The organism is Herbiconiux moechotypicola, assembly GCF_024979255.1.
GTDB classification, from domain to species: Bacteria; Actinomycetota; Actinomycetes; order Actinomycetales; family Microbacteriaceae; genus Herbiconiux; species Herbiconiux moechotypicola.
In genome coordinates, this window is record NZ_JANLCN010000003.1 from 170548 (window position 1) to 226582 (window position 56035).

At 71.1% G+C, this 56035-nt stretch carries 56 protein-coding genes (2 of these 56 running past the window's edge); 31 read left to right on the forward strand and 25 right to left on the reverse strand.

Features of this window, described 5'->3' with window-relative positions:
• The 6 genes from N1031_RS05915 to N1031_RS05940 all read right to left on the reverse strand — a co-directional run.
• Positions 1-457: the beginning of an ABC transporter permease gene (locus tag N1031_RS05915; RefSeq protein WP_259478680.1), read on the reverse strand. It extends 767 nt beyond the left edge of the window; 457 of the gene's 1224 nt are visible here — the first part of the coding sequence; the start codon lies at positions 455-457; its stop codon lies off the left edge, out of view.
• Positions 454-1980: an ABC transporter ATP-binding protein gene (locus N1031_RS05920; RefSeq protein ID WP_259478681.1), complete on the reverse strand. Its 1527-nt coding sequence runs from the start codon at positions 1978-1980 to the stop codon at positions 454-456. The genes N1031_RS05915 and N1031_RS05920 overlap by 4 nt, the downstream gene beginning before the upstream one ends.
• 11 nt (positions 1981-1991) lie before the next feature.
• On the reverse strand, positions 1992-3086 hold the full coding sequence (locus tag N1031_RS05925) for a BMP family lipoprotein (protein ID WP_259478682.1): 1095 nt from the start codon (positions 3084-3086) through the stop codon (positions 1992-1994).
• A 49-nt stretch (positions 3087-3135) separates the two neighbouring features.
• A complete protein-coding gene (locus N1031_RS05930) occupies positions 3136-4167 on the reverse strand; it encodes an adenosine deaminase (protein ID WP_259478683.1) in 1032 nt (343 codons plus the stop codon).
• Complete coding sequence (locus N1031_RS05935) at positions 4164-5015, reverse strand: acetoacetate decarboxylase family protein (RefSeq protein ID WP_259478684.1); 852 nt, start codon at positions 5013-5015, stop codon at positions 4164-4166. Before N1031_RS05935 ends, N1031_RS05930 begins: the two co-directional genes overlap by 4 nt.
• A gap of 166 nt (positions 5016-5181) precedes the next feature.
• Positions 5182-6165 (reverse strand): AsnC family transcriptional regulator, encoded by a 984-nt coding sequence (locus tag N1031_RS05940; RefSeq protein ID WP_259478685.1) that lies wholly within the window; start codon positions 6163-6165, stop codon positions 5182-5184.
• Positions 6166-6236: 71 nt separating this feature from the next.
• Between N1031_RS05940 and N1031_RS05945 the strand changes: the two genes are divergently transcribed.
• A complete protein-coding gene (locus N1031_RS05945) occupies positions 6237-7307 on the forward strand; it encodes an amidohydrolase family protein (protein ID WP_259478686.1) in 1071 nt (356 codons plus the stop codon).
• On the opposite strand, the gene N1031_RS05950 is transcribed toward N1031_RS05945, so the two are convergent.
• A complete protein-coding gene (locus N1031_RS05950) occupies positions 7308-8126 on the reverse strand; it encodes a helix-turn-helix domain-containing protein (RefSeq protein WP_259478687.1) in 819 nt (272 codons plus the stop codon).
• 134 nt (positions 8127-8260) lie between these two features.
• Between N1031_RS05950 and N1031_RS05955 the strand changes: the two genes are divergently transcribed.
• Positions 8261-9097, forward strand: a complete 837-nt coding sequence (locus tag N1031_RS05955) for an SDR family oxidoreductase (protein WP_259478688.1) — start codon at positions 8261-8263, stop codon at positions 9095-9097.
• Positions 9094-9882: an SDR family NAD(P)-dependent oxidoreductase gene (locus N1031_RS05960; protein ID WP_259478689.1), complete on the forward strand. Its 789-nt coding sequence runs from the start codon at positions 9094-9096 to the stop codon at positions 9880-9882. Before N1031_RS05955 ends, N1031_RS05960 begins: the two co-directional genes overlap by 4 nt.
• 9 nt (positions 9883-9891) lie before the next feature.
• Here the strand turns inward: N1031_RS05960 and N1031_RS05965 are convergent, their stop codons facing one another.
• The 5 genes from N1031_RS05965 to N1031_RS05985 all read right to left on the reverse strand — a co-directional run bounded on the left by N1031_RS05965 (position 9892) and on the right by N1031_RS05985 (position 15134).
• The gene (locus N1031_RS05965; protein WP_259478690.1) at positions 9892-10416 is read right to left on the reverse strand and encodes an MmyB family transcriptional regulator; all 525 of its coding nucleotides are present in this window, start codon (positions 10414-10416) and stop codon (positions 9892-9894) included.
• Positions 10417-10483: 67 nt separating this feature from the next.
• Positions 10484-11359 (reverse strand): helix-turn-helix domain-containing protein, encoded by an 876-nt coding sequence (locus N1031_RS05970; protein WP_259478691.1) that lies wholly within the window; start codon positions 11357-11359, stop codon positions 10484-10486.
• Between the two features lie 103 nt (positions 11360-11462).
• Positions 11463-13706: an XRE family transcriptional regulator gene (locus tag N1031_RS05975; protein ID WP_259478692.1), complete on the reverse strand. Its 2244-nt coding sequence runs from the start codon at positions 13704-13706 to the stop codon at positions 11463-11465.
• Positions 13707-13752: 46 nt separating this feature from the next.
• The gene (locus N1031_RS05980; protein WP_259478693.1) at positions 13753-14124 is read right to left on the reverse strand and encodes a DUF2255 family protein; all 372 of its coding nucleotides are present in this window, start codon (positions 14122-14124) and stop codon (positions 13753-13755) included.
• Complete coding sequence (locus tag N1031_RS05985; protein ID WP_259478694.1) at positions 14121-15134, reverse strand: zinc-binding alcohol dehydrogenase family protein; 1014 nt, start codon at positions 15132-15134, stop codon at positions 14121-14123. Before N1031_RS05985 ends, N1031_RS05980 begins: the two co-directional genes overlap by 4 nt.
• Positions 15135-15317: 183 nt before the next feature.
• On the opposite strand from N1031_RS05985, the gene N1031_RS05990 reads away from it, so the two are divergent.
• Together N1031_RS05990 and N1031_RS05995 are read left to right on the forward strand one after the other, a co-directional pair.
• Positions 15318-16139, forward strand: a complete 822-nt coding sequence (locus N1031_RS05990) for an alpha/beta fold hydrolase (protein ID WP_259478695.1) — start codon at positions 15318-15320, stop codon at positions 16137-16139.
• A 4-nt stretch (positions 16140-16143) separates the two neighbouring features.
• Positions 16144-17121: an SLAC1 family transporter gene (locus N1031_RS05995; RefSeq protein WP_259478696.1), complete on the forward strand. Its 978-nt coding sequence runs from the start codon at positions 16144-16146 to the stop codon at positions 17119-17121.
• Here N1031_RS05995 and N1031_RS06000 read toward each other — a convergent pair.
• The gene (locus N1031_RS06000; protein ID WP_259478697.1) at positions 17081-19783 is read right to left on the reverse strand and encodes an ATP-binding protein; all 2703 of its coding nucleotides are present in this window, start codon (positions 19781-19783) and stop codon (positions 17081-17083) included. The two genes, N1031_RS05995 and N1031_RS06000, sit on opposite strands and share 41 nt — an antisense overlap.
• A gap of 65 nt (positions 19784-19848) precedes the next feature.
• Between N1031_RS06000 and N1031_RS06005 the strand changes: the two genes are divergently transcribed.
• The 12 genes from N1031_RS06005 (at position 19849) to N1031_RS06060 (ending at position 31084) form a co-directional block, all read left to right on the forward strand.
• Positions 19849-20652, forward strand: a complete 804-nt coding sequence (locus tag N1031_RS06005; protein ID WP_259478698.1) for an MmyB family transcriptional regulator — start codon at positions 19849-19851, stop codon at positions 20650-20652.
• A 251-nt stretch (positions 20653-20903) separates the two neighbouring features.
• Positions 20904-22400, forward strand: a complete 1497-nt coding sequence (locus tag N1031_RS06010) for a ubiquinone-dependent pyruvate dehydrogenase family protein (RefSeq protein ID WP_259478699.1) — start codon at positions 20904-20906, stop codon at positions 22398-22400.
• A gap of 9 nt (positions 22401-22409) precedes the next feature.
• Positions 22410-23285, forward strand: a complete 876-nt coding sequence (locus tag N1031_RS06015) for an aldo/keto reductase (RefSeq protein WP_259478700.1) — start codon at positions 22410-22412, stop codon at positions 23283-23285.
• Positions 23279-24520: an MFS transporter gene (locus N1031_RS06020; RefSeq protein WP_259478701.1), complete on the forward strand. Its 1242-nt coding sequence runs from the start codon at positions 23279-23281 to the stop codon at positions 24518-24520. Before N1031_RS06015 ends, N1031_RS06020 begins: the two co-directional genes overlap by 7 nt.
• Positions 24517-25413, forward strand: a complete 897-nt coding sequence (locus tag N1031_RS06025) for an alpha/beta fold hydrolase (protein WP_259478702.1) — start codon at positions 24517-24519, stop codon at positions 25411-25413. Before N1031_RS06020 ends, N1031_RS06025 begins: the two co-directional genes overlap by 4 nt.
• Before the next feature lie 25 nt (positions 25414-25438).
• Positions 25439-26158, forward strand: coding sequence for a hypothetical protein (locus N1031_RS06030; protein ID WP_259478703.1), 720 nt, complete (start codon positions 25439-25441; stop codon positions 26156-26158).
• A gap of 3 nt (positions 26159-26161) precedes the next feature.
• Complete coding sequence (locus tag N1031_RS06035) at positions 26162-26716, forward strand: DUF302 domain-containing protein (protein WP_259478704.1); 555 nt, start codon at positions 26162-26164, stop codon at positions 26714-26716.
• A gap of 10 nt (positions 26717-26726) precedes the next feature.
• Entirely contained in the window at positions 26727-27137 is a 411-nt protein-coding gene (locus N1031_RS06040) for a GlcG/HbpS family heme-binding protein (protein ID WP_259478705.1), read from the forward strand.
• Positions 27138-27144: 7 nt separating this feature from the next.
• Positions 27145-28212, forward strand: a complete 1068-nt coding sequence (locus N1031_RS06045) for an SMP-30/gluconolactonase/LRE family protein (protein ID WP_259478706.1) — start codon at positions 27145-27147, stop codon at positions 28210-28212.
• 3 nt (positions 28213-28215) lie between these two features.
• Positions 28216-28941, forward strand: coding sequence for an ABC transporter ATP-binding protein (locus N1031_RS06050; RefSeq protein WP_259478707.1), 726 nt, complete (start codon positions 28216-28218; stop codon positions 28939-28941).
• A gap of 11 nt (positions 28942-28952) precedes the next feature.
• A complete protein-coding gene (locus N1031_RS06055) occupies positions 28953-30242 on the forward strand; it encodes an ABC transporter permease family protein (RefSeq protein ID WP_259478708.1) in 1290 nt (429 codons plus the stop codon).
• Positions 30230-31084: an MBL fold metallo-hydrolase gene (locus N1031_RS06060; protein ID WP_259478709.1), complete on the forward strand. Its 855-nt coding sequence runs from the start codon at positions 30230-30232 to the stop codon at positions 31082-31084. The genes N1031_RS06055 and N1031_RS06060 overlap by 13 nt, the downstream gene beginning before the upstream one ends.
• Here the strand turns inward: N1031_RS06060 and N1031_RS06065 are convergent, their stop codons facing one another.
• Positions 31085-31501 carry a MarR family winged helix-turn-helix transcriptional regulator gene (locus N1031_RS06065; RefSeq protein ID WP_259478710.1) on the reverse strand — a complete coding sequence of 139 codons (417 nt, stop codon included), beginning with the start codon at positions 31499-31501 and terminating at the stop codon, positions 31085-31087.
• A 71-nt stretch (positions 31502-31572) separates the two neighbouring features.
• Here N1031_RS06065 and N1031_RS06070 point away from each other — a divergent pair, with 71 nt between their 5' ends.
• A complete protein-coding gene (locus tag N1031_RS06070) occupies positions 31573-32514 on the forward strand; it encodes a quinone oxidoreductase family protein (protein ID WP_259478711.1) in 942 nt (313 codons plus the stop codon).
• 64 nt (positions 32515-32578) lie between these two features.
• Positions 32579-33904 (forward strand): flavin monoamine oxidase family protein, encoded by a 1326-nt coding sequence (locus tag N1031_RS06075; protein ID WP_259478712.1) that lies wholly within the window; start codon positions 32579-32581, stop codon positions 33902-33904.
• Between the two features lie 67 nt (positions 33905-33971).
• Here N1031_RS06075 and N1031_RS06080 read toward each other — a convergent pair whose 3' ends face one another.
• Positions 33972-35291, reverse strand: coding sequence for an amidohydrolase family protein (locus N1031_RS06080; RefSeq protein WP_259478713.1), 1320 nt, complete (start codon positions 35289-35291; stop codon positions 33972-33974).
• Entirely contained in the window at positions 35288-36673 is a 1386-nt protein-coding gene (locus tag N1031_RS06085; protein WP_259478714.1) for an NtaA/DmoA family FMN-dependent monooxygenase, read from the reverse strand. Before N1031_RS06085 ends, N1031_RS06080 begins: the two co-directional genes overlap by 4 nt.
• Positions 36674-36759: 86 nt before the next feature.
• On the opposite strand from N1031_RS06085, the gene N1031_RS06090 reads away from it, so the two are divergent.
• Positions 36760-37773, forward strand: a complete 1014-nt coding sequence (locus N1031_RS06090) for an aldo/keto reductase (protein WP_259478715.1) — start codon at positions 36760-36762, stop codon at positions 37771-37773.
• Positions 37774-37790: 17 nt separating this feature from the next.
• Here N1031_RS06090 and N1031_RS06095 read toward each other — a convergent pair whose 3' ends face one another.
• Positions 37791-38576, reverse strand: a complete 786-nt coding sequence (locus N1031_RS06095) for a GntR family transcriptional regulator (RefSeq protein WP_259478716.1) — start codon at positions 38574-38576, stop codon at positions 37791-37793.
• Positions 38577-38714: 138 nt separating this feature from the next.
• Here N1031_RS06095 and N1031_RS06100 point away from each other — a divergent pair, with 138 nt between their 5' ends.
• From N1031_RS06100 to N1031_RS06125, 6 genes are all read left to right on the forward strand, one after another.
• Complete coding sequence (locus N1031_RS06100) at positions 38715-39749, forward strand: carbohydrate kinase family protein (protein ID WP_259478717.1); 1035 nt, start codon at positions 38715-38717, stop codon at positions 39747-39749.
• Positions 39746-40318 (forward strand): TIGR00725 family protein, encoded by a 573-nt coding sequence (locus tag N1031_RS06105; protein WP_259478718.1) that lies wholly within the window; start codon positions 39746-39748, stop codon positions 40316-40318. Before N1031_RS06100 ends, N1031_RS06105 begins: the two co-directional genes overlap by 4 nt.
• Before the next feature lie 118 nt (positions 40319-40436).
• Positions 40437-41537, forward strand: coding sequence for a BMP family lipoprotein (locus N1031_RS06110; protein WP_259478719.1), 1101 nt, complete (start codon positions 40437-40439; stop codon positions 41535-41537).
• Positions 41538-41585: 48 nt separating this feature from the next.
• Complete coding sequence (locus N1031_RS06115; RefSeq protein ID WP_259478720.1) at positions 41586-43142, forward strand: ABC transporter ATP-binding protein; 1557 nt, start codon at positions 41586-41588, stop codon at positions 43140-43142.
• A complete protein-coding gene (locus tag N1031_RS06120) occupies positions 43139-44410 on the forward strand; it encodes an ABC transporter permease (protein WP_259478721.1) in 1272 nt (423 codons plus the stop codon). The genes N1031_RS06115 and N1031_RS06120 overlap by 4 nt, the downstream gene beginning before the upstream one ends.
• Complete coding sequence (locus tag N1031_RS06125) at positions 44410-45330, forward strand: ABC transporter permease (RefSeq protein ID WP_259478931.1); 921 nt, start codon at positions 44410-44412, stop codon at positions 45328-45330. Before N1031_RS06120 ends, N1031_RS06125 begins: the two co-directional genes overlap by 1 nt.
• Positions 45331-45369: 39 nt before the next feature.
• Here N1031_RS06125 and add read toward each other — a convergent pair whose 3' ends face one another.
• Both add and N1031_RS06135 read right to left on the reverse strand, forming a co-directional pair.
• Positions 45370-46353 (reverse strand): adenosine deaminase, encoded by a 984-nt coding sequence (gene add, locus N1031_RS06130; protein WP_259478722.1) that lies wholly within the window; start codon positions 46351-46353, stop codon positions 45370-45372.
• Positions 46354-46374: 21 nt separating this feature from the next.
• Complete coding sequence (locus N1031_RS06135) at positions 46375-46902, reverse strand: MarR family winged helix-turn-helix transcriptional regulator (RefSeq protein WP_259478723.1); 528 nt, start codon at positions 46900-46902, stop codon at positions 46375-46377.
• 121 nt (positions 46903-47023) lie between these two features.
• Here N1031_RS06135 and N1031_RS06140 point away from each other — a divergent pair, with 121 nt between their 5' ends.
• The 5 genes from N1031_RS06140 to N1031_RS06160 all read left to right on the forward strand — a co-directional run bounded on the left by N1031_RS06140 (position 47024) and on the right by N1031_RS06160 (position 51333).
• A complete protein-coding gene (locus N1031_RS06140; RefSeq protein WP_259478724.1) occupies positions 47024-47971 on the forward strand; it encodes an aromatic ring-hydroxylating oxygenase subunit alpha in 948 nt (315 codons plus the stop codon).
• On the forward strand, positions 47968-48693 hold the full coding sequence (locus N1031_RS06145; protein WP_259478725.1) for a Rieske 2Fe-2S domain-containing protein: 726 nt from the start codon (positions 47968-47970) through the stop codon (positions 48691-48693). Before N1031_RS06140 ends, N1031_RS06145 begins: the two co-directional genes overlap by 4 nt.
• A gap of 65 nt (positions 48694-48758) precedes the next feature.
• Positions 48759-49829 carry an aromatic ring-hydroxylating dioxygenase subunit alpha gene (locus tag N1031_RS06150; protein ID WP_259478726.1) on the forward strand — a complete coding sequence of 357 codons (1071 nt, stop codon included), beginning with the start codon at positions 48759-48761 and terminating at the stop codon, positions 49827-49829.
• On the forward strand, positions 49826-50773 hold the full coding sequence (locus N1031_RS06155) for a PDR/VanB family oxidoreductase (protein ID WP_259478727.1): 948 nt from the start codon (positions 49826-49828) through the stop codon (positions 50771-50773). The genes N1031_RS06150 and N1031_RS06155 overlap by 4 nt, the downstream gene beginning before the upstream one ends.
• 23 nt (positions 50774-50796) lie before the next feature.
• Entirely contained in the window at positions 50797-51333 is a 537-nt protein-coding gene (locus N1031_RS06160; protein ID WP_259478728.1) for a YdeI/OmpD-associated family protein, read from the forward strand.
• 30 nt (positions 51334-51363) lie between these two features.
• On the opposite strand, the gene N1031_RS06165 is transcribed toward N1031_RS06160, so the two are convergent.
• From N1031_RS06165 to N1031_RS06190, 6 genes are all read right to left on the reverse strand, one after another.
• The gene (locus N1031_RS06165; protein WP_259478729.1) at positions 51364-52329 is read right to left on the reverse strand and encodes an NAD(P)-dependent alcohol dehydrogenase; all 966 of its coding nucleotides are present in this window, start codon (positions 52327-52329) and stop codon (positions 51364-51366) included.
• On the reverse strand, positions 52326-52550 hold the full coding sequence (locus N1031_RS06170) for a helix-turn-helix transcriptional regulator (RefSeq protein WP_259478730.1): 225 nt from the start codon (positions 52548-52550) through the stop codon (positions 52326-52328). The genes N1031_RS06165 and N1031_RS06170 overlap by 4 nt, the downstream gene beginning before the upstream one ends.
• Position 52551: 1 nt before the next feature.
• Entirely contained in the window at positions 52552-52992 is a 441-nt protein-coding gene (locus tag N1031_RS06175) for a hypothetical protein (protein WP_259478731.1), read from the reverse strand.
• Positions 52993-53088: 96 nt separating this feature from the next.
• Entirely contained in the window at positions 53089-53832 is a 744-nt protein-coding gene (locus tag N1031_RS06180) for a hypothetical protein (protein WP_259478732.1), read from the reverse strand.
• Between the two features lie 135 nt (positions 53833-53967).
• Complete coding sequence (locus tag N1031_RS06185; RefSeq protein WP_259478733.1) at positions 53968-54630, reverse strand: response regulator transcription factor; 663 nt, start codon at positions 54628-54630, stop codon at positions 53968-53970.
• Positions 54627-56035, reverse strand: partial view of a sensor histidine kinase gene (locus N1031_RS06190; RefSeq protein ID WP_259478734.1) — the 3' portion only. Its footprint extends 691 nt past the window's final position; the window shows 1409 of its 2100 coding nt (coding positions 692-2100); the start codon falls outside the window, past its right edge — the gene reads right to left on this strand; it ends in the stop codon at positions 54627-54629. Before N1031_RS06190 ends, N1031_RS06185 begins: the two co-directional genes overlap by 4 nt.

Below are 56035 nucleotides of genomic sequence, written 5' to 3' on the forward strand. Positions count from 1 at the left end.
CGGGTGGCAGATGGAGCATGAAGCCCACCATCGAACTCGCGACGGCGGCCATGATGATCTGACCCTGGGCACCGACGTTGAACAGGCCCGCCCGGAACGAGATGCTGAGTCCGAGGCCCGCGATCGCCAGGGGTGTCGCCCAGGCCAGCGTCTCGGTGAGGGGGCGGAAGAACCCGGCGGCATCCGGCGCGGTGGGGTCGACGACGGCGCCGGTGAACATCGCCGCGTACGCGCTGCCGATGGTCTGGCCCGCCGCGGCGAAGAAGTCGCCGGGCCGTCCGAAGACGTACGCCAGTGACGCCATCGCGTCGGCGTCGGTGAGCACCATGAGCACCGTTCCGAGGGCCATCGCGAGCACCACGGCGAGCACTGTCACCACCACCGAACGATCGGTGAAGGCCCGCAACAGCGCGTCCGCCCAGCGTCCGAGCCGCCCTGCGGTCGTTCTGGTCGTCATCGGGCACTCCCTACGGCTTCGGCGGCGGGGATGCCCGCCATCATGAGCCCGATCACGTCGCGCGGAGTCTCCGGCGGCACCACGCCGACGATTTCCCCCCGGTACATCACGACGATGCGGTCGGCGAGGTTGTAGACCTCGTCGAGCTCGGTCGACACGATGACCACCGCGGCCCCCGCATCCCGTTCGGCCACGATCCGGGCGTGCACGAACTCGATCGAGCCCACGTCGAGTCCACGGGTGGGCTGCGAGGCGATGAACAGGGCGAGCGGGCGGGCGAGCTCGCGCGCGAGCACGATCTTCTGCTGGTTCCCGCCCGAGAGTGTTCCGGCAAGAGCCGTCGGGCCCGGTGCGCGGATGTCGAACTCGGCGATCGCGGCCTCGCCGTTCTCCCGGATCGCCGCGCGGTGCATCGCGATCCCCGAGGTGAACGGCCCGCCGCTCAGGCGGTCGAGAACGAGATTGTGCTCGATCGTGAACGAACCGATGATGCCGTTCGCCTTGCGATCCTCGGGGACGAACCCCACCCCCGCAGCGAGGATGTCCTTGACCGCCTTGCCCGCGACTTCGGCGCCGTCGACGGTCACGGATCCGCTCGACACGGGCCGCAGGCCCACCAGGGCTTCGACGAACTCGGTCTGCCCGTTGCCCTCCACACCGGCGATCGCCGTGATCTCGCCGCCGCGGAAGGCGATCGAGATGTCGTCGACCGCGACCGCACCGTCGCTGCCGACGACCGTGAGGCCCGAGACGACCGTGCTCGATCGCCAGTCCCTACGAGGCGGCGACTTCGTGATCGTGAGGGAGACCGAGCGGCCGACCATCATGGCCGCCAACTCCGACTCGGTGCTGCCGAGGGGCGCCTCACCCACCACACGACCGTGGCGGATGACCGAGATCCGATCGGCGATCGCCCGCACCTCCCTGAGCTTGTGGGAGATGAACACGATCGCCTTCCCCTCCGCACTCAACTGCCGCAGGATCGCGATGAGCTCATCGGTCTCCTGAGGGGTGAGCACGGCGGTCGGCTCGTCGAAGATCAGAACCTGCGCGTCGCGGGCGAGCGCCTTGACGATCTCCACCCGCTGCTGGACCCCGACGGGCAGCTCGGAGACGAGCGCGTCGGGATCCAGCTGGAATCCGAACCGTTCCGACACCGCGACCACGTGCCGGCGTGCGGCGGCGTAGTCCAGGAGCCGGGCCGAGGTCTTCGGCTCGTCGCCGAGCATGACGTTCTCGGCGACGGTGAAGACCGGGATGAGCATGAAGTGCTGGTGCACCATGCCGATCCCGCGCTCCATCGCCGCCCGCGGGCTCTCGAACACCACCGGCTCGTCGTCGACGAGGATGCGGCCGGCATCGGGCTGATGGAGCCCGTAGATGATGTTCATCAGGGTCGACTTACCGGCCCCGTTCTCGCCGAGGATGCAGTGGATCTCGCCCGGGTTGATCGTGAGCGAGATGTGGTCGTTCGCGACCACGTCCCCGAACGTCTTGGTGACCTCGTCCAGCAGGATTCTCATGAGGCGGTGGCTCAGGCCTTCGGGATGCTCGGGGAGTCGATCACGATGGTCCCGTCGGAGATCTGGGTCGCGAGCTCGTCCAACGTCGCCTGGAGGTCGGTCGGGATCGCGGACTCGAAGTCGTGGAAGGGTGCGAGCCCCACCCCGTCGTTCGCGAGAGTTCCCACGTACGGGTCGCTGCTGAAGCCGCCGTCCTGCTGCTCCTGGATCACCGAGAAGACGCCGCTGTCGATGCGCTTCATGACGGAGGTGAGGAAGAGGTCCTTGTACTCGGGAACCGTCTCGTAGCCGTCGGTGTCGACCCAGATGGCCTTCACGTCCTTCCCGGCGGCGTTGGCGTCGCGGATGGCGGCCAGCGTTCCGGTTCCGGCGCCACCGGCGACCGGCATGATGATGTCGACACCCTGGTCGATCATGCGGCTGGAGAGCTGCTTGGCGAGGTTGGTGTCGTTCCAGTCCCCCGTCGCCGAGCCGTTCTGGGCCGCCTTGTCCCAGCCGACGACTTCGACCGAGGTCGCGTTGTCGTCGTTGTACTTCGCCACGCCATCGGCGAAGCCGTCCATGAACAGCGTCACGGTGGGGATGAGCTGGCCGCCGTAGGTGCCGACCTTGCCGGTCGTCGTCATGCCCGCGGCGAGGTAGCCGGCGAGGTAGCTGGCATCGGCCGTGTTGAAGAGGATGGGCTTCACGTTGGGCAGGTCGCCGGGGGGCTGGTCGTCGATGGTCATGAAGTGGGTGTCGGGGTTGGCCGTGGCCTCCTGCACCGTGATGTCCTGCATGTCGTAGCCCATCGTGGCGATGATGTCGCAGTCCTGTCGCACGAGGCTCTGCAGGTTGGGCAGGTACTGGGAGGTGTCCTTCGACTCGGCCACCTTCACCTCGACCCCGAGCTCCGACTCCGCCTTCGTGAAGCCGTTCCACGACGACTCGTTGAAGCTCTTGTCCTTGATGCCGGACTCGCCCGAGTCCATGCAGGCGAGCACGTCGCTCGCGGCCGCGGCACCCGAGCCGGAGGCCTCGGACGGGGGCGTGGCGCAGCCGGCCAGAACGATCCCTGCTGCGGCGAGTGCCAGCGCGGCGGCACCATAGCTGACGTGATTTCTCATCGGATTCTCCTTGGGTCTCTCGGTGGGTGGGGTGGTGCGGGTGGTGCGGTCATGCGCCCTGGACGCCGCGCTCGAAGTGGCGGTGCACCTCGCCGACCAGCGCTGTGCGGGTGTCGTCGTCGAGGAAGGCGGAGCGGAAGGAGTTCTCGGCCAGCACCCGGAGTGTGGCCAGGTCGTAGCGCGGGTCGTCGTGCAGCGCGATCATGTTGTCGCCGACGTACCCGCCGAAGTACGCGGGATCATCGGAGTTGACCGACACCAGCAGCCCAGCGTCGAGCATCCGGCCGAGCGGATGCTGCGCGATGCTGTCGACGCCGCGCAGACGCACGTTCGACAGCGGGCAGACGGTGAGCGGCACCCGCTCCTCGGCCAGTCTCGCGACGAGCGCCGGGTCTTCCAGCGCGCGGACCCCGTGGTCGATGCGCTCCGCTCCCAGGGCGTCGAGTGCCTCCACGACGTAGGCCGGCGGCCCTTCCTCGCCCGCGTGGGCGACGCGGCGCAGGCCGAAGAGCGCCGCGGCGGCGAAGACGTCGTGGAAGGCGGCCGGCGGGTGGCCGGCTTCTGCCGAGTCCAGCCCGACGCCGACGATCCGGTCGAGGTAGGGCTCCGCCTCCCGCAGGGTCTCCGCGGCCGCCTCGGCGCCCAGATCGCGCAGGAAGCACAGGATCAGCGAACTCGTCAGGCCGTGGGTCTCCACGCTGCGCGAGACCGCGCTCCAGAGGCCGTCCATGACCACCGACATCGGGACGCCTCTCCCGGTGTGCGACTGCGGGTCGAAGAAGAGCTCGACGTGCCGCACACCTTGCGCGGCCGCGCGGTCGAAGTAGGCGGTCACGATGTCGGCGAAGTCGGCGACGGTCGTGAGCACCGCGGTCACCTGGTAGTAGACGTCGAGGAACGACTGGAGGTCGTCGAAGCGGTACGCGTCCTTCAAGGCCTCGGCGGTCGCCCAGGGCAGCGTCACCGCGTTGCGTTCGGCGAGCGCGAACGCGTGCTCGGGCTCGATGGTGCCCTCGATGTGCACGTGCAGCTCGGCCTTCGGGATGGCCCGCACGAAGGCTGCAGTCGCGGCGTCGGTCATGACTCGAGCGGCACGACGGATCCCTCGAGGATCGTCATCGCGTACCAGTAGTGATATCCGCGCCCCGCCTGGATCGGCCCGAGCTCCGCCAGCTCCTCGTACTCCGACTCGCCGAACTCGAGCTCGGCGTCGCCCGAGTAGGCACTCCCGACCTCGACATCGCGGAGCGTCAGCGTGGAGAGTTCCAGCACGGGCGACTCGGCCGGCGCGAGGGTGGGGAACATCCGCAGGTAGAGGTGCGGGATGGTCGCCGGCGGCGGCACGAACCCCTCGGGCTCTGCGGTGTCGAGCTTCACTGACGCGGTCGCCAGTCGGCGGTTCATGCTGTTGACGTGGGCGTGGAGCGTGTGCCCGGGCTGACGCTGAGGCCCGCCTCGACCCAGCTCCACCGGGCGAGAGATGTAGGCCGCTCCGAGCTTCTTGGGAAAGCCCTGCACGAGCCCACGGATCTGCGAGAGCTCGGTGCTCACCCACGAGAAGGCGAGGAAGCCGACCTTCTTCTCCCCCATCATCGCGTGGATGAGCAGGTAGGCCTCGTCGTGCTGGCCCCGGGCCGGATCGGCCTTCATCCTCGGATCGGCGTCGGCACCGGCGCTCCAGCGGCCGAATCCGAAGCTCGCACCGCCCTCGGCCGTGGGCACCAGGCCTGTGGGGAGGTAGCGGGCGAGTCGTTCGCGATCGGCCGTGAAGTCGACGACCAGCATCTCGGCCGAGTAGTCCCACGGCGGCGGGGGGAACAGCGAGGTGCGCCCGGAGGGCGACAGCGGCAGGGTGAAGCCGCGGAGTCCGGTTGCGGAGAGCGCCGGATCGTCGTCGTACTCGACGTGCGCGGGAGTCTCGGTAGTCACAGCGGTATTCCATCTCTCTCACGAAATTAAGTGCGAGATGGATTCTGCAACATTTTTTTGAGTTGTGGCGGACTATTACCTAGATATCTACGTCATTCGGGAATTTCTGCAACATAGTGTTTACAATTCACCCTGATTCGGAAACCTGGATGAAACACGATCGCGTCTACCAGTTGCCCGTCTGGAACATCGCGGTGCGGAATCTCACCATGCGCACGGAGCGCACGGCCTGGAGCCGGGAGATGCGCGCGTAGCCCTCGGCGATCTGGGATTCACCGGCGCACAGGAGCTCGACGCTGAGCGGGCGCTGCCCCGTCGACTCGCTGATGTAGGTGACGTTCGGCATCGTCGCCAGCTCCGCCGCGACCGCCGTCGAGTCGCCGCGGATCTCCATGAGGATGCGGACCGCCGTCACGCCCTCGGCGCTGGTGTCGGGTCGTGTGCGCAGCTGGATGACCCGCTCGCCGACCAGCCGCATCATCCGCTGCCGGGTAGCGGGCACCGAGAGTCCGGCCGATGCCGCCATGGCGGTGAACGACACCCGCGCATCGGTCTCGAGCAGGGCGAGCAGGATGCGATCGATCTCGTCGACCGTCCGTTCGGAGGCCGCGCCCGTGCGCCACGCCAAGGCGTCGAGCCCGGTCCCGCTCGTGTCGTGCCCGGAGAACGAGAAGACCGGCGCCCAGCTGCGCAGCACGATCGAGGTCCCGAGCGTGTCGACCTCCGCGTCGGTCTGGATGTGGCGGTTCACCAGGTCGGCGAGTTCGGCGTTGGTCGACGTGCTCACCTGCACCAGGAGGCGCTCGTAGTCGTCAGCGACGCCGATCCACGCGACCCCCGGCACCCGGGCGAGTCGCTCGGCGAGCCCGGCGGTGCCGCGGCGGGCGACGATCTCCACGTGGGCGACGACGGGTCGGCCGAGGATGGCGGGATCGATCAGGGCCACGGTACGCAACAGTCCGCGCTCGACCAGCCGCTCATAGCGCAGTCGCACCCGGGCAGCGGGGAGCATCGTGTCGCGTGCGAGCTTCGCGATCGACGCTCGGCCGTCGCGCTGCAGCGCCGCGATCACCTCGAGGTCGGTCGCATCCAGCTCGGGCCACGGGGTGCCCACCCTCGTCGCCGCGGCGGCCTCACTCACGTCACTCACAGATCCTCCCGACCCTCCGACGGCAGGATACCCTCGCACAAGACGCAGTCTCCGAAAGGACGAGCCACGACATGCGCGACCAGGTTCACCGACGCGCTCCTGAGCAGGAGCAGGACGCGCTCTCGTTGCTGCTGCGGCGGCTTCCCAAGGCCGAGCTGCACCTGCACCTCACGGGATCGTTCTGGCCTTCCGAGCATGCTCGCCTCCGGGCCGGATCCGGTCGTCCCGTCACCCCGGCCGCCCTCGACCGCGCCTACGACAACCGCGGGCCGGACAAGTTCTTCGCCGACCTCGATCGGGCGGCGGCCCACTGGGATGACCGCGATCGACTGGCGACGGCGACCCAGCGCGTGCTGCGGCGGGCGTTCGACCAGGGGTCGCACCACGTCGAACTGCTGTGCACCCCGTCGCTGACCGTTCGGCAGACGCGGATGGGAACGAGCGACGCGCTTCGCGCGATCGACGAGGGATTCGCGGCCGCCCGCGCCGAGCTTCCGATCACCGGCGGGATCGTGGTGGAGATGCACCGCCCCGACGGGGCGGCCGAGGCCCACCGCGTGGTCGACGCCGCCATCGCGCTGCGCGACGCCGGCGTGCGCATCCTAGGTGTGGGGAACGACGGCGACCACCGGCTCGGATCACTGGGCGAGCTGGCCGAACCGTACCGGCAGGCCATCGCCGCCGGCCTCCGCGCCACCGGTCACGTGATGTCCGTCGAGGAGGTCGCGCTGGCGCTGGAGCTGGGTCTGGACAGGCTCGACCACGGCTGGCCCGCCGTGACCCATCCACACCTGCTCGAGCAGATCGTGGAGACGGGCACGGTGCTGACCTTCACCCCGATGGCCTACGCACTGGGAGGCCACCGGGCGTCGATCCACTGGGCTGACGCCTACCGGGAACTCGCTCTGGCCGGGGTGCCGGTCGTCATCGGCACCGACGATCCCGCCCTCCATCACACCGATCTCACTCACTCCTACGAGCTCGTCGCCTCGCGCCTGGGCTGGAACGCCCGCGAGGCGTCTGCGGCGGCCAGGGCGTCCTTCGAACGAGCCTGGTGGCAGCCCGACGAGGCCGGCCTGATCGCCGGGCGCCTGGCCGAGATCGACCGGCTCGACGCCGACCCGTGGGGGCGCAGGGACTGATCAGCCGTCCGCGCGCCGCACGCCGTCCAGCCAGGCGGCCGCCGCGGTGCCCGGATCGGGGTGGTAGATCACGAGCACGAGGTCGGTGCCGTCGACGAAGAGCCGCTCGCGGCGCAGGATCAGGGTTCCGTTCCCCTCCACGGTCACCTGGGCTGCGTCATCCGACCCTGTCGCGCTCACGTCGTGCCGAGCCCACAGTTCGCGGAACCGAGCGCTCTCGGCCGAGAGGTGACGAACGAGGTCCTTGAAGCGCGGATCGGCGTCGTCGGCGCCGATGTCCGACCGCAGCTGCGCCACCACGCTGGCGGTGTTGTTCTCCCAGTCGGGATGCGCGGAGCGGGCATCCGGGTCGGTGAAGAGCGACAACAGCCGGTTGGTGCCGACCTCGAGTGACGGCTCCAGCGCGCGAGCGAGCGCGTTCACCGCGAGCACGGTGCGGTACCGGTCGAGCACGAAGGCGGGAACGCCGATCGTGTCGAGGAGCACCCGGATGCCGTCCGGCACCTCGGACTCGGGCCGGTCTGCCTCGCGCGGCATCGGCGGAGCCATCCCGGCCAGCAGCCAGAGGTGTGCGCGGGCTTCGGCGTCGAGTCTCAGCGCGCGGGCGAGCGCCTCCAGCACCTGTGCCGACGGGTTGCGATCGCGACCTTGCTCGAGGCGGAGGTAGTACTCGGCGCTGATGCCGGCCACGAGAGCCACCTCTTCGCGTCGGAGCCCGGGCACCCTGCGGCGTGAGCCGGAAGCCAGACCCACCTCGGGCGGCGTGACGAGTTCGCGTCGAGCTCGGAGAAAACCCCCGAGCGCCCGGTCTGCATCCACACCATCAGCGTACGACGTGGCCGCTCATCCTGTTCCCCGCGGTACTGGTACAGGAGGGGAAATGGTTCCGGCTGGGCGACGGATCGATGATCTATCGGTGGGCCGAAGGGCGGTCCACCCACAGGAGGAATTCGATGTCACAACACACCTGGCTCATCACGGGGGCGAGCAGCGGTTTCGGCCGGCTCGTGACCGAGCAACTGCTGGCCGCCGGAGAACGGGTGGCCGCCACGGCTCGCTCCACCGCCGGCCTCGACGACCTCGCCGAGCGCTACGGCGACCAGCTCTGGCTCTCGACGCTCGACGTGACCGACACGGCGCGCCTGCGCGACGTGGTGGAGGAGGCCTTCGCCGCCCTCGGCCGGATCGACGTGATCTTCAGCAACGCGGGCTATGGGCTGTTCGGCGCGGCCGAGGAGCTGACCGACGACCAGATCGACCAGCAACTGGCGACGAATCTCATCGCGCCGATCCAGTTGCTGCGCGCCGTGGTGCCGCACCTGCGTGAGCAGGGGGGCGGACGCTTCATCCAGGTCTCGACCTACGGCGGCCAGGCGACCAATCCCGGGGCCTCGCTGTACCACGCCAGCAAGTGGGGCGTGGAGGGGTTCATGGAGGGCAATGCGCGCGACCTCGCACCGTTCGGCATCGGCGTGACCATCGTCGAGCCCGGCAGCGCGGCCACGGGCTTCCGCACGGGGAGTTCGAAGCTGCCCGAGCCGCTGGCCGCCTACGACGGCACCCCCGCGGCGATGAGCCGCGGCATCCAGAACCCTGCTCTGCCGTCGGTCAGCGACCCGGCCAAGGTGGCTTCCGCGATTATCGCGTCTGTCCAGAGCGAGCCTGCGCCGCTTCGGCTGGTGACCGGCAGCGACTCGCAGCGGTACCTGCGCGACGCCCTCCGCGAGAGGCTCGCCGACATCGAGTCGCAGGAACTCAGCGCCGCGACCACCGACCTGTCCGCCTCATGACCGAGGCCTCGACCACGGGGCCCTCGCAGTCCTCCGGTGATCACGGTGCCGCCGTGGTCACCGGAGGCACACAGGGCATCGGACTGGCGATCGCGAAGGCGCTCGCGGCCCAGGGCAGGCGGGTGGCCGTGCTCGGGCGATCCGTGTCGACGGGCGAGGCTGCTCGTGCGGAGCTCGGCGATGGGCACCTGTTCGTGAGCTGCGACCTCGGCGACGAGAACGCCATCCCGGCGGCGTTCACCGAGGTCGCCGCAGCGCTCGGCCCGATCGAGGTGCTCGTGAACAATGCGGGCGTCGGGCGGGCGGCCGGCATCGACGATCTCACCTCGTCGCAGTGGGACCAGCTCATGGCCGTCGACCTCAAGGCGGCCTGGCTTTGCGCGCGAGCCGCGCTCACCTCGATGGGCAGGGGCGGTTCGATCGTCAACATCGCCTCCATCCACGCGCATCTCACCCGGCGAGGGCTCTTCCCCTACGCGGCGGCGAAGGCCGGGATGCTCGGACTGACCAGGTCGATGGCTCTCGAACTCGCCGACCGCGGAATCCGGGTGAACGCCGTGTGCCCCGGATACGTGCGCACTCCCCCGATGGTGGCGCAGTACGAGTCGCGCGACGATCCGGCCGCGGCCTGGTCGCACCTGGAGAGCGTGCAGCCGCTCGGGCGCGTTGGCGAGCCCTCCGAGATCGCCGCCGTCGTCGCATTCCTCGCGTCGGGCACGGCCTCGTTCGTCACCGGGGCGAGCTGGGACGTGGACGGCGGGCTGGGCGCCCGGTTCGCATCCTGACCCCTCGGCTCACGGCTGCGACGTCAGCCGGCGCAGCGCCTCCTCACCGGCCAGGTCGGGCGCGTGCCAGATGGCGAGGGTCTCACCCGATCGGCCGGCGAGGGGAAAGAGGTGGTAGCGCAGCAGGAACTCTCCGACGACAGGGCTCGAGAAGACGAACTCCCCCGCGGGGCTGGAGGCGGGCTCCGCCGCCCACGCCGAGGCGAAGTCAGGGCTCAACGTCGCGAGCTCGCCCACGAGGTCGAGATACTTCTCGTCCTCGAGGTGACGGTGGAGCGACTCCCTGAGCAGCGCGGCGACCTGGTCGCGCTTGGCCGACCAGTCGCGCGCGTTCGTGTCGGCTGTCGACGGGAGGAAGGTGAACCGTGCCAGATTGCTGCCCACGGCGAAACCGGGGGCGACCACGACGGCGGCCGCATTGGATGCCACAACCGTCAGATGCCTGTCGTACACGAAGGCAGGATGCACCGGGAGCGAGTCGATCAACTCGACCACGTCTGCCCGGTGCCCTTCGTTCGGCTCGCTCTCGGTCACCGTGCACACGCTACGTTCGCGCGGCTCCCGCATCGTGTCCCCGAGAGGAACACGGAGTCGAGATCGCTCACGCGATAGCCGCGTCGCGCGGCCGGATGCGCTCCCCGGCACCCGCCCTGGTGTTGACCTCGGCGCTCAGGAGCGCGCGGACGGCGTCGGCAGCGACGGTGTCGGCCTCGGCGTGCAGCACGGTCAGCACGTGGCGACGGTGGCCCGGGATGAGCAGGGTCTGCCGGGTGAAGTCGAGCAGCCCGAAGCCCTGGAGGGTCAGCCGCGCGGGGCTCACGTAGTGCGGATGCGCCTCGTGACGCGCCCAGAGCCGGCGGAAATCGGGGTCGCGCATGGCCAGAACGCCCACGATGCGCTGCAGCTCGCGGTCGTCGGGGTCGCTGTTGAATCGCAGCGAGGCCACTGTACGGCGCGCCGTCTCCTCCCAGTCGCGGTCCATCTCCCGCCACGCAGATCCGAACACCGCGATCGGCACGCTGATGCCGGGTTCCAGAATCCCCGGCAGCAGCGCCGCCGCCAGCGGATTCGACATCACCACCGTCTGATTGCGGTCGACGATGTAGGCGGGGGTCTGCGCCCACTGCTCGAGCATCGAGCCGAGGCTGCGATCCATCTCCTCGGTGAGTCTCCTGGGGTCGTCGGCACGCGAGCCACCCGCCTGGAACTCGACCAGGCGACGCATGTAGGCGACAGCCGCGTTGTCGAGTTTCATCGCCCGTGTGAGAGCGAACAGCACCTGCTCGGACGGCTGCCGGTCACGCCCCTGTTCCAGGCGCAGGTAATACTCCTGGCTGATACCCGCGAGGCGCGCCACCTCGTCGCGCCGGAGACCCTCCACGCGTCGGCCGGGAAGCGCCGTGAGCCCGACGTCGGCCGGCTGCAGGGCGGCCCGTCGTGCTCTCAGGTAGTCTCCGAGCGGTGAACTGCTGACCATGATCGGTCTCCCTCCTCGACCGATTCCCGGCCATGAGACCACGACACCAGAACGCCCCGCAGAAGACCATGCAGATGGCAGGCAGTTTGTTCTGCCCGCTCCGTCAGCCCAGTCGGTCGCGAAGCTCGACCACGTCGAGCATCATGATCGCCACGTGTCCGTTGCCCGGGTACAGGCTCAGCGTCGCCTCCACTTTCTCGAGGAGGGCTCGGGCATCGGCAGCCCGTCCCGCTGACAGCAGCGCTCTCGAGAGCGTGATCCCGGCACGTGCGGTGAGCACATCAGAGCCCAGGGGCTCCATCACGCCGAGGAACCGCTCCGCCCATCCCACCGCGGCTTCCGAATCGCCGAGGACGACCGAGGTGTTGGCCAGTTCTTCCAGCGCCGTCGTCCGCGAGAAGGAGTCGCCGAACTCCTCGTGAGGCTGTTCCTCGGCGGGGAGCTCGCTGAGGACCGCCAGAAGTTCCGCGGCGGACTCCTCGGGCCGGCCCACGAGGCGATACACCATCCCGCGCACGGTGCGGGCCTGCCGGCGATCGGCCAGGGCACCCGCCTCGGCGTAGCCCTCGATGGCGGCGTCGAGATGATCGAGCACGGTCTCGAGTTGCCCCGTGTACGCGCGGGCCCAGGCATACAGGAAACCGGATCGGGCTGAGAGGTAGGTGTCGTCCTCCGCGGTGGCGATCGCCAAGGCCTCGAGCGCATACCGCTGGGCCGAGACGGGGTCCCCTCGCTCCGTCATCGATGTCCACACGAGCGCGCAGTCGGCCTCGGCGACCAGGGTCGGCGTGCCGAGCCGTTCAGCTGATGCCCGCGCGAGTTCGTTGAGCTCGTGCCAGCGATTCCACTCATGGCGCCCGACGTGCGCGCGCATGGCTCTGGACACCAGCACCGGTGCGTGGAGGTCGCCTTCGCCGGCGACCCTGGTGAGAGCCGGCCACCAGTGCTCGGCCTGACCGAAGACCCACCGTCGTTGCGCCAGACGATCAGCCGGGGGCGCCCAGCCCTCCACCGCGAAGACATCCCACTCCTCAGGGATCTCCACACCGGTCGAATCGGCCGCGACCACCTCCAGGAGCGAGCGCACGAGCCAGTACGACAGGCGATCCTGCGCGTCGCGTACCTGCTCGGGAGTGGACTCCAGACGCAACCGCGAGGTGGCGAACACCCGTAACAGATCGTGCAGCCGGTATCGGCCCCCCTGGCGCACCTCCAGCAACCCGAGGTCGACGAGACCCTCGAGGTGGTTCTCTGCCTCGGAGAGCGAGCATTCGGCCGCGGCCGCCGCGATACCCGGGTCGAACGTCGGACCCTCGATCATCGCCAGCGCGCGGAACACCTTCGCCCCGCCCGGGTCGAGTTCGTCGTAGGAGAGGGCGAACGCCGCCTCCACCGACCGGTCCCCCGCCACCAGGAGTGCGAGGCGCCGCTCCTCCGAACGCATCCTCTCTACGTAGTCGGCGACCGAGGACTGCGGCCGGCTCGCGACGCGGTTCCCCGCGATGCGGAGCGCGAGTGGCACCCCGTGGCACAGCTGCACCAGCTCCGCCACGGCGTCGGCAGTGCGCTGCTGCGACGGGATGATACGTTCGAGCAGTTGCGTGCTGCTCTCCGTGGGCAGCGAGTCCACATGCAGGCGGCCGCTCGCGGTGATCCCTGCGACGGTCCGGCGCGACGTCAGCACGATCGGACCGCGGGAGTTCGCGGCGAGCAGGGGGCGCGCCTGGTCCTCCGAGGCCACGTTGTCCAGCAGCACCGAAGCACCCGTCGACTCCGCGACCACCTGCCAGCGGGCGATCGCCTCGTCCAACGCCCCGGGCGGCTCGGCCAACTCGTCGTCGAGCTGCTTGAGCACGCGCTGCACGGTCTCCAGAGGCGTCAGCGGCACCCTCCCCGTGCCTCCGAGGTCAAGGAAGGCGAATCCGTCCGGCGACCGTCTCGCCATCGCCTCGAGCGCCAACGAGGTCTTGCCGAATCCCCCGGCACCCGTGAGCACGATGACCGCAGCCGGCTCCACCATCATCGCGCCGAGCACCTCGAGCTCCGTGTCACGGCCCGTGAAGTCGAGCAGCCGATGAGGCCGCGGTGCCGCGGCGAGCGACGCGTCGGCGGCGAGCGCCTGGCGCACCGAGAGCACGAGCGCACGCGTCTGGTCGTCCGACAGCCCGAGTCCTTGCCCGATCGCCTCGAGGGTGCTGCGGCGCGGTGTTCTCGACACGCCGCGCTCGATGTCGCTGAGACCCCGCACGCTGACGCCCGATCGCTCGGACAGGTCTTCCAGGGTGAGCTCGGCCTCCTGGCGGGCAGCCCGCACCAACGCCGACACCTGAGTGTGCTCAGCCATCATCCTCCCGATTCTCCACTCCAGAATCGCACACGCCGCACGGCCTGTGTCAGACGGGCTTCACCTCGCGGGTGGTCCCCACCGCACCGGGCGAGAGAAGATCGGCGATCCACGCCGCTCCGCTCACCGCGTACTTCGATCGATAGGCGTCGTCGACCGCTTCCTGGCCGAGTTCCGTGGGCTCGAGCGTCACGTCCCAGGTCTCACCGTCGGCGCGAACGCGCACCTGTGACGCTCCCGACGCGTGACGGAACCACCCCGCACCCGCCCCGTGGGACGACCGCACCACGAGCCGGTCGCCGAGCCGCACCATCCAGATCGGCACGAACGCCCGGAAGCCGCCGTCGGGCGCGCTCGACGAGATCTCGATCTGCCACGCTTCGCCGAGGCGGTCCAGCTCGTCCGCGCTCCACGTCGTCATCGGGCCACCACCACCTTGCCCACGCTGCGACCGGAGTCGACCAGCTTGTGGGCTTCCCGCAGGGTGTCGCCCGCGAAACCGTCCAGCACGGTCGTCGCCGTGGTGCCCACGGTGTGGTCGTCGACCAGCTGGGCGAGCTGCCTCAGCAGATCTCCCTGCTTGTGCATGTCGGGCGTCTCGTAGAGCGCCCTGGTGAACATCAATTCCCAGTGCCAGGCGATCGACTTCGACTTCAGCGGCAGCAGATCGAGCCCCGAGGGTTCGTCGATGGCCGTCACCTCACCGAACGGCTTAAGCATCGTGGCGAACTGCGGGATGTTGCCACGGGAGTGCGGACTGAACACCCACTCGACACCGCCGGGTGCCACGGCCAGCACCCCCGAGGCGAGGTCGTGGTGGCCGACCACGTGGTCGGCGCCCAGAGCCAGCACCCACGCCCGGGACTCGTCTCGCGAAGCAGTGGCGACCACCTGCACCTGGGTGAGCTTCTTGGCCAGCTGGATCATGATCGACCCGACACCGCCCGCGCCGCCGAGCACCACCAGGGTGCCCGCCGATCGGCCAGAGAGGGCGAAGCGCTCGAACAGCGTCTCCCACGCCGTGATCGCCGTGAGCGGGAGCGCTGCTGCATCGGCATGGCTGAGCGTCGACGGCTTGCGGGCGACGATCCGCTCGTCGACGAGGTGCAGCTCGGCGTTCGTGCCGTCGCGGGAGATGTCCCCGGCGTACCAGACCTCGTCACCGGGGGCGAAGCCCTGCACCTCCGGGCCCACCGCCTCCACCACCCCCGAGGCGTCCCACCCGAGCACCCGGCTGCTGCCGGCGCGCAGGGAGTTCCGCGTCTTCGTGTCGACTGGGTTGATCGACACGGCCTCCACCCGCACCAGCAGGTCGCGCGGTCTCATCGGCGAGAGCGTGTGCTCCTGCTCCACGAAGGCGCGCGGGTCGTCGAGTGTCGTGCCCCCTTGCGCGACCAGCGCCCTGGTGACGATGGGCTTGCCCTGACTCATGTTCGTCCTCTCTCGTGTCGTCGAACACGCTAGGGCGAACCCCGCGCGAGCTGGCTGTCCGCGACACGGGTAGTCTCCGCACCCGGGTGGTCCCGTCGAGGGCACGCAGCGCACTGAAGCCGCTGCCTACCGTGAACCGTCGCGCAGACCGCGCATCCGTCATCACGACCAAGGAGGCACACCATGCCGTACTTCACCACCTCGACCGGAGTCGAGCTCTACTACACCGAGCAGGGCGAGGGGCAGCCCATCATGCTGAGCCACGGCTGGCCGCTGTCGTCGGACGCCTGGCAGAAGGAGCTCAAGGTGTTCGCCGACGCCGGTTACCGCACGATCGCGCACGATCGCCGCGGGCACGGCCGCTCGGAGAAGACCTACACCGGCAACGACCTCGACACCTACGCTCGCGATCTCGCCGAGCTCATCGAGCACCTCGACCTGCACGACGTCGTCATCATGGGTCACTCCACCGGCGGCGGAGAGGCCGTGCGCTACGCAGCCCAGTACGCGAACGGCCGAGTCGCCAAGGTCGTCACCGCCGGCGCCATCCCACCGGTCATGCTCAAGTCCGACAAGAACCCGGCCGGTTCGCCCATCGAGGTGTTCGACGGAATCCGCGCCGGCGTGCTCAAGGACGCCTCGCAGTTCTGGATCGAGCTCAGCGAGTCGTTCTTCGGCGCGAATCGGCCGGGGAGCGCGGTGTCGGAGGGCGCGAAGCGCGACTTCTGGCGGCAGGGCATGCTCGTGAACCTCGCGGCCGCGTACGACTGCATCAAGGCCTTCTCGGAGACCGAGCAGTTCGACGACCTCGCCGCCCTCGACGTGCCGATCTACATCGCCCACGGATCAGACGATCAGATCGTCCCCATCGCCGGCGCGGCAGAGCAGAGCATCACGATCGTCAAGAACGGCACCCTGAAGGTCTACGAAGGCGCGCCCCACGGCATCTACGGCGCCTACCAGGACGAGCTGATCGCCGATGTGCTCGCCTTCATCAAGGGCTGAGACGATGGCGACCGCGCGAGTCAGACCGCCGCTGAACAGCTTCGGCATCTCGTTCGGCCTGTCGGGTCTCGCCGGCACCTGGTCTGAGGCGGCGCGATCCCTCGCGTCGCCTCAGGTCGTGGCGGAGGCGCTGTGGGTGCTCGCGATCGCGGCGTGGCTGGTGACGGTCGTCCTCATCCTCAATCGCGCGCCGTCGTGGCGGGCGCTCGCCGACGACGTGCGCCACCCGGTGCTCGGCCCCTTCACGGCCCTGGTGCCTCTGCCCCCGATGATCTGGGGCGCTCACCTCGCCGCGACCGACCCGGTCGTCGGAACCATACTGGTGTGGCTGGGGGCGACGGCGTCAGCCGTGTTCGGCGCGTGGTTCGTGGCGCAGCTGCTCGCGGTTCCGCGGGGCCTCGCGGCCGTGCACGGCGGTTACTTCCTGCCGGCGGTCGCTGCCTCACTGCTCAGTGCCCAGTCGCTCGCCGTGATCCGGCAGGACGGGCTGGCCCTGCCGCTGTTCGGTGTGGGAGTTCTGTTCTGGGCTCTCGTCGGCGGCGCCGTGCTGGCGCGGCTGATGGCCGGGCCCGAGCTCCCCGGCGGGCTGCTGCCCACGCTCGGCATCTTCTCGGCCCCGCCCGCCGTCGCCGGCAACGCGTGGTGGGTGATGACGGGAGGCGACACCGGGGCGGTGGGCATGCTGCTGGCGGGCTCCATGGTCGCGGTGCTCGCACCCCACCTGTTCCTGCTGAGGCGCTATCTGCGCCTGGAGTTCGTGGTGGGGTTCTGGGCACTGACGTTCACCACCGCGGCGAGCGCGACCTTCGGCCTGAGACTGCTCGCCGCCTCGTCGACCAGCGGATGGGCGATGCCGGCCGGATGGGCGGTGCTGGGGATCGCGACCGCGGTGATCGCCCTCATCGCTGCTTTCACGGTCCGGCTGTGGCTCGGCTCCGCCCTCAGTCGTCGATCAGCGCACCGAGCTGCCCTCGACGTGTGACACCGAGCTTCGCGAACGCGCGGTGCAGATGCGCTCCCACGGTGCGATGCGAGAGATATACCTGATCGGCGATCTCCTTGTTCGTGAGACCCTGCGCCGCGAGCCGCACGACGAGCAGCTCCTGGGCGGTGAGCCGCGTCGCGAGGTCCGAGCCACGCGACACCGCATCGCGCGCCTCGCCCTCGCCCGCCGCACGAAGCTCGCCGGCCGCGCGCTCGGCCAGGGCGTAGAGCGACTCGGCACGGAAGCCCGCGAGCGCGGCCCTCAGGTGAGTACGCGCCTCGACGATATGCCGCGAGCGCCTCAACCACTCTCCGTAGAGCAGGCGGATGCGGGCGACGTCGGTGGAGGCCTCGCATCGGCCTCCCCAGTCGAGCGCCTCCTCGAAGAGAGGACGGGCGTCGTCGCCCTCTGTGGTCACCGCTTTCGCCGCCGCGACGAGCATCCACAGGTGAGCGGACTCGGTGCGTCGCGCCGCGATCTCGGCCCGCGCCAGCCACGGCGCGATCACCTCGGGTGTCCCGAGCCTCGCCGCAGCCTCGGCGAGGTCGAGTCCCGCCCAGAGTTCGACCGACTCGTTCACCGAGGTCTGCAACAGACTCTGCACGGCCTCGGCGTAGCGGTTCTCTCCCAGGGCAAGGAGGCCGGCCGCCCAGGACTGCACGGCGGCCACCCGGGCGAACGGCTGCGCGCCGCCCAACCGAACCGAGGTGGCCAGTGCCGCCTCGGCCTCGACCCGATCGCCCCGGCGGGCCCGCGCCCTGGCCACCTCGGCTGCCGCCATGGCACCGACGACGGCGAGATCGAGGTCGAGGCTCAGCATGAGGGCCTGCTCGGCATCGGCCAGTCCCGCCGAGATCGCCCCGGCCGTGATGCGCAGTCCGCCCCGCCCGCACAGGGCCGTCGACTCGTCGGAACTGCGTCCTTCGTCATGGAAGGCCGCCTGCGCCGTGTTCCACACGAGCACGGCGCCGTCGAGGTCGGCTGAGCTCTCCGCCGAGAACGCCAGGCAGTTCAGGAGCATCGAGTCGCTGGGCGAGAGCTGGCGCCGGAAACTCGGCAACATCGCCTCGATCGGCAGCCTGCTGCGCGGGTCGACTAGGCTGCGACCGATGCGGTAGAACACGTCGGAGTCATCGGCGCCGGTCGCCTCGAGAGCAGCCGCGACCTCCGCGGCGACATCGGCGGGCTCTTGCAGGATGAAGGTGCGCACGGCCGCGAACACGAGCATCTCGATGCGCGCTGCCGGGTCGTCCAGCTGCTCCGCCACACCCACCAGCTCCCGCACCGTGCGACCGGCATACGCCGTCGTCTGGCTGAGGATCCACTCCGTGGTGGTCACCCTCCTCAGCGTGTCGACGTCGTTCGCGGCTGCTCTGGCCTCCTGCACCAGGTCGATCGCCAGGGCGATGTCTCCGGCCTGCCTGGCCGACTCCGCGGCCTCGGCGAGCCGCCGACCGCGATCGGCGATGTCGGGACTGAGTGCGGCGGCGCGGCGCCAGCTCTCCGTGGCCTCCGCGCGCGCACCCTGACGGGCGGCCGTCGCGGCCACCTCCTCGAGCCGGCCGGCGACCTCCTCGTCCACCCCGAACGCCGCGGCAGCCTGGTGTCTCACCGAGCGTCCGGTGTCCGCGCTCGACGCGGCGAGGGCCCGGTGCACCACGGCCCGGCTCTGCGAGTCGGCGGTGTCGTACAGCGCCGACGAGATGAGCGGGTGCCGGAAGGCGAACGATCCTTCGCGCACGGTCAGCACCCGCGATCGCTCGGCCGGCACGAAATCGAGCGCCGTGAGTCCGAGCGCCCCTGCCGCCGAGACGATCTCCTCGAAGCTCGAGTCCTCGCCTGCGGCGGCGACGAGCAACGCCGATCGGGTTCTCTCGGGCAGAGTGGCTGTCTCCGCCAGGAAGGCCTGCTCCAGGCGCCGCGGAAGGGTGAGTCTGCCGGGAGCCGGCTCGCGAGGTGTGGAGGCCACGGCCTCCGCAGCGAACTCGGTGAGGGCCAGGGGGTTGCCCGACGACGCGGCGAGGATCCGCCTGCGGAGAGGAGGGGGGACGTGCGGTCCCACCGTCTCCAGCAGTCTCTCAGCGGACTCGTCGCTCAACGGTGCGGGTGCCACGACCTCCGAGAACGCACCCGACCAGTCCTGGTACCGCGCCTCCGAGCGGGTGGACGCGAGCAGCAAGACCCTCGTCGTTGCAAGCCGGGACGCCAGGAACGCGATCACCTCAGCACTGGACCGGTCGATCCAGTGCAGATCCTCCACGAGCAGCAGCACGGGGCCGGTCGTGACCAGCTCCTCGACCACGCCGAGGGTCGCGATGCTCAGCACCAGTCCGTCGGAGGCCGACCCCTCCACGATACCGAAGGCGACTTCGAGTGTGCGGCGCTGACGGGACGGGAGAGCGGCCACCCGGTCGATCACGGGATGCAGGAGCTGGTGCAGCCCGGCGAAGCCGGACTCCGTTCCGGCGCGCGTTCCACGGCAGGTGAGGGTGGTGAACCCGGCGGCGGCGGCCTCTGCGGCGACCGTGTCGAGCAGGGCCGACTTGCCGATGCCGGCGTCACCCTCTACGAGAACGGACCGGCCATGGCCGTGCTGGGACTGCACCACGGCGTCACGGAGGACGGCCAGTTCGTGGTCTCTGCCGACGAGTGTGGTCATTTGACGGATGCCTCCTCGACGGCCGAGCTGCGACCGTTGTGTTCGATGGACGAGAAGAATCTGACATGAGCGCGGCGATGCACTCGCCGCTCGGCGACTACCTGCGCGCGAGGCGCGCAGCGGTGAGACCTGAAGACGTGGGCCTCGCCCCGATCGGGGTGCGTCGCGTCGACGGGCTGCGTCGTGACGAGGTTGCCCGACTGGCCGGGGTGAGCCAGGAGTATTACATCCGCCTCGAACAGGGTCGCGACCGGCAGCCCTCGCTGCAGGTGCTGCAGGCCCTGGCCCGACCGCTCAAGCTCGACGCCGGCGGGATCGACTACATGCAGAGACTCGTCCACATCCAGAGCGGCGGACGTCGGGGCTCCGATCCGGCCGCCCTGGCCGAGGCGCTCGACTCGGGGCTGCGCTCGCTCCTCGACCAGTGGCCGGCCACGCCCGCCTACATCCTCGATCGCAACCTCACCGTCGTGATGGCCAACTCGCGTGCCCGGCATGAGCTTCCCGGCGGCTGGGAACCGGGAGCGAACGCGGCGCTCATCGTGTTCAGCGAGAGCTGGCGAAAAGCGGACCGCCACTGGTCGGCGACCGCCGAGCACACCGTGGCGGCATTGCGCTACTCCAGCGACCCCGCCGACCCGGAACTCCGCGACCTCGTGGGCCTGCTGTCGCTGCGCGAACCCGACTTCGCCGAACTCTGGGGCCGTCACGAGGCCTCCCCCATCACCGTGCGCGAACTCACCGTCGAGCTCGTCGGCGGACGCACGGCCGGACTCACCGAACAGGGCCTGGTCGTTCCCGGCGAGCGGGGGCACACCGTCGTGGTGCTCCACGCGTCCGCCACGGCGACGAGGAGGCTGCCGGCCTGATCTGACCCGCCGCCATCCACGCCTCTCGTCACCCTCCCGAGGGTAGGGCACGAGGGGCCCTTCGGCGTGTCCGCGGCAAGGACAGGGTGCTATCCAGGGCGATCGGGATGCGACTGCCCCCAGCGAGGCGGGTGTCCCCGACGCCCCCAGCCCCAGCACGCCGGTATCCCCCGAGGGGCCACGATGCGAGCCCGGGCCGCTGCCTAGCGTGACCGATGACACCACGACCGAGTCACGGAAGGAGCCCCACGATGACGGCATCGCCGATCGTCGACACGATCACCGACCAGCTCGCGACCCTCGGTGTGCATCGCCTCTACGTGGGCTCCACGCTCGGCACGCCGGGCCTGGCGGAGGCCGCCGGAAGGGCCGGCCTCGAGCACGTGGTGCTGGCTGGCGCAGAGTCCCCGGCGTTGGCCGCCGCCGGCGAGTCGCTCACCAGCGGGGGGCTCACGGCGTGCATCGGAACCCGCGGCGGTGCGCCGGGGTTTCTCGACGGTGTCGCCGACATCCGGCACGACGGGCCGGTGATCGCCGTGCTCGCGACCTCGGCCGGCGATCCGCACTTCTCGGCGGAGAAGTTCGTGTCGGAGCACGCCATCCCGGTCGCGACGGTCTCCGACCCCGCGGAGACGGCTCCGACCCTGCGTCTGGCGGCGGCGACCGCGCTGGCGCGCCGGGCCACCGTGCTGGTGCGGTTGCCGGAGGGCGCACTCGGCGGCGGTGACGGGCACACCGGCACGCACCCGCATCCGGTGCCGACGATCCCCACGGCCCACCGCATCCTCGACGCTCCCGCGGGCGATCGACCCGACCTCGACGCGATGACCCGCATCATCGACTCGTCGCGCCGCGTCACCATCGTCGCCGGCGACGCGACGTCGGAGGCGCACGACCAGGTGATCGACCTGGCGCGGACACTCCAGGCACCGGTCGCCCACACGCTGCGCGGCAAGGAGAACGTGGAGTGGGGCAACCCGTACGACGTGGGCCTCGTGGGCCGGCACGGCGCGGCCTCGGCGCGACGTGCCATCGCGGACAGCGACGCGGTGATCGTGCTCGGAACCGACCTCCCACCTGATCAGACCCTCCCGCTCTCGGCCAGGATCGTGCGGCTCTCCGGCCAGCAGCGCCTCCCCCGCATCCTCTCGGTGTGGGCGGAGACGGTGGGACAGCGCACCGACAAGGACCGTCTGGACGGCCTCACGGGGCTCTTCCGCGCGGAGCGCACCGGCCGGGCGATGCTCAAGCCGCCGACCCTGAGCGGGATCTCGGCGCTCGAGGTGATCGGCCAGCTCGACCGGCTGGCGCAACCCGACGCGATCATCGCCGCCGATCTCGGCCCCTGGCACGCGGCCCTGGGCGGGCTCGGAATGAACGGGTCACGGCGGCTGATCGGCACGCTGCGGGAGAACTCCTTGGCCGATGCGGCCGCGCGGGCCATCGGAGCGGCGAGGGCGGAACCGGGGCGCCAGGTGATCGCCCTGGTCGGGGATCGCGGTCTGCGTCACGTCGAACGAGAGCTGGAGCAGTTGACACTCCGGGACGACTCCCTGACCGTGGTGGCGCTCGGCGACCGCGGCGTCGCCGACCACGCTGCCATGCCGAGCGCACTGGCGGCCGCGCTCGGCGGGCGAGGCCCGCGACTCGTCCGGTTCGCGCTGACGCCGGGCATCACCCCCACGAACACACCCGCCGCGAGCAGCCTGCGCTCGCACCGCATCCCGTCCCTTCTCTCCCTCTCCTAAGGATCGATCGTGAGCCTCTCCCCCCTCCCCTCTGCTTCGGCCGGCGGCACCTTCGCGCTCGGTGGAATGCTGCCAGTTGCGCGACTCGGCTTCGGCTCGATGCAGCTCACGGGCCCCAACGCCTTCGGGCCATCGCGGGATGCCGAGGGTGCTCGGGCCGTGCTGCGTCGCGCCCTCGAACTCGGTGTGACGCTCATCGACACCGCCGACGCCTACGGCCCCGGCGTGGCGGAGACGCTCATCGCCGAGGCGCTCCATCCGTACCCCTCCGATCTCGTCATCGCGACGAAGGGCGGTTTCGTGCGCGGCCCGCGGGCCGAATGGCGAACCGATGGCCACCCGGCCCACCTCAGGGCCGCGCTCGAAGGCAGCCTGTCGCGGCTCCGCCTGGAGCGCATCGATCTCTACCAGCTCCACCGCATCGACCACCGCGTGCCCCTCGAGGACCAGATCGGAGCGCTGGTCGAGCTGCGGGACGAAGGCAAGATCCGCCTCATCGGCCTGAGCGAGATCACGACCACGCAGTTGCATCGCGCGCTCGAGATCACGCCGATCGCCACCGTGCAGAATCAGTTCAACCTAGCCGACCAACGCGCGGCCGGCCTGGTCGACGAGTCGGCCCGGTTGGGCATCGGGTTCATCCCGTGGTTCCCCCTCGCCACCGGTGGGCTGTCGCGAGCGGGCGGGCCGCTCGGCGAACTCGCCGCCGCGGCGGGTGTCAGCCCGTCGCAGCTCGCTCTGGCGTGGCTGCTGCGACGCTCGTCGACGATGCTGCCGATCCCCGGCACGCGCGATCTCACGCACCTCGACGACAACGTCCGCGCGGCGGCCATCGACCTCGACGACCCCCGGTTCGCGGCTTTCACGGAGGCGGCGGGATGGTGAGCGCGCAGGCTCGTTCGCAGGGCTCCCGGTGGGTGATCGCCGGAATCGTCTTCGCCTCGGTGGTGGTGGCCTCGGCCGCGGGTGCGGGCACCCCCCTGCTCGCCCTCTACCAGCGCGACTGGGGCTTCCCGCTGTGGGAACTCACCCTGGCCTTCTCCGTGTACGCGGGCTCCCTGCTGCTGACGCTCCTCGTCGCGGGTTCGCTGTCCGACCACGTGGGCAGGCGCCCGGTGCTCATCGGTGCCCTGGCGCTGATGATCGTGTCGGGAACCCTGTTCTTGATCGACGACAGCGTGGGCTGGGTGGTGCTCGCCCGGGCGATCCAAGGTGTGGCGACCGGTGCGGCGACGAGCACCTTCACTGCCACGATCATCGAGCTCAGCAGCGAACGGCACCGCGGGGTGATGACCGTCGTCACGAGTGCAGCGCCCGTCGGCGGGCTGGCGCTCGGCGCCCTCCTCACCGGCGTGGTGTCCGACGCGGTGCACGACCCGACGCGACTCGTGTTCGGCGTGCTGATCGTGAGCTTCGTGGTGGGCATGATCGCCGTGTTCGCCGCCGAGGAGACCTCGGCGCGTACTCCAGGCGCCGCACGATCATTGCGGCCACGCCTGGTGGTGCCGCCGGCGCTCACGAAGACGTTCGTCGCGGTGGCCCCTCTGGTGGCGGCGGGCTGGATGTTCTCAGGCCTGTTCCTGGGGCTGGCACCCACCTTCGACCGGACGGTGTTCGAACTCTCGGGCGGTGCTCTCAACGGTGTGATGGTCGCCCTCCAACCGGCCGCGGCGGCCCTGATCGGACTCGTCTTCGCCCGGGTCGCAGCCCCGCGTGCCGCAGCTGTCGGCGCGGTGCTCATGCTGGCCGGCGCCTCGCTCGCGGTCGCGGGCCTGCTCAGCGTGCAGCTTCCCTTGGTCGCTGCAGGTGCCGTGGTCGGCGGCGCGGGACAGGGAGCCGGTTTCGGCTCATCCCTCCGCATCCTCGGCGAGCGCGCCGACAACGCCGATCGCGGAGGGCTGTTCTCCGCCGTCTATCTCGTGGCCTACGCGGGGTACGGGGTGCCCGTGCTGATCGCCGGAGGACTGTCCGGCGCACTGGGCCTCGCTCCCGTGGTGACCGTCTACGGGGCCGTGGTCGCAGCACTGGCGGCCTGGGCCCTGGTCGCGATTCTCAGAACTCTCGGGTCCGACATTCGTCGGAGCACCGCATCCACCACCGTCCGAGGAGGACACTCATGACCGATTCCGTCACCGTCACCGCCGCCACCGCGCCGAACCTGGAGATTCAGGCCGCGAACGGCGTCCGCTATCGCTACCGCCGATTCGGAACCGTGACCGCCGATCGTCCCCCGATGGTCTTCCTTCAGCACTTCCGGGGCAACCTCGACAACTGGGACCCCGCACTGATCGACGCCATCGCGGCGCAGCACGAGGTGATCCTCCTCGACAACACGGGGGTCGCGGGTTCGTCGGGCCGCGTGCCCACCTCGGTGGGCCAGATGGCGCGGGATGCTCTGGAGTTCCTCGACGCACTCGGCGTGCGCCGGTACGACCTGTTCGGGTTCTCGCTCGGAGGGTTCGTCGCTCAGGAGATCGCGCTGCTGCGCCCGACAGCCGTGCGCGCCCTGGTACTCGCGGGCACCGGCCCCGCCGGGGCCCCACGGATGCACGGCTGGCGTGAGGACATCCGTCGCGAGTCGCACCACGACCAGAGCACGGCCGAGAGTCTGCTGTACATCTTCTTCGCGCACACCGACACCAGCCGCGAGCTCGGAAAAGCCTTCCTCGGCCGCATCTTCGCACGCCAGGTGGATCGGGACGAGCCCACGACCACCGCGGTGCGCGACGCCCAGTACGACGCGGTGCTCGACTGGGGCATCCCCGACCTGTCCAAGCTCGAGCGTCTGCGCGGGATCGTGCAGCCCACACTCATCCTGCAGGGCGACGACGATCTGATGATCCCGACGCCCGGCAGCCACCTGATGGCCGGACTCATCCCCGACTCGCGCCTGCACATCTTCCCCGATGCGGCCCACGCATCGATCTTCCAGTACCCCGAGGAGGCGGCCGGGATCGTCAGGGGCTTCCTCGCCGAGGTCGAGACCGCCGGCACCCCGTCGGCCGGCCGCTGACCACACCACAACCAAGGAGAACACCATGTCATCACTGCTGGACCGGATCGTGGACGCCCACGGCGGCAGCCGCTGGAACGAGATCGCCACCCTCAGCGCCACCCGTCACTTCGGCGGCGCGTTCTGGGCCCTCAAGGGGGTCCCCGGAATCGCCGAGGAGGGGCGCTTCACGGTCGACATCGGCCGCGAGCACACGCAGCTGTTCTCGTTCGGCGACGCCGAGCTGCACAGCGACTTCACGCCGGGCCGGGTGGAGATCGTGCGCTCCGACGGCGAGGTCGTCGAGTCGCTCGACGACCCGCGATCGAGCTTCGCCGGCCACGTGCTCACCACCCCCTGGAACCGACTCCAGCTCGCCTACTTCACGGGCTACGCGATGTGGACCTACAACACCGAGCCGCGATCGTTCCTGCTTCCCGGCGTGGTCACCGACGAGGTCGGGGCCTGGACCGAGCCCGACGGGCAGGTGTGGGAGCGACTGCGGGTCACCTATCCCTCGACGCTCGCCACGCACTCCACCACCCAGACCCTCTACGCAGATTCTGACGGCATTCTGCGCCGGCGCGATTACGAGGTCGACATCGCGGGCGGATCGCCCAGCGTGGAGTACATGACCGAGCAGGTGACGGTCGACGGCATCGTGGTTCCCCGCCACCGCGAGATCTACGTGCGCGACGACGCCGGCCGGGCGGTGCCCGAGCCGCTGATCGTCTCCATCGACATCGACGACATCGTGCTGGGCTGAACGGTGCACATCGCCCAGCACACCGTCGCCCGGCTGCGCATCGAGCTGCCCGGCTCGTTCGACTCGGTCGTCGAAGCCTTCGAAGAGGCGGTGCCCGCTCTCGACGTGCCCGAGCTCGGCGCGCTCATCCGTGCCGGTGAGTGGCCGGCCATCGAGACGTGGACGCGCGGCCAGGCGCCGCACGGCTTCCTCCTCTTCTGGCGCAACGACGTGAGACCGCTCATGCGGGTCGCGGGAGACCACGACCCCGCGGTCGCCTACCTCATGGGCAACCATGTGACGGCCGAGTCGATGTTCCGCCACGACCCGCGCGTGATGAACTACGCCCCGCTGCGGGTGGAACTCTCGCAGGCCTCCGACGAGCCGGTCGTGTTCACCGTCGACCGCCCCAGCGACCACTTCGGCGCCTTCGGCGATCCGCGCATCCTCGAGGTCGGTCGGCAGCTCGATCACGAGCTGGCCGAGCTGCTCGCACTGCTCGGCGCCTCGCCCGCCGATCTCGACGTCTTGACCCTTCCCGACCCGCCCGTGTCCACGGGCACCATCGCAACACACTAAGGAGAACACCATGTCCACACTCACTCTCGACACCGCTCAGCTGCTCATCGCCGCGGCCCTGGAGCACGCCGCCCAGATCGGCGTACCCTCCACGGTCACGGTCATGGACACCGGGGCCCGGGTGGTCGCCACCGCCCGCATGGACGGCGCGCCCCTCGTCTCGATCGACTCCAGTGCCGCCAAGGCACGCACCTCGGTGTTCTTCGGCGGCGCCGCAACCGGCGACCTCGCCGGAGCCGTGCAGCCCGGAGCGCCCCTCTACACGATCGGGGCTTCCACCCCGGAGCCGTTGGCCTTCCTCGCCGGCGGGCTCCCGATCGTGATCGCCGGCGAGGTAGTCGGCGCGATTGGTTCGGGCGGCGGCACCCCCGACCAGGACCACGAGGTGGCCGGCCACGCCATCGCCGCGCTCGCCGAGTGACCCGGCGATGAACCAGCGCAGCAGCAGACCGCTCGGCTCGTGGGTGGCCGACGATTACGAGATCGTCGCCGAACTCCGCGACAACATGCCGACCGGGCTCACGGTGACCGACGACGCCCGGGTGTTCGTCTCGTTCCCCCGCTGGGGCGACGACGTGCCGTTCACGGTGGCGGAGATCGTCGACGGAGACCCGGTTCCCTACCCGGATGCGGGTCTCAACGAGTGGGAGCCGGGCGGCGACCCCGACCGGCTTGTGTCGGTGCAGAGCGTGGTCGCCGACGGCCGCGGGTCGCTCTGGCTGCTCGACACCGGCGCCCCTTCGTTCGAGCCCTGGGTCGATCAGGGCCCGAAACTGGTGCAGATCGACCTCGCCACCGCCGCCGTGGTGCGGGTGCTCCGACCCACACCGGGAGTGCTCACCCCCACCAGCTACCTCAACGACGTGCGGTTCGACTTCAGCCGCGGCCGGGCGGGAACCGCCTACCTCACCGACTCGGATGCTGTGGGCTCGCTGCTGGTGGTCGATCTCGACTCGGGCGCCTGGTGGAGCCGGCTGCGCGGCCACGACAGCACCAAAGCCGTCGACGGGTTCCGGGCGATCGTGCAGGGAGTGGTGCGGGAGAACTACCGCGTGGGTGCCGACGGAATCGCCCTGAGCGCTGACGGAAGCCGCCTCTTCTACTGCCCCCTGTCGAGCCGCCGGCTCTACTCCGTGTCGACCGCGGCGCTCGCCGACCGTGCGGTCGGCGACCTGGAGGTGGCGGCCACCGTGCTCGACCACGGTGACAAGGGCGCATCCGACGGCCTGGAATCGGACTCGTCGGGTGCGGTCTACGCCACGGCGTACGAGCACTCGGCGGTCGTGAAGCGCTCGGCCACCGGGGAGTGGACAACCGTCTTCCACGGAGCGGACCTGCTCTGGCCGGACACGCTGGCGTTGGGTGCCGACGGGTACCTCTATCTCAGCGCCAACCAACTGCCGCGCTCGCCGCTGTTCAACGGCGCCGACGACAGGCTGCCGCCGTACCTCATCGTGCGGGTCGAGGTCGATTCGACTCCCGTGCGCCTGGGCTGAGCGGTGTCGGTGCTCCTCTCGGCCACCGGCCTCGGCAAGGAGTTCCGCGGCCCACGTCGCGGAGCGCCCACCAGGGTGCTCCGCGACGTGACGCTCTCCGTGGCCGAGGGAGAGTTCGTGGCGGTGGTCGGTCCAAGCGGCTCGGGCAAGTCGACGCTGCTGGCGTGCCTGGCAGGGCTGGAGCCGGCGACGTCGGGGAGGGTCGAACTGGCGGGGATCGACCTCTCCACGCTCGGTCTCAGTGGACTCGCCCGACACCGCCGCCGTACGGTGAGCGTGATCTTCCAGGCCTACAACCTGCTGCCCACCCTGACCGTGCGGGAGAACGTGGAACTGCCGGCGAGACTGGCTCACCGACGCCCCGACGAGCGGGACGTGATGTCGGCCCTCGATGAACTGGGACTGCTCGCCTGTGCGGACCGGCTGCCCTCCGAGCTCTCGGGTGGACAGCAGCAGCGCACCGCGATCGCGCGTGCCATCGTGGCGGCGACTCCGGTGCTGCTGGCCGACGAACCCACCGGCGCTCTCGACCAGGCCAACGGGAGAGTCGTGCTCGAACGGCTCGCGGCCACGGCCGGCGCCCGGCGCGCGGTGCTGCTGGTGACCCACGACCTCGACGCCGCCGCACGGTGCGATCGGGTGCTCGTGCTCCGTGACGGCCGGCTGGTGAACGAGCTCGTCAGCCCCACCTCCCGGCAGGTCTTCGACGCCGTGGCGGCCACGACGTGATCAGACTGGTATTGACCGACCTGCGCTCGGCACTGGGGCTCTGGGTCGCGACCGCGGTCGTCGTGATGGTGGCCGCCGCGGCCTTCGTGGTGCCGGCCTCGCTCGTGGAGACGGGGGCCCGTCTCCAGGGTGTGCGAGCACTCGCCGTGTTCTCCCTCGCCGGAACCACCACGGCGTTCACGGTGGCCGCAGCTTCTTTGGTCGTCTCGAGGGCCGCGTCCGACCTCGTGCGCGTACGACGTGCCGAGGTGGGACGCTGGCTGGTGGTCGGAGTGCTCCCCGCTGCGATACCGCGAATCGTCGGAGCACAGCTCGCCCTCGTGTCGACCGGCGCGAGCATCGTGGGTGCCGCGCTCGGCGCCGTGGTGGCACCTCCCCTGATCGCCTGGGCGCTCGCTACGGCGTCGGGTCTTTCGGGCGTGCGACCGACCATCGGCCCCTGGGCGATCGGAGCGGCGGCGGCACTGACCGTGGTGATCGCCACCGGCGCGGGACTGCGCGCGGCGCGCGCGGTGGCATCCAGCCCTCCCCTGCAGCTGCTGTCGGAGACGACTCCGAGCCGCGCGCGACGTCGGTGGCCGAGGGTCGTCGGCGTGCTCGTGATCCTCGCCGTCGTCGCGCAGATGGTGATCACCCTGCCCTCAGCGGTGGATGCCGGGGCACAGCAGCTCCTGCTCATCGGACCTCTCACCGTCGTCTGCGTGGCCTTGGGCGGCATCCCGATTCTCCGAGCGGTCGTGAGCGTCACCGCTGCGATCCTGCCCCGATGGTCGGTGACCACGTTCGAGCTCTCCCGCGACGCGCTGATGCGAGCCTCCGAGCGTCTCGGGGCGGCGAGCCCGTTCGTCGTCGCGATCGGCCTGCCCGTGGCGTTCCTCGACGGTGTCGCCCTCTCGGCGTCGCTGGCGGGCGACGGAGTCGGGCCGTCTGCCGGGTGGCCGTCGGCGACCTTGATCCTCGCGGGCCCCGTGGCGCTGGCGATGGCGGCGGGGTTCGCCGCAGTGCATGCCAGGCGCCCCTCCCGTGAGGCCGATCTGGTGGTACTCACCGCGCTCGGCGCGTCGCCGCGCATGAGACTCGCCGTCGTCGTCGCGGAGTCGATGACGATCGTGCTCGCCGCCGCCGTCATCGCCGCCCTGGCGACGCTCACGGCACATGCCGCCGCCCTCATCTCGCTCGGCGCCGTCGCGCATCCGCCGACCACTCTCGACGCCACGCCGTGGCTCGTGCTCACCGGCATCGCCTGCGCCGTGGCACTTCTCGCTTCTCCCCACGAAAGGACATCACCATGGAGACACTGAAGATCGGACAGTTCACGATCACCGTGATCGACGACGGGATCGGGCACCTGCCCCCGTCGATGTATCCGGGGTCGGTGCCCGCCGACTTCGACGGCGTCACCGACCAGCACGGTACCGTGACGATCCGCGCAGGCGCCTTCCTCGTCGAGGGGCCGCACGGGACCGTGCTCGTGGATGCCGGCGCAGGCGTGATGGCGCTGCCCTTTCCCGATGCCATGACGCAGGCCGACGAGCTCGAGTCGCCGCCCGACCACCTCATGAAGAGCGGCAGGCTGCCCGAATCCCTGCGAGACGCAGGGGTGGAGCCGACCGCGATCGACGCGGTGCTGATCACCCACCTGCACTCGGACCACGTCGGCTGGATCATGACGGGGCATCGACCGACCTTCGGTTCCGCGATCGTCTACTACCCGGAGCTCGACTGGCCCACGCTGGTCGATGCGGCCGACCCGGCTGATCCGGGCCGGATCGTTCTCGAACACGCGGCCGAGGCGGGGATCCTCCGCCCCTATCCGAGCGCCGACGCCGAGATCCTGCCGGGCATCCGCGCAGTCACGGTGCCCGGCCACACGCCGGGCAGTGTGGTGGTGGAGCTCGCATCCGAGGGTCAGAAGCTCTGGTTCACCGGTGATCTGATCGAGCTTCCGGCGCAGCTCCAGCACGACCGCATTCACTTCGCCACCGATGCGGATCGAGGGGCGGCCGGCGAAGCACGCACGAGACTGTTGCGCGAGGCCCGCGAAGGAGGGGTGGTCATCGTGGCGTCGCACCTGATGGCGCCGACCTTCCGGCTCATCGGCGCCGACGGCGACTGGGTCGACGCCGCCGCGGTCGGGAGATGATCACCGCACCAGGTTCTCAATCGACTCACTGAGCGTGCGCTTCTCCCCCGCATCCAGCCGCCCGGTGTAGGGCGCGAGGGCCTGCCGCAGCGCCACCTCGATGCGCGCGGCGACCTCGTGCCCGAGCGGGGTGAGCACCACGTCGACCGCGCGGGCGTCGCCCTCGTTCGGCACGCGCTCCATCAGCCCCTGCTTCTCGGCGCGGGCCACCAGGCCGCTCATCGTCGAACGCTCGAGCCCGAGATAGGCGGCGAGGTCGCTCATCCTGAGCCGCCGGTCGCGCAGGATGGCGAGCACGCGCAGCTGGGTGAGCGAGAGGCCGGCGTCGCCGGCGAGGTCGCTGAGCGCACCCATCGTGAGAAAGGCGATGCGCCCGAGTGCGTCGACCAGCCGGTCGTCGGCGGAGTTCGGATCCATGTCGGGAGTCTAGTTGATTTCCTTCGTGTCACGAACTACTTTAGTTCGTATTACGAATGAAAGGCAGTGTCATGAAGGCAGCAGTCATCTCCGATTTCGACCGTGCCCCTCGCTGGCAGGAGTTCCCGGAACCCGAGCCAGGGCCCAGTGAGGAGGTCGTCGACGTCGTCGCGGCGGCGCTCCACCCGCGGGTGCGCTCGCAGGCCGACGGCTCGCACTACACGAGCGCGGGCGTGCTCCCCCTCGTGCCGGGGGTCGACGGCGTGGGCCGCTTCGCCGACGGCTCGCTGCGCTATTTCGCCACGGCGAGCGACACCAGGGGCACAATGGCCGAGCGCACCGCGGTCGACCCGCGCGCGAGCGTGCCGCTCCGCGAAGGCGCCGACCCCGTGGCCGTCGCCGCCGCCGTCAACCCGGTCATGTCGTCGTGGGTCGCCCTGCGTCGGCGCATCGACTTCCGGCCCGGCGGCAAGGTGCTCGTGCTGGGCGCGACCGGCGCCTCGGGCCGGGCGGCCGTGCAGGTCGCCAAGCTTCTCGGTGCCGCGTCGGTCGTGGCGAGCGGCCGCGACGCCACGCGGCTCGGCGCACTGCTCGACCTGGGTGCCGACGCCGTGGCGCCCCTGGGCGATACCGCCGCGCTCGCGGCGGCCGCCTCCGACGTCGACGTCGTGCTCGACTACGTGTGGGGCGCACCCACGGCCGACGCGATGCGCGCCCTCGTCACCGCGCGCCACGAGCGGGGCGCACGCCTCGACTGGGTCGCGATCGGATCGACCGCTGGTCAGGACGCCCCGATCCCCTCGGCGGCGCTCCGCGCATCCGGACTCACGATCGTCGGCAGCGGGCAGGGATCGGTGGGCCGAGCGGCCTTCGTGGCCGAACTGCCGGGCATCGTCGAGGCGATCACGAGCGGCGCGGTCGTCACCGACACCGCGACACGGCCGATGAGCGAGGTGGAGTCGGCGTGGTCGCAGCCCGTCGGCGGGGGCGCCCGCCTTGTGCTCACGACGTGAACGGCACCACGCGGTAACCTCGGAGCGACCGGACGACGGATGCCCGGCAGGCTGGGGGCGACGGATGCACGACTTCGACACGATCGTGATCGGCGCCGGCGTCGCCGGGCTCACGGCGGCGCGGCTGCTGGCGAGGGCCGGTCGGAGCGTCGTCGTGCTCGAGGCGCGCGACCGGGTGGGCGGCCGAGTGTGGACCGACCGCAGCGACGGCTTCGTGACCGATCTCGGCGCATCCTGGATCCACGGCATCGTGGACAGCCCGGTCGCCGAGGCGGCCGAGGCCTTCGGGATGCGCACGGTCGAGTTCACCGTGGGCGGTTACCAGGTCGACAGCCGGCCCATCGCCTACTACGGCCCGGATGCGCGGCGACTCGACGACGACGCGGCGCGGCGGTTCGCCGCAGACGTGCACGCCGCCGACGCCGAACTGTCCCGGGTGATCGCGGATTCCGACCCGGAGGCGTCGTACCGCACCGTCACCGAGGCGGCGATCGCCGCGCAGGGGTGGGACCCCGAACGGGCCCAGCGGGTGCGCGAGTACTTCGAGCACCGCTCCGAGGAGCAGTACGGCGCCTGGATCGACGACCTCGCCGCGCACGGCCTCGACGACGACTCGATCGACGGCGACGAGGTGGTGTTCCCCGACGGCTACGCCTGCCTGCCCGAGCACCTCGCGGAGGGTCTCCACGTGAGGCTCGGGCACGTGGTGTCCCGGGTGTCGTGGGGTGCGGGCGGGGTGACCGTCGACACCGATCGCGGCGAGTTCTCCGGGGCCGCCGTGATCGTGACGGTGCCCGTGGGGGTGCTGAAGTCCTCGGGTTTCGTGATCGATCCGCCGCTGCCCGATGCCGTCGCCGAACCGCTCGGCCGGCTCGAGATGAACGCGTTCGAGAAGGTGTTCCTGCGGTTCCCGTCGAGGTTCTGGGACGACGGCGTCTACGCCGTGCGGCAGCAGGGCCCGGAGGGGGCGTGGTGGCACTCCTGGTACGACCTCACCGCGCTCCACGGCGAGCCGACGCTGCTCACCTTCGCCGCGGGACCTGCGGGCGTCGCCATCCGTTCGCTCGACGCCGATGCCGTGGTGGAGTCCGTGCTCACGCAGCTGCGGCGGCTCTACGGCGACCGCGTCGAGCAGCCCACCCGGGTCGACATCACCGACTGGCAGGCTGACCCGTTCGCACTCGGCTCCTATGCCTACATGACGCCGGGCTCGCGCACCTCCGACCACGACGAGCTCGCCACACCGATCGGTGGCGTGCTGCACCTCGCGGGCGAGGCCACGTGGACCGACGACCCGGCCACGGTGACCGCGGCGCTCTGCTCGGGGCACCGGGCGGCCTGCCGCGTGCTCGGGCGCGAGGTGCCGATCGCCGAGGCGTGGGCGCCGTAACTTCTGCATAAGAAACCGGGGGGCCAAGCCCTCACAGAGCCTGCCACCCCGGTTTCTTATGCAGAAGTTACGCGACCACCTTGCGCCGTAGCCGTTCGCGCAGCTCGGCGCCCTCCCTCCGGATGACCCGGATGTCGCCGTGCACGAGCTCGAACCCCTCCACCACGACCCGCCCGCCCACGAGCACGGTGCGAGCCCGCAGCGCCGACCCCGAGAACACGAGATGGTCGACCGCGCTCTCCCCCGTGCCCTCGAAGAACTGCGGTGCGTCGAACACCGCGAGGTCGGCCTTCATGCCGGGCTGGATCGACCCGATCAATCCGCCGTAGCCGAGCGCCCGGGCCCCGTTGCGCGTGGCCATCGCGAACGCCTCGGCGCTCGTGACGGCCGCCGGGTCACGCCGATGGCGGTGCAGCATCGCCGCGAGCCCCATCTCGCGTCGCGCGTCGAGCGTGTTGTTGCACGCCGCCCCGTCGATTCCGAGCCCCACGTTGACGCCGTTCGCCAGCAGCCTCGGAATGTCGGCGATGCCCGACCCGAGCTTGAGGTTCGCGCTCGGGCAGTGGGCGACGGTCGTGGCGGTGTCGGCCAGCAGCCGCACCTCGTCGTCGTCGAGCCACACGGCATGGGCCACGACCGCACGCCGCGTGAGTGCCCCCACCCGGTCGAGATAGCGGATGTCGCGGCCGCCGTTGGCCCCCGCGACGGCCTCGGACTGGCCCCGGTTCTCGTTCACGTGGGTGTGCACCACGAGGTCGGTTCGCGTGGCGAGCTCGAGCGCGTCGGCCCACATGCGAGGCGTGGCGGCACTCGGCGATCGGGGCGACACGGCGGCGCGGATGCGCCCGTCCTCCACGCCGTGCCAGGTGCGCACGAGCCGCAGCAGATCGGCCCAGGCCTCCTCGGTGCTCTCCGCCACCAGCACCGTGCCCGGCTCCTGCCGGTCCATGATGGCCTTGCCGATCGTGGCCCGGGCACCGAGCTCGACCGCGGCCTCGAAGGCGCTGTCGGTGTGCCGCGCGGTCTCCATGCTGAGGAACGAGGTGGTGCCGGTGAGCAGCATCTCGGCCACGCCGAGCCGCGCCGACACCCCGAGGGAGGCGGCGTCCAGCCGCTGCTCGAGCGGCCAGATCCAGCGGTCGAGCCAGGTCATCACGTCGAGGTCCTCGGCGAGCCCGCTGAACGCGGTCTGGCACAGGTGCACGTGGGTCTGCACGAACCCCGGGCTCACGATGCACCCACCGGCGTCGATCTCGCGATCGGCGGCACCCCGCCAGCGCCCCTCGGCCTGCACGACGGTGTCGCCCTCGATCACCACATCGGCGACGCGCTCGCCGGTCGCGGTGATGACGGTGCCGCCCCGCACGACGGTGACGGAAGCGGTCATCCCGCGCGCACCTCGAGCCGGCGCTCCTCGCCCGAGCGCGCCTCCCCGAACAACCGCTCCCGCAGCGTCGACGCCTCGGGCGACTCGCGCACCTCAGGCACCCGCCCTCGCCGCCGCAGCTCCGGCATGACGAGCGCGCAGAAGTCCTCCACATCGGCGCTGCCGAACAGCGGGTCGAGCATGAAGCCGTCGAGTCCCGTGGCGTCGACCAGCTCCTCGATGCCGTCGGCCACGCCCACGGCGTCGCCCGTGAACTGGAACCCCCGGATGCCCTTCCCCGTGAGCTGCGCGAGGATCTCCCCCACCGACGGCCCCGAGCCGTCCGGCCCCACGAACCGGTCGATGTTGCTCTGGCCCATCTGCCCGACGACCTCGTCGAGCGACTGCTGCGACAGCGGCAGCGACCGATCGAGGGAGAGCAGGTCGATGCCGGTGTTGGAAGCGAACATGGCCGCCGCGACCTCCTCGGTCTGCAGCGCCTCGAACTCCGCCCTGAGACGGTGGGCGTCGGATGCGCGCGCCGCGATCAGCGCCGACAGCGTCACCACCACACGCAACGAGCCGGGGTCGCGCCCGACGGCCACCGCCCGGGCACGCAGGTCGGCGATCGTCGCGGCGGTCTGCTCCACGGTCGAGCCCTGGATGAGCACGCAGTCGGCGTTGCGCGCCGCGAACTCCCTGCCCCGTTCGGAGGTCCCGGCCTGGAAGATCACCGGAGTGCGCTGGGGCGACGGATCGACGGTGAGGTAGCCCGACGACCGGTAGTAGGTTCCGTCGTGCTCGATGCGGTGCAGCCCCGCGGGGTCGGCGTAGAGCGGTCGCGCCGGGTCGGCGACGAGAGCACCGTCGTCCCACGACTCCTCCCAGTACCGGCGGGCCAGGTCGAGCGCCTCCTGCGCCATCTCGTAACGGTCGTCGTGGCGCCGCATGCGTTCGTGCCCGAACAGCTCGGCGACGACGTTCTGGATCGACCCGGTCACCACGTTCATCCCGAGCCGCCCGCCGGCGAGATGGTCGAGGGTGGCGAAGCGTCGAGCGGTCTCGAAGGGATGGTGCAGGCCGGTGGTCTCGGTGACCACGAGCCCGAGCCGGGTCGTGGCGTGCGCGAGCACGGGCAGCAGCACCTGGGGGTCGAGCAGGGGGAAGTTGATGCCGTACTCCGCCGCCGCGTCGATCATCTCGCCGCGGAGCGTCGGGTAGCCGAAGGAGTCGGCGAAGAAGAGGAAGTCGAACCCCTCCTCGTCGAGCAGCCGCGCCAGGCGCACCCAGTGCTCGAGGTCGTGGAACGCGGTGAGGTCGCTCCGCGGATGGGTCCAGGCGCTCACCCCGCGCGCGCTGGGCGAGCCGAACATCTGGAAGGCCCCGACATAGATCCTGTTCACGCATCCAGTATTGTCCATTGTTGGGCAATGCCGCCAAACCCGGCGGCGCCCTTTAACACAGCCGTTACACGACGCGAGGAGAACGCATGAGAACCGCCCGGCTCGGAGAGCGCGGACCACTGGTGAGCACCGTGGGGCTCGGCACCATGTCGCTCCTCACCTCGAACGACCAGGATGCGGTCACCCGGCTGGTGCACGAGGCCCTGGATGCGGGCATCACCCTGGTCGACACCGCCGACGTCTACTGCGACGGCGCGGTGGAACGCGCACTCGCCCCAGCGCTCCGCGGCCGCCGCGACGAGGTCGTGCTCGCCACCAAGGCCGGCCTCCCGATGGACGGCGACCCGCTCCGCTCCGGAGGGTCGGCCCGGTGGATCACCCAGGCGGCCGACGACAGCCTCCGCCGGCTCGGCACCGACCGCCTCGACCTGTTCCAGCTGCACCGCCCCGACCCGGCCACGCCGATCGAGGAGACGATGGCGGCCTTCGACGACCTCATCCGGGCGGGCAAGGTGCGCTTCGCCGGCTCGTCGGTGTTCCCCGCCGAACTGCTCGTGCAGAGCGCCTGGGCCGCCTCCGACGCCGGGAGCGCGCCGCTCGTGAGCGAGCAGGCGCCCTACTCCGTGTTCGTGCGCGGGATCGAGGCCTCCGTGCTGCCCACGGCGCGGCGGCTCGGGATGGGCGTGATCGCGTGGGGGCCACTCAACGGCGGATGGCTCACCGGCAAGTACCGGCGGGGTGCGGCGGCGCCCGAGGGCAGCCGTGCGGCGAGCGGCAACCCGTTCGTGCGCGCCGACGACGAGACCAAGCTCACCCTCGTCGAGCGCCTCTCGACCGTGGCTCACGACGAAGGAGTCGACCTCACCTCGCTGTCGCTCGGCTGGGCGCAGGAGCATCCAGCCATCACCTCGATCCTCGTCGGCCCGCGCACGAGCGGCCAGCTGCACGAGCTGCTGCAGGCCTCGGAGACCGTGCTGAGCACCGCAGCGCTCGACGCGATCGACGCGATCGTGGCCCCGGGAACGAACGTCGACCCGAGGAACGCGGGATGGACCTCCCCCGCTCTGTCACCCGGTGAACGGCGGCGCGAACGCGCCTGAACCCGCAGGCGGTGGGCTCAGAGCGAGTCGAGGGTCAGCGCATCCGCCCCTTCGGGGTCGTCGCCCACGGCGAGCACCACGGCGTCGAGCCGGATGAGGTACTTGGCCAGGAAGACCGGCTTGCCGCCCTTGCTCAGCACCGAGGTGAGGCTCGTGAGATGCCCGCGGGGCACGAGGTTGAACCCGGTGCGCGACCGCGACGAGCCGCCGGCGCCGAAGCGCCAGAGAGAGGGCGCGCACTTCGAACGGAACTGGGCGCCGAAGGCGGCGAGCATGGTCTGCTGCCGATCGCTCTCCCGGCCGACGAGGTGCACCGGGATGCCGGGATCACCGGTGGGCACGAACTCGATCGCCGACGCGACGGGCTCGCTGTCGAGCAGGAACAGGCTCTCGCGGCACAGCAGCTCGCCGTCGCCCTCCGGCAGGTCGAGCAGCACCCGGCTCCAGTTCGTGACCGAGAGCCGCTCGGTGCGCACGACGTCGACGGTGAGCGGCCCCGAGGCCTGCAGCATCTCCTCGAGCGGGGCGTTGAACGCCGGCGGTTTCGACGAGGGGCGGGCGAGCTGGCGGCGGCGCGGGTCGGCGCCGCGCTCGATCACACCGTCTTCTTCGAGCAGCCGGAGCGCCTCGCGCAGCACCGTGCGACTCACGCCCAGGTCGGCGGAGAGCTCGATCTCGGGCGGGATGGTGTCGCCCGGCTGCCCGTTCAGCCGCAGCGCCTCGACCAGGCGGTCGTAGACCTGCACCGACAGCGGGCGCCGGTCGCGCACGGGCCGCACGCGGAGTGGTTGCTCGTCAGACAATGCCTGGCCTCTCGTCGAATACACCACTGTATAGCCGACGGGCGCTCATGTGTCGCGCACATTGCCGACGTAACAGCTGTGTTAACAACACCTCACCCAGCTTGGCTCATTGCTAAACAATGGACAATAGTCGTCTACATGCACCACTCCTCCTCCCCCGTGCTCGCCATCTGCGGGTCGTTCAGCTTCGACAGCGTGCTGTCGATGGACGGCCGGCCGATCGTCGGCAAGGTCGGCGGGAACGCCCTCTGGTCGGCGCTCGGCGCCCACATCGCGGGCGTCTCCCCGCGCATCCTCACCCTCGTGGGCACCGACTACCCGTCGCGGGTGCTGAGCACCCTGAGCGGGGCCGGGCTCGACGTGTCGGCGGTCATCCCGATCGACCGCCCGCACCCGGTGCGCATCACCTTCGCCCACCTCGCCGACGGCGGGCGGGTGCAGCCCGTGCCCGCCGAGATGATCGCGCACCTCCCCGAGAACGTGCGGGCGCACTTCGTCGACACCACGATCGACCCCGCCACCCTCCGGCTCGGGGCGCCCCAGGGCTTCCAGATCCCGGAGGCGTGGCTCGGCGAGGTCGACCACTGGCACCTCCCCCTGCTGCCGCTGGAACGCCATCGCAGTCTCGTCGGCCGGCTCACCGAGGCGTCGGGCACCGTGCAGACCGACTGCCCGGCCCGCTCGGACCTCCTCGGAGACCCCTACGGACGCCTCGCCCTCACGCTGCCCGACATCGACGTCTTCCTGCCCAGCACCTCCGACTTCGACGTGGTGGCGGCGGGCAGCCCACTTCCCGCGACGATCGGGCTGCTGCAGCAGGCGGGTGCCAGGAGCCTCGTGGTGAAGGCGGGCCCGGAGGGCGCCTTCGTCGTCGACGGGCCCGAGATCTGGCGCGTGCCGGCCCATCCCGACGCCCCCGTCGACCCGACCGGGGCGGGCGACGCATTCTGCGGAGGGTTCCTGGTGGGCCGCGCCCTGCAGAACGACCCGGTGGCCGCCGCGGCGCTCGGCGCCGCCTCCGCCTCGTTCGCCGTGGCCACGGAAGACCCGCTCGAGCTCGTGGAGGTCGATCCGGAGGAGGTGCGCCGGCGCGCTCGCGAGATCCTCGCCGCCGCCCACCGGGTCGAGCTCTCCGATCTCCCGGGCACCGCGGTGCAGGAGGGAGCGGCATGATCGCCATCGGAGTCATCGGCCGCAGCTGGCGCGAGGGCGAGTCGCTCGCGCCCCACATCCTCGAGACGGCCGAGGCCGTGGGCCGCGGCGTGGCCGAGGCCGGCGCCGCCCTCATCTCCGGGGGCACCGGCGGGGTGATGGAGGCGGCCTGCAAGGGCGCCTTCGAGGCCGGCGGACTCACCGTCGGGTTCCTCCCCTACGCCGACCGCGCCAAGGCGAACCCCTACCTCACGCTCGCCTTCCCCACCGGGATGGGCACCATCCGCAACGTGCTCACCGCCCGGTGCTGCGACGCGATCGTGATGGTGGGCGGCGGCGTCGGCACGCTCAACGAGGTGACCATCGCCTACGACTCCGGCGTGCCCACCGTCGTGATCGAGGGCACCACCGGCTGGGCCGACCGCCTCCGCTCCTCGATCGAGGACGGGCAGTGGCTGGACGACCGCCACGTCACGCCCCTCACCTTCGTCTCCGATCCCGCCTCCGCGGTCTCGGCGGCCCTCGAACGCGCGCGCGAGCCACGCCACGGCTCCCGGCTCGGCGCCTTCACCGGATGGGCGGGGCAGTGACCCGCGCATCCGATCCGTCCCACCCCACCGATCCGCTTCACCGGCTCCATCGGCTCCACGAGATCCACCCCCTGCAAGGCCCTCTCACCATTCCCTCTCTCACACCCAGGAGTACCTCGTGATCACCTCCCCCACCGGCCGCGCCGCACGGCGCGCTTCCCGCTACGCCGCCCTCGGCCTCGCCGCCGCCGCGGCCCTCTCCCTCGCCGCCTGCTCCTCGGGCGCGTCGGGCACCGACTCCACCGATGCCGCGAGCACCGACAGCGCCTCCGACTACGTCTGGACCATGGTCACCGACCAGGCCGGCCTCGGCGACAAGGGCTTCAACGACCTGGCGAAGCTCGGCCTCGACCAGAGCGTCGAGGAGCTCGGCGGCAAGGCGCAGGTGCTGCAGTCGACCGACCAGGCGCAGTACGTCACCAACCTGCAGCAGGCGGTCACCAGCGGGTCGACCGTCACCACCGGTGTCGGCTTCCTGCTCACCGACGCCCTGGTCGAGGTGGCGCAGGCCAACCCCGACGCGATGTTCACCCTCATCGACGCGATCGCCACCGACGAGGACGGCGAGCCGCTGCCGAACGTCGCGAGCGTCACGTTCAAGGAGCAGGAGGCCTCGTTCCTCACCGGCATCGTCGCGGGCCTCACCACCGAGACCGACTCCATCGGCTTCGTCGGCGGCCTCGAGATCCCCGCCGTGCTGCGCTTCTACTCCGGGTTCGCGGCCGGTGTCGCCTCGGTCAACCCCGACGCGACGGTCACCCCCGCCTACGTGGGCAGCTTCGCCGACGCCGCGAAGGCCAAGGAGCTCGCCCTCGGCTTCTACGACCAGGGCTCCGACATCGTGATGGACGTGGCGGGCGGCGGCGGGCTGGGCATCTTCGACGCCGCGAAGGAGCTCGGCGACGGGCACTGGGTGGTGAGCACCGACACCTGCAAGGTCGACCTCGCCCCCGACAACTTCCTCACCTCCGCGGTGAAGGACGTGGCGGGCAGCGTGCTGCGTGAGAACACGGCCGCCGCCGACGGCACCTTCGAGGGCGGTTCGGTCGAGCTCGGCCTGTCGGACGACGGGGTCGGCCTCTGCCAGGACAACATCGACACCATCCCCGCCGACATCCTCGAGAAGGTCGACGCAGCCACCACCGCCATCACCTCGGGCGAGATCGTGCCGCCGGCCACCCCGGAGGAGCTCGAGACCTTCGAGGCGCCCTCCCTGTAGCACCCGGGGTGCCCCGCACCCGCACCCACCCCTCACCCAGGAGTCCCGATGACATCACCCGCCGTCCGCCTCACCGGCGTCTCGAAGCACTTCGGACCGGTCGCGGCGAACAGAGACATCACGCTGAGCGTGGCGCCCGGGTCGATCCACGGACTCCTGGGTGAGAACGGTGCGGGCAAGTCCACCCTGATGAAGATCCTGTTCGGCATGATCCACGCCGACTCGGGCGCGATCGAGGTGGGCGGTGCCCCGGTGTCGTTCCGCTCCTCGGCCGACGCTCTTGCGGCCGGCATCGGCATGGTGCAGCAGCACTTCAGCCTCATCCCGACTTTCACGGTCGTCGAGAACCTCGTGATGGGCCGCGGGGCGACCGGCTGGTTCTCGCGCTGGCTGCGCCCGCTCGATGTGAAGACGGCCCGGGAGCGCGCCGTCGGTCTCTCGGAGCGGTTCGGCTTTGGGCTCGATCCGGATGCGCGGTGCGGCACCCTCTCGGTGGGGGCGCGACAGAAGGTCGAGATCCTCAAGGCCCTGTGGGGCGGCGCCACCACCCTGGTGCTCGACGAACCGACCGCAGCGCTCTCGCCGCCCGAGGCGGAGGAGCTCTACCTGGTGCTCGAACGGCTGCGCTCGGAGGGCACCACGATCATCCTCATCAGCCACAAGCTGCCCGAGATCGTGCGGTTGTGCGATCGCGTCACCGTGCTGCGCGACGGCACGGTCGTGGGCGATCGCGAGATCGACGACGAGGCCAGAACGGATGCGCGCGCCCGCGCCGGTCTGGAGGCCGACTTGGTGCGCCTCATGATCGGGCGTGAGCGACCGGAGACCCCCAGCCGCTCGGCGCGAGCGCTCGACACCGTGCTCGAGGTGCGTGGCCTCGGCGACGGGGGCCGCTTCGGTCCCGTCGACCTCGATGTCGCGGGCGGCGAGATCGTCGCGGTGGTGGGCGTGGAGGGCAATGGCCAGTCCGAACTGATCGACCTGCTGATCGGCGCCTCCCCCACCAGGACGGGCAGCATCGAACTCGACGGCCGGCCGCTCCAGGGCCTCTCCACCCGCCGTCGCCTCGACTCGGGCATCGCGCACATCCCCGAAGACCGCCACGAGCGCGCCATCGCCGACGACCTCTCGCTCACCGACAACGCCAGCTTCGGCTTCATCGACGGCGCGCCGTTCGCCCCGACGAGGTTCTGGCTGGGCAAGCGCGCACGGGTGCGTTTCACCGAGATCCTCATCGAGCGCCGGCGGGTGCGTGCCTCCTCCCCGGCCGCCCCCATCGGAAGCCTCTCGGGCGGCAACCAGCAGAAGCTCGTGGTGGGCCGCGAGCTCGCGCGGGCTCCCCGCCTCATGATCGCGGCCCAGCCCACCCGGGGTCTCGACATCGCGTCGACCACGGCGGTGCACGAGGCCCTGGTGGGCCTCCGCGACCGCGGCTCGGCCGTGCTGCTGGTGAGCCTCGACCTCACCGAGGTGTTCACCATCGCCGACCGGATCGTGGTGGTGCGCGGCGGCCGGATCGTGGGCGAGACGAGCACCGGGGCCGCCGACGTCGACCGCATCGGCGCCTGGATGTCGGGTGCCGAGGAGAGGACCGCCGCGGCATGAGCACGAGCACACCCCAACGGCCCGTCGCCGCGAGCACCACGCCTCCGCGGCAGCGACGGGCGTCGCGCATCGACGCCGACATCCTCGCCGCCCTCGCGGCCCGGCCCGAGCCGGGCGCCCGCGGATTCGTGTCGCGCTTCGTCTCGTCGGTCGCGCCCGCGGGCGCCGGCGTCGGCGCGAAGGCCGGCGCCTTCCTCATCACGGTGTCGCTGGCGCTGCTGGCCGCCCTGCCGATCGTGTACCTCTCGGGCTCGGATGCGGCGACCGCCATCGAGGCACTCCTCGGCGGCAGCTGGGGCAGCGGCCTGGCCATCGGCGAGACCTTCGTGCAGGCCATCCCCCTGCTCATCTCGGGCCTGGCCGTCGCGGTCGCGTTCCACACGGGCCTGTTCAACATCGGCGTGGAGGGGCAGCTCGTGATGGGCGGCCTCGCGGCGGGGATCGTGGGCGCCACGGTCGATCTGCCCGGCCCCCTCCTCCTGCTCGCCTGCCTCGCCGCCGGAGTGGCCGGCGGGGCGCTGTGGGCGCTCATCCCCGCCCTCCTCAAGGCCTTCCGCGGGGTGCACGAGGTGGTGACGACCATCATGATGAACTACATCGCGTTCAACGTGTCCCGCTTCCTCGTGTCGCCCTCGGGACCGTTCGTGTCGGAGACGCAGCCCTCGGCCACCGAGAAGATCCCACTCGAGGCGCGGCTCGCCGTGGTGGCCCCCGGAACCAGGCTCCACGCGGGTCTCGTCATCGCGATCCTGCTCGTGATCGCCGTCGCCTGGCTGCTCTACCGCACCCCCGAGGGGTTCCGCCTTCGGCTCGTGGGGGCGAACCCGGCCGCGGCATCGACGGCAGGGGTCTCCCTCCGCCGCACCGTCGTCACCTCGATGCTCCTCTCGGGCGGCATCGCCGGGATCGCGGGCGCCGTGCAGGTGCTCGGCGTGTTCGGCCGCTACTACGACGCCTTCTCGCCCGGCTACGGCTTCGAGGCGATCGCCGTCGCCCTGCTCGGCGCGCTCTCGCCGATCGGCATCGCCGCGGCCGCCCTGTTCTTCGGCTCGCTCGACGCGGGCGCCGTGCAGCTGCAGGCCGTGGCCGGCATCAGCCGCGAGATGGTGAGCGTGGTCTCGGGCCTCGTGGTGGCCTTCGTGGCCGCACAGCCCGCCGTGCTGAGGCTGCTGCGTCATCTGCGCGAGCGCGCCTCCGCCCGCCGCGCCCCGGCCCGTCCCACCTCAGCGCGCCGCGCATCCGGAACCGACCCGAAAGACCCCGCGTGATGGACATCTTCAGCATCTCCCTGGTCCTCTCCGCCATCCACCTCGCGGTGCCGATCATCCTGCCGATGCTCGGCGGCCTCATCAGCGAGCGCAGCGGCGTCATGAACATCGGCCTGGAGGGCATGATGCTCGGCGGCGCGCTCTCGGCGGTGGCGATCACGTTCCTCACCGGCGACCCGTGGGTGGGACTGGTCGGCGCCATGATCTCGGGAGTCGTCTCGGGCGGCATCCTGGCCGTGCTCACCGTCACGCTCCGCGGCAACCAGGTGGTGGCCTCGACGGCCATCAACCTCATCGGCGCGGGTCTCACGGCGGCGCTCGTGCCGATCATCTGGGGCATCGACGGCACCACGCCGAGCGTGCCCAAGATCCCGTCCCTCGAGGTGCCGGGGCTCTCCGGGCTCCCCGTCGTCGGCCCGCTGTTCAGCGGTCTCACCCTGGTCGACTACGGAGCGATCGCCCTGGCGTTCGCCGTGTGGTGGGTGCTCTTCCGCACCGACGCCGGGCTGCGCATCCGGGCCTGTGGCGAGTCGGCCGAGTCGGCCGATGCGGCGGGCATCGCGGTGGTGCGCACCCGCTTCCTCGCGGTGACCGTCTCGGGCGTCTTCGCCGCGCTGGGCGGCGCCTACCTCTCGATCGTGGCGCTCGACGCATTCCAGGCCGGCATGACGCAGGGGCGCGGATACCTCGCGCTCGCCGCCCTGGTGTTCGGCAAGTGGCGGGTGTGGCCCGCGGTCGCCGTGTGTCTCGCGTTCGGTCTCGCCGACGCGTTCGCACTGCGCTCGCAGATCGTCGCCCCGCAGATCCCGCACGACCTGCTGCTCGCGCTGCCCTACATCCTGGCGCTCGTGGCGCTCGCCACCTTCGTGGGCCGCACCTCGGCGCCCGCCGCGGTGGGCAAGCCCTTCGCCCGCGCGTGAGCCGCGTGGCCCCGGCGGGCCACGGTCACGCCGTCGCCGTCACGCCGACCAGCGGTCGACGTCGTCGAGCCCCTTCCGCACCACGTCGGCGGGGGCTCCGGATGCACGGAGCGAGGTGCGAGCGATGGTCGCCATCCGCTCGTCGCCGAAGCCGAGCACCTCACGGGCGAGCTCGTACTCGCTCAGCACGTCGCAGCCGAACATGACCGGGTCGTCGGCGTTGAGACTGCACGGCACCCCGGCGTCGAGCAGAGCGCCGAAGGGATGCACGTCGTAGGACTCGACCGACTTCAGCACGATGTTCGAGGTGGGGCACACGTCGAGGCACACCTCGCGCTCCACGATGAGCTCGAGCAGGCGCGGGTCTTCGACGGCGCGGATGCCGTGCTGCACGCGATGGGCGCCGAGCACCTCGATGCTCGCCCGCACGCTCTCCGGCCCGGCGAGCTCCCCCGCGTGCGGCGTGAGCAGCAGACCGGCCTCGCGTGCCACGTCGAACGCCGGGGCGAAGGGCTCGGGCGGAAAGCGGCTCTCGTCGTTGTGGAGGCCGAACGCCACCACTCCGCGGTCCACCCAGCGCGCCGCGATCCGGGCCTGCTCGACGGCGTCGGCGGGCGAGTCGTTGCGGTTGGTCGCGAGCAGCCAGCCGATGCCGACCCCGGTCTGGGCGGCCGCCTCGCGCGAGGCGTCGACGAGGATCTCCAGCGTCAGCTCGTCGGGCCCGATGTACCGGCGATGCAACGGCAGCCACACCGCCGGCTCGATCCAGACGCATCCGTGCGCCGCGGCGTCTTCGGCGAGCTCGAGCACCATGCGGCGCAGGTGCTCGGGGGTGCGCATCACGTCGACCGCAGCCTGGGCGAGGTGGTCGAACTCGATGAAGGTCTCGAACCCGGTCATGCGCGGGGTCGGCCGGCCGAGCTCGGTGGCGAACTCGTCGAGGGTCGACTGGCGGATGCCCTCCTCGAAGTGCAGGTGCAGGTGCGCCTTGGGCAGGCGGGCGAGATCGCGCACGGCGGTCATGGTGTCTCCTCGACGGGGTCGTTACGAACGGCGTTCCTGGGCGTCGCCGGCAGCGGTGCGGCCGGCGAGCAGGCGCAGCTTCTCGAGAAGGTCGTCGGTGCCGTCGACCTGGTCGAAGAACTCCCGCTCCACCTCGTCGACGGCCGCGACCGCGCGCTCGGCGAGCTCCTTGCCCCGTGCGGTCACCGAGAGCGCCATCGCCCGGGCGTCGTCGGGGTGGGTACTGCGCACGATGAGCTCGTTCTTCTGCAGCGAGCGCAGCACCTGCGAGGCCATCACCTCGCCCATGCCGGCGTGCTCGGCCACGTGGCGCTGGTTCGGCACCGCCCCCTCGCGGCTCAGCCACCACACCGTGGCGAGCATGTGGAACTGGGCGTGCGTGAGGCCCAGGGTGGAGAGCACGGCGTCCATCGTGCGCTGCCAGCGCAGCGAGGCGTGCCAGAGCATGAAGCCGAGGCTGTTGCCCGCCGAGTGCGTGCGGATCGCCTCGCGCAACGCGGTGTCGGAGAGGCCGTCGACCTCCTCGATCTCGTCTTCACGTACCGGCATCGGCAGCACTCCCCCAGTCGGCTCGAGATTAAACACGGTGGTAACACGATCAGCCTAGATCATTTACTAAAGGTGCGTAGTATCTAATTACTAAAGGTCTTCAGTAAATGGAGGGACGCCGATGGCCGACCGCTTCGAACCGGTGCTGCTCGACAACGACGACACCCGGCTCCGCCGCGCCTGGCACCCGGTCGGGCGCTCGGTCGACGTGGGCGCCGAGCCGTTCCCGGCCCGGCTGCTCGGCACGCCGCTCACCCTCGTGCGCGACGGGGTCGTCGCCCGGGCCGGCCACGGCCGCGAAGACGAGCCGCACTCCCCCGTGCGGGTGGTCGAGGGCGAGGCCTGGGGCGTGCAGGAGATCTACGGACTGGTGTGGGTCGCCCTCGAGCCTCCGGTCGCCGAGCTGCCGCGCATCCCCGAATGGTTCGATCCCGCCTACCACTCGGCGGTGCTCACCCGCACCACCACCGTCGGAGCGGGAGTGCTCATCGACAACTTCCTCGACGTCACGCACTTCTCCTACCTGCACCGCCAGTCGTTCGGGCGCGCCAAGGCGGTCACCGACGAGGGGTACAGCATCATCGCGAAGGGCGACTTCGTGCAGTTGCAACATGACACCGTGCTGCAGGAGGGCCGCCGCCAGAACAACGGGGAGTTCGGGCAGCGTCGCATCGCCACCTACACCTACTGGCCCGTCTACATCACCCACCTGCAGATGTACTTCCCGGTCGACGGTGACGAGGCCGCCGCCACCCTGGTGTGCCAGCCCGAGTCCTCCGACCTCACTCGTGCCTACGTGCTCGTGCTCATCCCGCGCACCGACCCCGGGCTCGACGACCAGGTGCGGTTCTCACGGCAGGTTCTCGACGAAGACCTCGTGATCGTGGAGCGGATGGCCGACCCGCGGCTGTGCCTGAGTGTGCGCTCGGAGCTGCACACCAGGGCAGACCGGGCCGCGGTGGAGATGCGGCGTACGCTCTCCGACTTCCTCGATGCCTGCACGGTGGCCCAGAGCACGGATGCGGCGAGCGCCGGCGCCTCCGTTCCTGCCGCGGAGGTGCTGGCATGACCCGCGTACTCCCCTCGACGGGCACGGCCACCGTGCAGCCCGGCCCGGTCACCCCCTCCGGCTGGTGGCCTCTGGTGTCGCTCGACGCCGTCCGCGACAGCGGGCGCACGGCGATCTCGGTCTCCATCGCGGGCAGCCCCTGGGCCGTCGTGCTCCTCGACGGCGAGGTGGCGGCCATCCGCGACCTGTGCCCGCACCGGCGGGTTCCGCTGTCCGCGGGCACCGTGGCCGATCTGCCCACCGGCCAGGTGCTCGAGTGCGGCTACCACGGTTGGTCGTACGACCGCGCCGGGCAGTGCGCGGCCATCCCTGCCCTCGGCGAAGGTCGCGTGCCACGCGGCATGGGCAGCGTCGCGGCCCTCCGCACCACGCTCGCCGGAGGGATCGTGTGGGGCACGGCCGACGAGCTCGCGGCACCGGCTCCGGCGATCGAGGACGGCTTCGTCTTCCTCCGGCCGCAACGCGTGCCCCTCCCCCTCGCCGAGGTGGTCTCGCGCCTCTCCGGCGACGGCGCCGCCGAGGCGGTCACCGGAGTCGAGGGCTTCACCGGCGTCGCCGGTGTCGAGCTCGGCGTCGCCGGCTCGGCTCTCCGCTACTTCGTCAGGCCGATCGACGACGCGGCGACCTCGGTGTTCCCGCTGGTCGACAGCACCACCCTCGAGTCCCAGCTCCCCGCCTGGCTCGCCCGTCTCGACGGGCTCTCCGCCGCGCTCGCACACTGAGCGCATCCCGTACCGCCACCGCCCACCGCCACCGACGCCCGCACCGCTTCAGAAAGGACAGCACCATGCTCGTCAGCCAGATCCCGGCCCTCAAGGAGTACTGGTACATCGTCGCGTACTCCCGCGACGTCGACAAGAAACCCGTCCGTGTGCGCCTGCTCGGCGACGACTACGTGGTGTGGCGTGGCCGCAAGGGCCTCGTCGGCGCCGCCCTCGACGAATGCCCGCACCGCGGCTCGCGCCTCTCGCAGGGCTGGATCGAGAACGGCGACATCGTGTGCCCGTACCACGGCTGGTCGTTCGACCCCACGGGAGCCTGTACGCGCATCCCGCAGAACGACCCAGACAAGCCCATCCCGCCGCGCGCCCGCTCGCTCTCGGTGCTGGTGGAGGAGCGCTACGGCTTCGTGTGGGTGTGCCCCGGCATGCCGCGGGCGAACATCCCCGAGCTGCCCGAGGCCGAAGACCCCTCGTTCACGCTCATCTACGAGATCCTCGAGGAATGGGACGCCTCGGCCCCGCGGGTGATCGACAACGCCCTCGACATCTCGCACGTGGCCTGGACGCACAAGAACAGCATCGGCGACTCCTCCGCCCCGCGCGTGAACGACATGATCGTCACCCGCGACGGGCACCACCTGAAGTCGAGGGTGAGCTACCGCGCCAAAGTGAGCGCGGCCCTGCGAGCCAGCACGGGCATCCAGTCGGAGTTCACCGAGCGTGTCACCAACTCCGAACTGGTGCAGCCCTTCGTGTTCAAAGACGTGATGGAGTACGAGACCGGCATGAAGCACGTGCTCATGAAGGTCGCCACGCCGATCGACGACACGCACACGCTGTTCTGCCAGTTCATCGCCCGCAACGACGACCCCGACGCCGAGAAGCAGGCGGGCATCGTGGCGCTCGACCGGCAGATCCAGGATGAGGACAAGGAGCTGCTGCAGTGCATCAGGCCCGAGTTCCCGCTCGAGATCCAGACCGAGATGCACACGCGCACCGACCGCATGACCGTGGAGTTCCGTAAGATCCTGGCCGAGCTGGCGAGCGAGAGCTCGATGGTGCCGCCCGACCGGGCCTGGGCCACCCCGTTCCTGCAGGCGACCAGGGCCGAGGTGCAGGCGGCGGGCCTGCGATGAGCGTGCTCACCGAGCTCGACCTGCGGGCGACCGTGGCCGAGCGCATCGAGGAGGCCGACGGCATCGTGTCGGTGGTGCTCACTCCGCCGGCCGGGTCCCGGCTGCCGGAGTGGGCGCCCGGGGCGCACGTCGACCTCGAACTGCCGGGCGGACTGGTGCGGCAATACTCCCTGAGCGGCGACCCGGCCGATGGCTCGGGCTACACGATCACCGTGCTCGACGAACCGGGCGGGCGCGGCGGGTCGCGGGCCGTGCACGACCTCTCGCTGGGGTCGACGGTGCGGCTGCGCGGCGTGCGCAACCACTTCGTGCTCACCGAGGAGCCGTCCTACGTGTTCGTCGCGGGTGGGATCGGCATCACGCCGCTGCGCCCCATGATCGAGGAGGTCGAACGGCTGGGACTGCCGTGGGAGCTGCACTACGCGGGCCGGTCGCGGGCGTCGATGGCCTTCGTAGACCGGCTGGTGGCGGAGCATCCGTCTCGGGTGGCGGTCTACGCGCGCGACGAGGGCGGCTCGCTCGACCTCGCGGCCGTCGTCGCCGCATCATCCGGGGCCGCCCTCTACTGCTGCGGTCCCGGCCGCATGATCGACGCCGCCGAGACCCTGTGCCGCAACGCCGGGCGCGAACTGCACCTCGAACGGTTCGCGGCCGGCGACGGCGTCGAGGTGTTCTCGGCCGACGACCAGCCCTTCGAGGTGCATCTCGCCCAGTCGGGCATCACCATCGTCGTCGAGCCGGGGCAGACCATCCTCGACGTGGCCGAAGCCGCGGGTGCCGACGTGTTCGGCTCGTGCCTCGAGGGCATCTGCGGCACGTGCGAGACGCGCGTGCTCGACGGGGTGCCCGACCACCGCGACTCCGTGCTGAACGGGGAGGAGACCGGCACCATGATGATCTGCGTCTCGCGGGCGGCCTGCCCGCGGCTCACGCTCGACGCGTGAGCACGACGCCCTACGCTCGGACTGTGACCGCCACCATCCGCTTCGAGGCCCCCGTCGTGACCCGCGGCGAGCGCCGCATCGCGTTCCTGCCGGCCGAGGCCAGCGCGGCGCTGCCGTCGCGCGGACAGGTCGCGGTGGAGGGCACGCTCGACGGACGGCCGTTCGAGGTAGCGGTCGTCGAGCCCGACGGGCTGCGCGGGCACTGGATCGACGTGGAGCGGCTGTCGGCCGGTCTGCAGGGCGATCCGGCCGGCGCGCCCGAGTCGGTGACGCTCGAGTTCGCCCCGGCGGGCACGTGGCCGGAACCCGAGGTGCCGGCAGACCTGCAGACCGCACTCGACGGCGCCCCCGCATCCGCCGCCACCTGGGCCGACATCACGCCGATGGCCCGCTGGGAGTGGGTGCGCTGGATCGCGTCGACCCGCAGCCCCGGCACCCGCGCCAGGCGGGTCGAGGTGGGCATCGACAAGCTCGACCGCGGCTCGCGGCGACCGTGCTGCTTCGACCTGTCGTCGTGCACCGACCCCGAGCTGGCCAAGAGCGGCAAGCTGGCCCGCTGACACCGGGCGCCCTCCAACTCCTCCTCCGCCTCACCCGAGCGTGAGCACCACGTGCCCGCGCTTGCCTCCCTCGGCGTGCCGGTGCGCCTCGGCCACCCGGTCGAGTGGGTAGCTCGCCTCCACCGGAGCATCGAGCACCCCTCGCCGTGCGAGTTCGGCCGTCGTCCTCAGATCGGCGGCCACGCGCGCCTCGGGCCGCAGCCCCGTGAACGCGATCACAGCGCGCCGACGCCCCACGATCCGGGTCCACGCCGCCTGCACCAGGATCGCGAACGACGGCACGGTCGTCATGTACAGCCCGTCCTCCTCGAGCAGTCGCCGGGCCCTCCGGTAGCCGAGCTTTCCCGCCACATCGAACACCACGTCGAACGGCCCCGCCCCGGCCACAGCGGCCTGGTCGCTGTACGGCACCGCCACGTCGGCCCCGAGCGACTTCACGAACCCCACGTTCGCCGCACTGCTCGTTCCCGTCACCACGGCGCCGGTCACCTTCGCGAGCTGCACCGCCGCACTGCCCACCGCTCCCGAGGCCCCGTTCACCAGCAGCCGCTGCCCGGCGCGCAGACCCGCCGTCTCCTCCAGGAACGACATCGCGGTCGCGTCGACGAGTGCCGCCGCCCGCACAGGATCGATGCCCTCAGGCACCCGCTCGACGGCGCCGCCCTCCCCGACCACCACGTACTCGGCATGTCCGCCCATCGCGGCGTTCGTCGCCCCGAACACCAGCTCTCCCACCGAGAACCGCCGTGCGCCCGGCCCGAGCGCCACCACCCGGCCGCAGAAGTCGCTGCCGAGCACCCGGATACGCGGCCTCGCCGGACCGAAGGCGAGTCGCGCGAACCACGGCGTGCCCGACCTCGCCGCCACGTCGGACGCCCCGACCGTCGAGGCGAGCACACGCACCAGCACCTCCCCCTTCGACGGCTCCGGTCGCGGGAGCCCTTCCGCCGTCACCACCTCGGGCCCGCCGAAGCGCCGGTACACCGCAGCCCTCACGACCCCGCTCCCGGGTACTGGAACACCGCGTCGAGCGTCACCCCGAACACCGCGGCGATCTGGAACGCCATCTCGAGCGAGGGCGAGTACCGCCCCTGCTCGATCGCGATGACCGTCTGACGGGTCACCCCGAGGGCGTCGGCGAGCTGCGCCTGCGTCATCTCCCCGTGCTCGAAGCGCAGGGCCCGGATGTGGTTGGTGACGCGGGTCGGTTTCACCATGTCACAGCCCCCGGCGGTAGGCGGCGAGCTTGACGATCGAGCTCGAGACCGCCTGCAGCACGAAGCCGAGATAGATCACGTTGGCGATCCAGAACGGCGGCCACTCGGCCAGCGCCATCACCAGCGCCGCCAGCGCCCCGGCGGCCACGACCCACCAGGTGCGCAGGGTGCCCAGCCGGTCGATCTCACGGTCACGCGCATCCGCCCGCAGCGGATCGGTGCCGGCCTGCCCTCCGCGCACCACACCCGCGGCGATCTCCATCACGATGCGCAGCACGATCGCCGCCACCATCGCGGCGCCGATCGACACCAGCAGCGGCACCTGATAGTCGCTCTCGGCGAGCGGATGCACGCCACCGGCGAGCACCACGGCGACATAGGCCGCGTAGACCCCGGCCGAGACCACCAGGTACACCCAGGTACCCCGCTCTTCGTAGGACATGCCACCCTCCATATGTCAGGAATCTTTGACATGCCCAACGTAAAGAAAAGACCACACCGTGTCAAGAGTCTTTGACACGGTGTGGTCTTTCCGCACTCAGCGCGCCCGCACCAGCTTCAGTCCGGCCACGATCACCGGAGCCATCAGCGGCACGAACGCGATCGCCGCGATCGGCCCGAGGTTGAACATCGGCACCACGAACGCGAGGAACGGCAGCGGCGCGATCCACCAGCTCACGACCCGCGCCCGCGCGAGCCCGAGCGTGAGCAGCGGGATCCCGACGAGCGTGAACAGCTGCGCGGTGATGAGCCACACCGCCACGCTCCCCTCCTTCGCCGCGCCGTCGAGGGCGAGTGCCTGTTCGGGCGTCAGCACGTTCCCCGCAGCGACGAGGAACCAGTCCGAGAGCAGCAGGCCCGACATCTGCACCGCGCCGAATCCCACGATCGTCGCGAGCAGCGACACCCACACCCGGCCCCGGCGGCCGACGAGGGTGATGAGTCCCATCACACCGAGCGCGAGCGCTACCCACGAGTAGTGCAGCAGGTTGGCCGAGAGGATGCTCGTGGCCGGGTCGGCGGCGAGCGAGGCGATGTAGCCGGCGTCGCCCTCGGCGGTCTGCGGAGGCGAGAAGAGCATGCCGCCCGCGAACAGCAGCGGGAAAGCCGTGAGGGCGATGCCCGCGACGCGGCGGAGGCCGGTCGGCACGACGCGGTTCACCGCGTCGAGGTCGCGGCCGGTGCGGTCGCGGCCAGGGCCGGAGGCGGCGCCGGCGACCGCGGTCCCGGCGGTGGTCGACTCCGGGGATCCGGAGACGGCGGGAGCGAAGATGTCAGACATGGGAGGGGTTCCTTTCGAGGTCGGTCAAGCGATGACCTCACCCTCTCGAGCGGCTGCCCCGGGCCCCCAGGGGGCGGCATCCCGCATCCGGTCCCGTCTTCGGTCCCGGGTCGGCCGGGATGCACGGCAGGCGCCTCAGAGCCGCCCGAACCCCGAGTCCCGAGCCCGCACGATCGCCTCGGCGCGGTCGGCGACCTGCAGTTTCGCGAAGATGTTCGAGGTGTTGTTGCGCACCGTCTTCGGGGCGAGGAACAGCGCCGACGCGATCTGCGCGTTCGATCTCCCCGCCGCGAGCAGGTCGAGGATCTCGCGCTCACGCGGCGTCAGCTGCGGAAACACCTCGGCGGGCAGCCGCGACGGCGGACCCGACACGAAGAACTCCGCCACCCGGCGGGCGATCGCGGCGCCGAACAGCAGTCCGCCGTCGGCGACGATCTCGATCCCCTGCCTGATCTCCTCCTGCGACGCGCCCTTCAACAGGTAGCCGCGGGCGCCGGCGCGCATCGCGGCGAACACCGTCTCGTCGTCGTTCGACATGGTGAGCACGAGCACCCCCACGTGCGGGTGACGGGCCACGATCTCGCGGGTCGCGGCGATGCCGTCGAGCTCGGGCATCTGCACGTCCATCACCACCACGTCGGGCTGGCCGGCGTCGATCACCTCGATGGCGGCCCGCCCGTCGCCGGCGGTGGCGACGACCTCGATCCCCTCGAGCGAGCCGAGCAGCATGGCCAGCCCGTCGCGGTAGACGGGGTGGTCGTCGACCACGACGACCTCGATCGACTCGGTGCGGCTCACGGGTTTCCCCTTTCGACGGTGACGGCGGTGTCGGATGCGCGGGGTCGCGCCGGCGCTCCCCCCACAGGAAGGGTGGCCCGCACCAGAGTGCCGGGCTCGGCGGGGAGGAACTCCACGGTGCCGCCGAGCTCGGCTGCCCGCTCCGTCATCGAGAGCAGCCCAACCCCGGCCGTCCGATCGGCGGGGATGCCCGCTCCGTCGTCGGCCACCTCCACCACGAGCGCGCGCTCGCCCGCCGGCCGCAGGCGCACCTCGGCCCGCCCCGCCCCTGAGTGCTTCAGGACGTTCGTGAGCGCCTCGGAGACGATCCGGAAGGCGGCGACCTCCACCGCGGCTCCCAGCGGCGGCAGCTCGTCGACGGTCACCGCGATGCTCAGCTGCGGCCCCGCGAGCCGGGCGGCCTGCTGTTCGACGGCGCGGGCCAACCCGAGGTCGTCGAGAGCGGGTGGGCGCAGGGCGTGCACCAGGCCACGGATCTCGTCCACCACCTCCCGGGACTCGTCGATGGCGGTGTCCAGCACGGCCAGCGACCGCGCCGGGTCTCGCTGGGCGAGGTTGCGTGCCGTCTCGAGCCGCAGCCTGATGCCGCCGAGCAGCGGTCCGATGCCGTCGTGCAGCTCACGCCGGAGCCGGGCCCGCTCCTCTTCCCTCGTGGTGACCAGCCCTTCGCGGATCGCCTGCAGCTCGCGCCCGAGCTCGGCATTGCGGAGGCCTGCGGCGGCGAGCCGCACGATGTCGCCGAGCAGGCGCCGGTCGCGGTGCGAGATCGAGGCTCGGCGCCCCGGTTGCAGCAGGATGCGGCCGATCTCGTGCCCCTCGTAGCGCAGCGGCAGCTCCAGGGTCTGGTCGGTGGGTGCGCCGGTCGAGGCCGAGAGCGGCGGGCCGGAGGAGCGATCGAGCTCCACTCGGACAGAGCTCGAGGCGAAGGCCCTGGCCACCGCCCGGGCGAGTTCGTCGAGCTGCGCCTGGGTGTCTCCCGCCTGCTCCAGCCGTCCGGCGAGCTCCGACACCACTTCGTACGGGTCGCTGCGGGTTCCGTTGACCCAACGCGAGACGAGCCGGGCGAGGCGGTTGCGCAGTGGGGTGTAGACGACGATCACGAGCAGCAGGGCCAGCAGCATGGTCACGCGGTCGTCGAACAGACTGCCGACGAGCAAGTACAGGGCCAGGTCGACCACGACCACGCCGGCCAGCAGAATGGCGTAGACGAGGGTCCAGCTCAGCAGCCCGTCGATGGCGTAGAGGCCGTGGCGGGTGACGGCGATCACGATCGACACGCTGACGGCCGCGATGCTCAGGGCGAAGGCCACGTCGGCGACGGCGGTGGGGAGCACCTGCGTGGCGAGGGTGAGCGCCACGAACACCAGTCCTGCCCAGGTGAGCCAGCGCAGCTGGGCCCGCCGCT

Bases quoted from the DNA above. Each gene is read 5' to 3' on its own strand.
- N1031_RS05920 (WP_259478681.1), bottom strand. From the start codon at position 1,980: ATGAGAATCCTGCTGGACGAGGTCACCAAGACGTTCGGGGACGTGGTC.
- N1031_RS05925 (WP_259478682.1), bottom strand. From the start codon at position 3,086: ATGAGAAATCACGTCAGCTATGGTGCCGCCGCGCTGGCACTCGCCGCA.
- N1031_RS05930 (WP_259478683.1), bottom strand. From the start codon at position 4,167: ATGACCGACGCCGCGACTGCAGCCTTCGTGCGGGCCATCCCGAAGGCC.
- N1031_RS05945 (WP_259478686.1), top strand. From the start codon at position 6,237: ATGCGCGACCAGGTTCACCGACGCGCTCCTGAGCAGGAGCAGGACGCG.
- N1031_RS05955 (WP_259478688.1), top strand. From the start codon at position 8,261: ATGTCACAACACACCTGGCTCATCACGGGGGCGAGCAGCGGTTTCGGC.
- N1031_RS05960 (WP_259478689.1), top strand. From the start codon at position 9,094: ATGACCGAGGCCTCGACCACGGGGCCCTCGCAGTCCTCCGGTGATCAC.
- N1031_RS05970 (WP_259478691.1), bottom strand. From the start codon at position 11,359: ATGGTCAGCAGTTCACCGCTCGGAGACTACCTGAGAGCACGACGGGCC.
- N1031_RS05975 (WP_259478692.1), bottom strand. From the start codon at position 13,706: ATGATGGCTGAGCACACTCAGGTGTCGGCGTTGGTGCGGGCTGCCCGC.
- N1031_RS05980 (WP_259478693.1), bottom strand. From the start codon at position 14,124: ATGACGACGTGGAGCGCGGACGAGCTGGACCGCCTCGGCGAAGCGTGG.
- N1031_RS05985 (WP_259478694.1), bottom strand. From the start codon at position 15,134: ATGAGTCAGGGCAAGCCCATCGTCACCAGGGCGCTGGTCGCGCAAGGG.
- N1031_RS05990 (WP_259478695.1), top strand. From the start codon at position 15,318: ATGCCGTACTTCACCACCTCGACCGGAGTCGAGCTCTACTACACCGAG.
- N1031_RS05995 (WP_259478696.1), top strand. From the start codon at position 16,144: ATGGCGACCGCGCGAGTCAGACCGCCGCTGAACAGCTTCGGCATCTCG.
- N1031_RS06000 (WP_259478697.1), bottom strand. From the start codon at position 19,783: ATGACCACACTCGTCGGCAGAGACCACGAACTGGCCGTCCTCCGTGAC.
- N1031_RS06005 (WP_259478698.1), top strand. From the start codon at position 19,849: ATGAGCGCGGCGATGCACTCGCCGCTCGGCGACTACCTGCGCGCGAGG.
- N1031_RS06010 (WP_259478699.1), top strand. From the start codon at position 20,904: ATGACGGCATCGCCGATCGTCGACACGATCACCGACCAGCTCGCGACC.
- N1031_RS06020 (WP_259478701.1), top strand. From the start codon at position 23,279: ATGGTGAGCGCGCAGGCTCGTTCGCAGGGCTCCCGGTGGGTGATCGCC.
- N1031_RS06025 (WP_259478702.1), top strand. From the start codon at position 24,517: ATGACCGATTCCGTCACCGTCACCGCCGCCACCGCGCCGAACCTGGAG.
- N1031_RS06030 (WP_259478703.1), top strand. From the start codon at position 25,439: ATGTCATCACTGCTGGACCGGATCGTGGACGCCCACGGCGGCAGCCGC.
- N1031_RS06040 (WP_259478705.1), top strand. From the start codon at position 26,727: ATGTCCACACTCACTCTCGACACCGCTCAGCTGCTCATCGCCGCGGCC.
- N1031_RS06045 (WP_259478706.1), top strand. From the start codon at position 27,145: ATGAACCAGCGCAGCAGCAGACCGCTCGGCTCGTGGGTGGCCGACGAT.
- N1031_RS06060 (WP_259478709.1), top strand. From the start codon at position 30,230: ATGGAGACACTGAAGATCGGACAGTTCACGATCACCGTGATCGACGAC.
- N1031_RS06065 (WP_259478710.1), bottom strand. From the start codon at position 31,501: ATGGATCCGAACTCCGCCGACGACCGGCTGGTCGACGCACTCGGGCGC.
- N1031_RS06070 (WP_259478711.1), top strand. From the start codon at position 31,573: ATGAAGGCAGCAGTCATCTCCGATTTCGACCGTGCCCCTCGCTGGCAG.
- N1031_RS06075 (WP_259478712.1), top strand. From the start codon at position 32,579: ATGCACGACTTCGACACGATCGTGATCGGCGCCGGCGTCGCCGGGCTC.
- N1031_RS06080 (WP_259478713.1), bottom strand. From the start codon at position 35,291: ATGACCGCTTCCGTCACCGTCGTGCGGGGCGGCACCGTCATCACCGCG.
- N1031_RS06090 (WP_259478715.1), top strand. From the start codon at position 36,760: ATGAGAACCGCCCGGCTCGGAGAGCGCGGACCACTGGTGAGCACCGTG.
- N1031_RS06100 (WP_259478717.1), top strand. From the start codon at position 38,715: ATGCACCACTCCTCCTCCCCCGTGCTCGCCATCTGCGGGTCGTTCAGC.
- N1031_RS06105 (WP_259478718.1), top strand. From the start codon at position 39,746: ATGATCGCCATCGGAGTCATCGGCCGCAGCTGGCGCGAGGGCGAGTCG.
- N1031_RS06115 (WP_259478720.1), top strand. From the start codon at position 41,586: ATGACATCACCCGCCGTCCGCCTCACCGGCGTCTCGAAGCACTTCGGA.
- N1031_RS06120 (WP_259478721.1), top strand. From the start codon at position 43,139: ATGAGCACGAGCACACCCCAACGGCCCGTCGCCGCGAGCACCACGCCT.
- N1031_RS06125 (WP_259478931.1), top strand. From the start codon at position 44,410: ATGGACATCTTCAGCATCTCCCTGGTCCTCTCCGCCATCCACCTCGCG.
- add (WP_259478722.1), bottom strand. From the start codon at position 46,353: ATGACCGCCGTGCGCGATCTCGCCCGCCTGCCCAAGGCGCACCTGCAC.
- N1031_RS06135 (WP_259478723.1), bottom strand. From the start codon at position 46,902: ATGCCGGTACGTGAAGACGAGATCGAGGAGGTCGACGGCCTCTCCGAC.
- N1031_RS06140 (WP_259478724.1), top strand. From the start codon at position 47,024: ATGGCCGACCGCTTCGAACCGGTGCTGCTCGACAACGACGACACCCGG.
- N1031_RS06145 (WP_259478725.1), top strand. From the start codon at position 47,968: ATGACCCGCGTACTCCCCTCGACGGGCACGGCCACCGTGCAGCCCGGC.
- N1031_RS06150 (WP_259478726.1), top strand. From the start codon at position 48,759: ATGCTCGTCAGCCAGATCCCGGCCCTCAAGGAGTACTGGTACATCGTC.
- N1031_RS06155 (WP_259478727.1), top strand. From the start codon at position 49,826: ATGAGCGTGCTCACCGAGCTCGACCTGCGGGCGACCGTGGCCGAGCGC.
- N1031_RS06170 (WP_259478730.1), bottom strand. From the start codon at position 52,550: ATGGTGAAACCGACCCGCGTCACCAACCACATCCGGGCCCTGCGCTTC.
- N1031_RS06175 (WP_259478731.1), bottom strand. From the start codon at position 52,992: ATGTCCTACGAAGAGCGGGGTACCTGGGTGTACCTGGTGGTCTCGGCC.
- N1031_RS06180 (WP_259478732.1), bottom strand. From the start codon at position 53,832: ATGTCTGACATCTTCGCTCCCGCCGTCTCCGGATCCCCGGAGTCGACC.